Origin of the sequence: Microbispora hainanensis (genome assembly GCF_036186745.1) — a bacterium.
In the GTDB taxonomy this organism is placed as follows: domain Bacteria; phylum Actinomycetota; class Actinomycetes; order Streptosporangiales; family Streptosporangiaceae; genus Microbispora.
Genome location: NZ_CP108086.1, coordinates 3973859 through 4031529, shown reverse-complemented (window position 1 = coordinate 4031529; position 57671 = coordinate 3973859). Strand labels below are relative to the sequence as shown.

44 protein-coding genes and 1 pseudogene (1 of these 45 cut by a window edge) are annotated in these 57671 nt (G+C 70.6%); 27 read left to right on the top strand and 18 right to left on the bottom strand.

Features of this window, described 5'->3' with window-relative positions:
• Nucleotides 1-1493, top strand: the 3' end of a protein-coding gene (locus tag OHB01_RS18920; RefSeq protein WP_142649339.1) for a discoidin domain-containing protein. 2008 nt of this gene lie to the left of the window's left edge; only the last 1493 of its 3501 coding nucleotides appear in the window; the start codon falls outside the window, past its left edge; the stop codon is at nt 1491-1493.
• A 30-nt stretch (nt 1494-1523) separates the two neighbouring features.
• Here OHB01_RS18920 and OHB01_RS18915 read toward each other — a convergent pair whose 3' ends face one another.
• Together OHB01_RS18915 and OHB01_RS18910 are read right to left on the bottom strand one after the other, a co-directional pair.
• Nucleotides 1524-2417 (bottom strand): MBL fold metallo-hydrolase, encoded by an 894-nt coding sequence (locus tag OHB01_RS18915; protein WP_147944867.1) that lies wholly within the window; start codon nt 2415-2417, stop codon nt 1524-1526.
• Nucleotides 2418-2612: 195 nt separating this feature from the next.
• Nucleotides 2613-3614: a zinc-dependent alcohol dehydrogenase family protein gene (locus tag OHB01_RS18910; RefSeq protein WP_142649338.1), complete on the bottom strand. Its 1002-nt coding sequence runs from the start codon at nt 3612-3614 to the stop codon at nt 2613-2615.
• Between the two features lie 105 nt (nt 3615-3719).
• On the opposite strand from OHB01_RS18910, the gene OHB01_RS18905 reads away from it, so the two are divergent.
• A complete protein-coding gene (locus tag OHB01_RS18905; protein WP_142649337.1) occupies nt 3720-4037 on the top strand; it encodes an ArsR/SmtB family transcription factor in 318 nt (105 codons plus the stop codon).
• On the opposite strand, the gene OHB01_RS18900 is transcribed toward OHB01_RS18905, so the two are convergent.
• Both OHB01_RS18900 and OHB01_RS18895 read right to left on the bottom strand, forming a co-directional pair.
• Nucleotides 4016-4906, bottom strand: coding sequence for a MurR/RpiR family transcriptional regulator (locus OHB01_RS18900; protein ID WP_142649336.1), 891 nt, complete (start codon nt 4904-4906; stop codon nt 4016-4018). The two genes, OHB01_RS18905 and OHB01_RS18900, sit on opposite strands and share 22 nt — an antisense overlap.
• A 186-nt stretch (nt 4907-5092) precedes the next feature.
• Nucleotides 5093-6571 (bottom strand): M14 family zinc carboxypeptidase, encoded by a 1479-nt coding sequence (locus tag OHB01_RS18895; RefSeq protein WP_328708160.1) that lies wholly within the window; start codon nt 6569-6571, stop codon nt 5093-5095.
• A gap of 541 nt (nt 6572-7112) precedes the next feature.
• Here OHB01_RS18895 and OHB01_RS18890 point away from each other — a divergent pair.
• Genes OHB01_RS18890 through OHB01_RS18880 form a run of 3 tightly spaced genes read left to right on the top strand, consistent with a single transcriptional unit; the run spans nt 7113 to nt 10707 of the window.
• Nucleotides 7113-7736 carry a DUF4956 domain-containing protein gene (locus tag OHB01_RS18890; RefSeq protein WP_240971679.1) on the top strand — a complete coding sequence of 208 codons (624 nt, stop codon included), beginning with the start codon at nt 7113-7115 and terminating at the stop codon, nt 7734-7736.
• Nucleotides 7733-8563, top strand: coding sequence for a polyphosphate polymerase domain-containing protein (locus tag OHB01_RS18885; RefSeq protein WP_142649334.1), 831 nt, complete (start codon nt 7733-7735; stop codon nt 8561-8563). The genes OHB01_RS18890 and OHB01_RS18885 overlap by 4 nt, the downstream gene beginning before the upstream one ends.
• Nucleotides 8554-10707, top strand: coding sequence for a CotH kinase family protein (locus OHB01_RS18880; protein WP_222709690.1), 2154 nt, complete (start codon nt 8554-8556; stop codon nt 10705-10707). Before OHB01_RS18885 ends, OHB01_RS18880 begins: the two co-directional genes overlap by 10 nt.
• A gap of 187 nt (nt 10708-10894) precedes the next feature.
• Here OHB01_RS18880 and OHB01_RS18875 read toward each other — a convergent pair whose 3' ends face one another.
• From OHB01_RS18875 to OHB01_RS18845, 7 genes are all read right to left on the bottom strand, one after another.
• Complete coding sequence (locus OHB01_RS18875) at nt 10895-12709, bottom strand: PQQ-binding-like beta-propeller repeat protein (RefSeq protein WP_328855764.1); 1815 nt, start codon at nt 12707-12709, stop codon at nt 10895-10897.
• Nucleotides 12710-12722: 13 nt separating this feature from the next.
• Nucleotides 12723-14075 carry a hypothetical protein gene (locus OHB01_RS18870; protein ID WP_168066175.1) on the bottom strand — a complete coding sequence of 451 codons (1353 nt, stop codon included), beginning with the start codon at nt 14073-14075 and terminating at the stop codon, nt 12723-12725.
• 516 nt (nt 14076-14591) lie between these two features.
• Nucleotides 14592-15686: a 2-oxo acid dehydrogenase subunit E2 gene (locus OHB01_RS18865; RefSeq protein ID WP_328855763.1), complete on the bottom strand. Its 1095-nt coding sequence runs from the start codon at nt 15684-15686 to the stop codon at nt 14592-14594.
• Nucleotides 15679-16674 (bottom strand): alpha-ketoacid dehydrogenase subunit beta, encoded by a 996-nt coding sequence (locus OHB01_RS18860; protein WP_328855762.1) that lies wholly within the window; start codon nt 16672-16674, stop codon nt 15679-15681. The genes OHB01_RS18865 and OHB01_RS18860 overlap by 8 nt, the downstream gene beginning before the upstream one ends.
• The gene (locus tag OHB01_RS18855; protein ID WP_142649329.1) at nt 16659-17606 is read right to left on the bottom strand and encodes a thiamine pyrophosphate-dependent dehydrogenase E1 component subunit alpha; all 948 of its coding nucleotides are present in this window, start codon (nt 17604-17606) and stop codon (nt 16659-16661) included. Before OHB01_RS18855 ends, OHB01_RS18860 begins: the two co-directional genes overlap by 16 nt.
• The gene (locus OHB01_RS18850; protein ID WP_328855761.1) at nt 17603-19090 is read right to left on the bottom strand and encodes a condensation domain-containing protein; all 1488 of its coding nucleotides are present in this window, start codon (nt 19088-19090) and stop codon (nt 17603-17605) included. Before OHB01_RS18850 ends, OHB01_RS18855 begins: the two co-directional genes overlap by 4 nt.
• Nucleotides 19087-20511, bottom strand: coding sequence for a class I adenylate-forming enzyme family protein (locus tag OHB01_RS18845; protein ID WP_260617371.1), 1425 nt, complete (start codon nt 20509-20511; stop codon nt 19087-19089). The genes OHB01_RS18850 and OHB01_RS18845 overlap by 4 nt, the downstream gene beginning before the upstream one ends.
• 251 nt (nt 20512-20762) lie before the next feature.
• On the opposite strand from OHB01_RS18845, the gene OHB01_RS18840 reads away from it, so the two are divergent.
• From OHB01_RS18840 to OHB01_RS18760, 17 genes are all read left to right on the top strand, one after another.
• Nucleotides 20763-26768 carry a non-ribosomal peptide synthetase gene (locus OHB01_RS18840; RefSeq protein ID WP_328855760.1) on the top strand — a complete coding sequence of 2002 codons (6006 nt, stop codon included), beginning with the start codon at nt 20763-20765 and terminating at the stop codon, nt 26766-26768.
• Complete coding sequence (locus tag OHB01_RS18835; protein ID WP_142649325.1) at nt 26765-27010, top strand: acyl carrier protein; 246 nt, start codon at nt 26765-26767, stop codon at nt 27008-27010. The genes OHB01_RS18840 and OHB01_RS18835 overlap by 4 nt, the downstream gene beginning before the upstream one ends.
• Nucleotides 27007-28353, top strand: coding sequence for a condensation domain-containing protein (locus OHB01_RS18830; protein ID WP_142649324.1), 1347 nt, complete (start codon nt 27007-27009; stop codon nt 28351-28353). Before OHB01_RS18835 ends, OHB01_RS18830 begins: the two co-directional genes overlap by 4 nt.
• Nucleotides 28350-30191, top strand: a complete 1842-nt coding sequence (locus OHB01_RS18825; protein WP_240971678.1) for a N,N-dimethylformamidase beta subunit family domain-containing protein — start codon at nt 28350-28352, stop codon at nt 30189-30191. The genes OHB01_RS18830 and OHB01_RS18825 overlap by 4 nt, the downstream gene beginning before the upstream one ends.
• Before the next feature lie 204 nt (nt 30192-30395).
• Complete coding sequence (locus OHB01_RS18820; protein WP_328855759.1) at nt 30396-31097, top strand: hypothetical protein; 702 nt, start codon at nt 30396-30398, stop codon at nt 31095-31097.
• Between the two features lie 587 nt (nt 31098-31684).
• Nucleotides 31685-32191: a flavin reductase family protein gene (locus tag OHB01_RS18815; RefSeq protein WP_328855758.1), complete on the top strand. Its 507-nt coding sequence runs from the start codon at nt 31685-31687 to the stop codon at nt 32189-32191.
• 528 nt (nt 32192-32719) lie between these two features.
• Complete coding sequence (locus OHB01_RS18810; protein WP_142649321.1) at nt 32720-33823, top strand: ABC transporter substrate-binding protein; 1104 nt, start codon at nt 32720-32722, stop codon at nt 33821-33823.
• A gap of 90 nt (nt 33824-33913) precedes the next feature.
• Complete coding sequence (locus OHB01_RS18805; RefSeq protein WP_142649320.1) at nt 33914-34744, top strand: ABC transporter ATP-binding protein; 831 nt, start codon at nt 33914-33916, stop codon at nt 34742-34744.
• A 10-nt stretch (nt 34745-34754) separates the two neighbouring features.
• On the top strand, nt 34755-35687 hold the full coding sequence (locus OHB01_RS18800) for an ABC transporter permease (protein WP_142649319.1): 933 nt from the start codon (nt 34755-34757) through the stop codon (nt 35685-35687).
• Entirely contained in the window at nt 35684-36754 is a 1071-nt protein-coding gene (locus tag OHB01_RS18795) for an LLM class flavin-dependent oxidoreductase (protein WP_147944848.1), read from the top strand. The genes OHB01_RS18800 and OHB01_RS18795 overlap by 4 nt, the downstream gene beginning before the upstream one ends.
• Nucleotides 36755-36786: 32 nt before the next feature.
• Nucleotides 36787-38271, top strand: coding sequence for an MFS transporter (locus OHB01_RS18790; RefSeq protein WP_328855757.1), 1485 nt, complete (start codon nt 36787-36789; stop codon nt 38269-38271).
• Nucleotides 38268-39665, top strand: a complete 1398-nt coding sequence (locus OHB01_RS18785; RefSeq protein WP_328855756.1) for an NtaA/DmoA family FMN-dependent monooxygenase — start codon at nt 38268-38270, stop codon at nt 39663-39665. Before OHB01_RS18790 ends, OHB01_RS18785 begins: the two co-directional genes overlap by 4 nt.
• 5 nt (nt 39666-39670) lie before the next feature.
• Nucleotides 39671-40171 (top strand): hypothetical protein, encoded by a 501-nt coding sequence (locus OHB01_RS18780; RefSeq protein WP_147944845.1) that lies wholly within the window; start codon nt 39671-39673, stop codon nt 40169-40171.
• 30 nt (nt 40172-40201) lie between these two features.
• Nucleotides 40202-41641, top strand: coding sequence for an FAD-dependent oxidoreductase (locus tag OHB01_RS18775; RefSeq protein WP_147944844.1), 1440 nt, complete (start codon nt 40202-40204; stop codon nt 41639-41641).
• Nucleotides 41642-41693: 52 nt separating this feature from the next.
• The gene (locus OHB01_RS18770) at nt 41694-43010 is read left to right on the top strand and encodes an LLM class flavin-dependent oxidoreductase (RefSeq protein ID WP_142649313.1); all 1317 of its coding nucleotides are present in this window, start codon (nt 41694-41696) and stop codon (nt 43008-43010) included.
• Nucleotides 43011-43032: 22 nt separating this feature from the next.
• On the top strand, nt 43033-43986 hold the full coding sequence (locus OHB01_RS18765; RefSeq protein ID WP_147944842.1) for an amidohydrolase family protein: 954 nt from the start codon (nt 43033-43035) through the stop codon (nt 43984-43986).
• Between the two features lie 45 nt (nt 43987-44031).
• Nucleotides 44032-44868 carry a sulfurtransferase gene (locus OHB01_RS18760; RefSeq protein ID WP_328855755.1) on the top strand — a complete coding sequence of 279 codons (837 nt, stop codon included), beginning with the start codon at nt 44032-44034 and terminating at the stop codon, nt 44866-44868.
• A gap of 169 nt (nt 44869-45037) precedes the next feature.
• Here OHB01_RS18760 and OHB01_RS18755 read toward each other — a convergent pair whose 3' ends face one another.
• The 4 genes from OHB01_RS18755 to OHB01_RS18740 all read right to left on the bottom strand — a co-directional run bounded on the left by OHB01_RS18755 (nt 45038) and on the right by OHB01_RS18740 (nt 48571).
• Nucleotides 45038-45490, bottom strand: a complete 453-nt coding sequence (locus OHB01_RS18755) for a hypothetical protein (protein WP_142649310.1) — start codon at nt 45488-45490, stop codon at nt 45038-45040.
• 117 nt (nt 45491-45607) lie between these two features.
• On the bottom strand, nt 45608-46348 hold the full coding sequence (locus OHB01_RS18750; RefSeq protein WP_328855754.1) for a VOC family protein: 741 nt from the start codon (nt 46346-46348) through the stop codon (nt 45608-45610).
• A 16-nt stretch (nt 46349-46364) separates the two neighbouring features.
• Entirely contained in the window at nt 46365-47984 is a 1620-nt protein-coding gene (locus tag OHB01_RS18745) for a serine/threonine-protein kinase (RefSeq protein ID WP_328855753.1), read from the bottom strand.
• Between the two features lie 89 nt (nt 47985-48073).
• Nucleotides 48074-48571 (bottom strand): NUDIX hydrolase, encoded by a 498-nt coding sequence (locus OHB01_RS18740; RefSeq protein WP_328855752.1) that lies wholly within the window; start codon nt 48569-48571, stop codon nt 48074-48076.
• Between the two features lie 146 nt (nt 48572-48717).
• On the opposite strand from OHB01_RS18740, the gene OHB01_RS18735 reads away from it, so the two are divergent.
• Together OHB01_RS18735 and OHB01_RS18730 are read left to right on the top strand one after the other, a co-directional pair.
• Nucleotides 48718-49131, top strand: coding sequence for an RNA-binding S4 domain-containing protein (locus OHB01_RS18735; RefSeq protein WP_328855751.1), 414 nt, complete (start codon nt 48718-48720; stop codon nt 49129-49131).
• A gap of 549 nt (nt 49132-49680) precedes the next feature.
• Nucleotides 49681-52377, top strand: a complete 2697-nt coding sequence (locus OHB01_RS18730) for an RICIN domain-containing protein (RefSeq protein ID WP_328855750.1) — start codon at nt 49681-49683, stop codon at nt 52375-52377.
• Between the two features lie 154 nt (nt 52378-52531).
• Here the strand turns inward: OHB01_RS18730 and OHB01_RS18725 are convergent, their stop codons facing one another.
• The gene (locus OHB01_RS18725; protein WP_142649304.1) at nt 52532-52870 is read right to left on the bottom strand and encodes an Imm51 family immunity protein; all 339 of its coding nucleotides are present in this window, start codon (nt 52868-52870) and stop codon (nt 52532-52534) included.
• 168 nt (nt 52871-53038) lie between these two features.
• Between OHB01_RS18725 and OHB01_RS18720 the strand changes: the two are divergent.
• The 3 genes and pseudogenes from OHB01_RS18720 to OHB01_RS18710 all read left to right on the top strand — a co-directional run.
• A pseudogene (locus OHB01_RS18720) lies at nt 53039-53347 on the top strand (ADP-ribosylation/crystallin J1); the annotation flags it as partial.
• A gap of 81 nt (nt 53348-53428) precedes the next feature.
• Nucleotides 53429-54808, top strand: a complete 1380-nt coding sequence (locus OHB01_RS18715; RefSeq protein WP_328855855.1) for a HEAT repeat domain-containing protein — start codon at nt 53429-53431, stop codon at nt 54806-54808.
• Between the two features lie 61 nt (nt 54809-54869).
• Nucleotides 54870-55742, top strand: coding sequence for a DUF7710 domain-containing protein (locus tag OHB01_RS18710; RefSeq protein WP_328855749.1), 873 nt, complete (start codon nt 54870-54872; stop codon nt 55740-55742).
• Nucleotides 55743-55861: 119 nt separating this feature from the next.
• Here OHB01_RS18710 and OHB01_RS18705 read toward each other — a convergent pair whose 3' ends face one another.
• Both OHB01_RS18705 and OHB01_RS18700 read right to left on the bottom strand, forming a co-directional pair.
• On the bottom strand, nt 55862-57043 hold the full coding sequence (locus OHB01_RS18705) for a hypothetical protein (protein WP_328855748.1): 1182 nt from the start codon (nt 57041-57043) through the stop codon (nt 55862-55864).
• 2 nt (nt 57044-57045) lie between these two features.
• Nucleotides 57046-57357 (bottom strand): hypothetical protein, encoded by a 312-nt coding sequence (locus OHB01_RS18700; protein WP_142649300.1) that lies wholly within the window; start codon nt 57355-57357, stop codon nt 57046-57048.
• Between the last annotated feature and the right edge of the window lie 314 nt (nt 57358-57671).

The following is a 57671-nucleotide window of genomic DNA, read 5'->3' as shown; positions in this document are numbered from 1 at the left end:
ATCAGACCACCTATCCGCTGCAGAGCACGCTCGCGGCGGGCAAGGACTACGCGCTCGACTACAAGCTGGGCGACATGCAGCGCCGCGAGGAGCTGGAGGTCGGGGCGCGCGGCGTGCTCGGCCCGCTGGCCGAGGTCGGCACCAAGGTCCTCTACCCCCGCATCCAGGAGGGCAACGGCGAGAACGCCGACGTCGCGGCGGCGCAGGTCCGCGCGCTGGTGGCCGGGCTGCAGGGCGGCCCCGAGCTCAACCCCGGCTCGGTGCTGGCGACCGTCAAGCACTGGCCGGGTGAGGGCGCGGGCGGCGAGGCCGGCATCACCTACGACGCGGTGACGATCAAATATCACATGATCCCGTTCAGGGCCGCGATGGAGGCCGGTGCGGTCAACATCATGCCGGGCTACGCCGGGAGCTCCTACCTCGACCCGGGCGGGTCGGGCGCGGGCGACAGCAAGCCGATCCTCGACTACCTGCGTGACAACCTCGGCTACACCGGTCTCATCACGACCGACTGGCTGCCGTCCACGGTCTGGGTCAAGGCCGCGAACGCCGGCTCGGACGTGATGGGCGGGGCCGACCCCGGCGCAGAGGGGTTCACGATGGCGACCTTCCTCGCCAACGTGCCCATGGCGCGGATCAACGACGCGGTGACCCGGATCCTGCGCCTGAAGTTCACGCTCGGCGTGTTCGAGCGCCCGTACGGCGACCCGGTGAACGGGCCCTACCGGTTCCACCAGCCGTCGTACGTCGCGCTCGCCAACCAGGCCGCCCGGGAGTCCGACACGCTGCTCAAGAACAACGGCGTGCTGCCGCTGAAGCTCAAGGCGGGCGACAACATCGTGGTCGCCGGTCCGCGGGCCACCGACGGCACGGCCTGCTGCATCTGGACGAGCTACTTCCACGAGGAGTACGGCTCGAAGACCCTGCTGGACGCGGTCAGGGCGCGGGCGGCCACCGAGGGCGTCAACGTCTATCAGGACACCGGGCCCTCACCCAAGCTGGCGATCGTGGCCGTCGGCGAGCCGACCTACACGCACGCCACCGCCTGGGTGAAGGAGCGACCCCAGTTGCCCGCCGACCAGCTTGCCGTCATCCAGAACTTCAAGAACCAGGGCATTCCGGTCGTCGTTGTGCTGACCCTTCCCCGGCCCATCGTCATCAGCGAGTGGAACGGCCTGGCCGACGCCATCGTGGTGACGTACCGGGGTGGTGAGGAGGTCGGCCCGGCCACGGCGAGCCTCCTGTTCGGCGACTACACCCCGCGCGGGCGCCTGCCGTGGCAGCTCCCGCGCAGCCTCGACCAGATCCTCAAGCCGGGCGGCGGCGACGTGCTCGAAGACGCGGTCGAAGACTGGAACCTCCCCTACGACCTGGGCGCGACCGCCGCCCAGCGTGCGGAGATCCGGGCCCGCATCGACGCGGGCCAGACCGTCCCCACCACCTACGGCGACCCCCTCTATCCGTACGGAGCCGGCCTGCAGGGCTGGTCGTGACGCCGATCCCAGACTGATCTCGGACTGATCTCAGACCGAGGTCGGCAGCGGCCCGCCGTGCCAGGCCATCGCGTCACCGAAGGCGGCGAGGAGATCCACCTCGCCGCCTTCGGCATCGGCGTAGGCGCGGTGCAGGTTGAGCACCAGGCGCTCGGCGTCCGCCCATCCGGCGAACTCGCCCAGGTCGGCGGCCTGCGCGGCGGCGAGCGGGGTGAGCCCGCTTTCCCGTCCCGTCCGGGCGGTGTCGAGGACGAAGCGGTAGTAGCGCTCGTGCGCGGCCAGCACCTCGGGCAGCTCGGCGGCGGTGGCGAGCGGGCCGTGGCCCGGCACGATGTGCTCCGGCTCGAAGGCCGCCAGCCAGTCGAGCGACCGCAGCGCCCCCTCGACCGACCCCATCAGCACCATCGGGGTCAGCCCGTTGAACAGCAGGTCTCCCGCGAACAGCACGCGTTCGCCGGGAAGCCACGCCACCACGTCGCCGGGGGTGTGGGCGGCGTGGCCGGGGTGCCGCAGCTCGACGCGGTGCGTCCCCACATGCACGGTCAGCTCGGAGCCGAAGACCACCGTCGGCGGGCGGCGCGTCACCTGTCCCCAGTCGGGCACCGGCGCCCACACCGGCGGGCAGCCGTCGATGATCGGATCGACGAGCAACGCCTCTCTCATCGCCGCGTGCCCGAAGACGACCGTGTCGTCCGGGAGCAGGCTGTTTCCGTAGCAGTGGTCCCCGTGCTGGTGGGTGTTCACCGCCATCCTGACCGGGGCGCCGCCGGTCGCCTCGGCGACCGCGCCGAGGAACCGCCGGGTGCGCGCCTCGGTCGCGCAGGTGTCGACGATCAGGACGCCGTCGTCGCCCGCCACGGCCCCGGCGTTGTTCACCCACCACGTGCCGTCCGGCTGCACCCAGGCGAAGATCCCTGGTGCCATCTCATGCAGCCCAACCTCGTGCAGCCCCGCCCCGCCGGCCCGCTCCACCACGCTCACGATTCCTCTCGTCGACGTCCTGTCCAGGGGGGACCCTATCGACGGAGGCCCCCGTCACCGCTCGGGGGATGGCCGGTCAGCGAGGCGGCGATCAGCTCCGGCCGTACAGAGCCGGCAGTCGCACCACGCCACCAAGGCTCACTGACGCACGGTGAGCACGATCTTGCCGATCTGGGTGCCGGTCTCCATGTGCCGGTGTGCCTGCGCGACCTCCTCCAGCGGGAACAGGCGGTCCACCACCGGGCGGAAGGCGCCCGTGCGCAGGCCCGAGGCCACGAAGGCGACGGCGCGGCGCATCCGCTCGGGATCCTTGGTGATCTCCAGCACCGTGTACGTACGCATGTTCAGCGCGGGCATGCCCAGGTCGAAGCCCGGATAGGGCGTCGGCTGCCCGCTCTGCGCACCCCACAGCACCAACGTCCCGCCGGGGACGACGGCCCTCGCCAGTTCCGTCACGCCCGGTCCGGCGACGGCGTCGAAGACGTACGCGGCGCCCCTGCCGTCGGTCAGCTCAAGCACCCGCCCTGCGACGTCCTCCTCCTCGGAGATGACGACCTCGGCCGCGCCCTCCTCGATCAGCCGCCGGCTCTTGGCACGGGTGCGGGTGACGGCTATCGGCGTGGCCCCGACGCGGTTGGCCGTGTGGATCGCGGCCAGGCCGATGCTGCTGGACGCCGCGGTGATCACCGCCACGTCGCCCGCCCGCATCCCAGCCACCTCCGCCATGGCGCCGTAGGCCGTGAGGTAGGGCATCCACACGGCCGCACCGGTGACCGCGTCCACCCCGTCGGGACGGGACAGGAGCGCGGACGCCGGCACGATCGCCTGCTCGGCGTAGACGCCGTAGTCGTTCTGGGAGAAGAAGCCCGGCAGGACGCTGACCGCGTGGCCCTCCGCGAACCCGGCCACCTCCGGGCCGAGCGCCTCCACCACACCGGCCGCCTCGGTGCCGAGCGTGGCGGGCAGATGCTTCACCGGCTCGATGTACCGGTCGCGGCGGAACAGGATCTCGGCCCTGTTGACGCCGATCGCCTCCACCCGGATCCGCACCTCGCCCGGCCCCGGCTCCCCCGGCTCCAGGTCGTCCAGCCGCAGCACCTCGGGCCCGCCGATCTCGTGGAACCGCACCGTCTTCGACATGTCGTCGTCCTCCGCTCGTCGTGATCGCGGTCCGCTGTGTCGGTTCACTCTGCGGCGAAAGTACGATCGATGTCAAACTTTGATGGACGTCGTACTATGGCAGCCATGGGACGTACGCCACCGCATCCAGAGGTGTCACAGTTCGACTTCCAGCAGGTGCTGGAGGCCCTCGTTGATCCGGTGCGCCGGAGCATCGTCGCGCAGCTCGACGCCTCCGGCGTGGACATCCCGTGTGGGGGCTTCGACATCCCGGTCAGCAAGTCCACCGCCACCCACCACTTCAACGTGCTGCGTGAGGCGGGCCTGATCCGGCAGTACTACGTCGGGACGTCGCGGATGAACTCCCTGCGCCGCGCCGAGATGGACGAGATGTTCCCCGGCCTGCTCGACGCCCTGACGCGTCAGCCGGTCAGGAAGACCTGACGCTCGGCGGCCCGGTCGTCGAACGCCTCCAGCCGGGCCTGCCCCTCGGCATCGAGGGTGTCCAGCATGGTGTGCAGCAGGGCGGTGCACAGGACCGTCGCGGCGGCGTGGGAGTCGAACGCGAAGCCCGAGCTCACCGGGGCGAGCAGGACCTCGTCCGCGAGGTCGGTGAGCCGGCCCACCGGCTGGTCGGTGACGAGGGCGATCTTCAGCCGCACCCGCCGCGCCCAGACGAGTCCCTGCTCCAGCTCACGCGGATAGCGGGGCAGGCCGATGGCGAGCACCCAGGCGGCGCCCGACTCCGCCGCCCTGCTCAGCCGGTCTTCCATGATCGAGCCCGGCACGTCCAGCACGCGTACGTCCGGGAGCACCTTCTCGGCGAGGTAGCCGAACAGGTGCGCCAGCGGCGCGGAGATCCGCAGGCCCATGACCAGAAGCGGGCTCGACCCGGCCAGTTGACCCGCCACCCGCCGGAGCTGCCCGGGGTCGGCCAGGCCGTCGCGCAGCCGTTCGAGGTCGCGGATCTCGGAGGTGACCAGCTCCTGGATCTCGTTGTGGCGGTCGTCCGTCGCGGCCGGCTGCCGGTCGCCGAACACGGACGTACGCAGCGCCTCCCGGAACTCCGGGAACCCGCGGAACCCGAGCGCGGCGGCGAAGCGGGTGACCGACGGCTGGCTGACGCCGGCGCGCTCGGCGAGGTCCGCGCTGGTGAAGAAGACGGCCTCCTGCGCGTTGTCCAGCAGATAGCGGGCGATCCGGCGTTGGGACGGCGAAAGGCGGTGGCCGTCGAAGAGCGCGCGCAGGTTCGCGACGATCCGGGCGGCGTCCAGCACGGCGAGCGACCGGCCGGGCTCCGGAGCGTGCCTCATCCTGGACCACTCCCCTTCTTCGTGAAGTGACGGACCCGGTGACGGACCCGGTGACGGACCCGGTGACGGACACAGCTCCCGCCGGCCGGTCGCCTCACTCGTGAATCGCGAAGCGCCCGCCGGACGCAACGCCGCCGGGCGGCCCCCGCTGGGGACCGCCCGGCTTAGGTCACGTCGTGCTGTCGGTCAGTTCTTCGGGCCGTTGCCGTTGAACCTCTTCTTGCACTCCTGCAGCCGTACGTCGGCCTGCTCGCCCCGGTCGACGGTCACGTGCACCGTCTCGAGGATCTCGCCCGACGGACGGGCGCAGGTGAGCGTCCAGCTCTCCTTGATGAACCTGCCCGGCCCGGTGGCGACGACGCCCGACTCGGTGTAGGCCGGAGCCGGCCGTACGGACGGGTTGACGTGCCAGGCGAACTTGCCGTTGGTGGGGGCGACCAGCGTCGACTCCAGGTGGGTGGGCACCCTCTGGGGCGCGTCGAGGACGTTGTTCGCCTGGACGATCGGGGCGGTCCACAGGTCGAAGTCCTTGGTGATCTTCAGGACCGCACCCTTCGGCGCCTTGCCGGTGATGACCGAGTGCCCGGCCGGGTCGGCCGCGTACTCCAGGGCCACCATGAACGCCTCGCGGTTCGACTTGCCCTCGTAGCGGCCGGTGCCCGTGTAGTCCTCGATCACCTCGGAGTAGGTGTTGTTGGTCGACTGGGTCTTCATGATCTCGAAGGTGAACCCGAGGCCGCGGGTCGCGTAGTAGGACCAGTCGGGGGTCTCACCGGTCGTCTCGTAGTCGAAGCCCGACTTCATGCCCGTGTAGCCGTTCTCGGCCGTGATCGCGTCGGTGAGCGCGGCGTAGACGGCCTCGTCCGGGGCGTCGCCCGCGCGCTTCTCCAGCGGCGGACGGAGGACGGTGTGACCGGAGGTGTGATTCGTGATCAGGACCGTGACCTGGTTGCTCGTGGTCAGGTCCATGATGTTCTGCACTTCGGGCTCGGAGCCGGGCCCGGGGCCGCGGTTGGTGTTGTTGGACCCGGCGTTGCTGCCCCAGCCGAACGGGTAGTTGCGGTTGATGTCGACCCCGGCGTTGCTCGCGCACGTCGGGGACACCCCGCAGCTCGTACGCCGGTTGATGACGAACCCGTCGACGTTGACGACCGGGACGAAGATGACCCGCGCCGTGTCGAGCAGGCGGGTGATCCGGGGGTCCTTGCCGTCGTTGCCGATGAGGTCGTAGGCGAACTCCAGCGTGTGCTCGCCGGACGGCCATTCGTTGCCGTGGTGGACGCCCATCATCAGCAGGACCGGCTTGCCGTCGGCGGCCTCGACGTCGTGGGTGACCTCGATGCCGTACACCTCCCGGCCCTGGCGGGTCTTGTGCGGCAGCGTGATGTGCTTGACGAGGCCGGGGTGCCGGGCGCTCAGCGCCAGCATCTCGTTGTTGTAGTCGTCGATCGTCCGGTAGGTCGTCCGTCCGCTCGGCAGGCTCGGCGCCTGCTGCTGGACGACCGCCTGGGAATCCGCGGTGGCGGCGACATCGGCACCGGCGGCCGGAATTCCGAGACCGCCCAGAAAACCGACGCCAAGCGCCAGCGTGAGAACGCGTTTCCCGAGGGCGGAACGCTTTCCGGGGACAGAGGCAGTGGAGGGGGACGTGCCTCCTGAAGACATGCTGAACCTTTCTCGGCCGCGGACGAGCGGGAAACGAAAACGCGTCCTTTTCTCCGGGCCGTCTTTCGGCAGCTCGCGACGCCCCCCGAACCGTCGCCGGCTGCAAAGTTTCAGTAAGTCTGCGGGGTGAATGGGATCATGTCAACCACTGCTCGAAAGCCTTCTCCGCACACACCGAAAGGGCGCCGGTGATTTTCCGCACCGATATGTGACGCGCTGTGTGCGCGTTCCGCGCGCGGGCGGGGCCGCGGACACGGCGGCACAGACGGCCGGGCGGGGGCGATGATCGGTGCCGGCCGGTCTGAGGATCTCGATTTTCCGACCCGTCAGGGTGAAAGTTTCAGCGGCATATGTCCCGCTTCGAAGCGCCCTTCACTCGCGACAAACGACGGCGTACATGCCTTTGTCAAGGTCAACCCGGGAGCTTCCGGCGATTCTGACAAGATGGCGTATCAGATGTTCATTGACTGGTCACCCGGGATTCACCTATTGTTCCGCTCGGGATCCCGAAACTTTCTCTCTTTGTCCGAAAGTTTCAGCCATGCCTGGAGGAACGAACATGGTGGCGCAGCTCGTCCTGTTCGCGATCGACATCTGCGCGGTGGTGTTGCTCGTCTTCGGGCTCTATTTCCCACGGCACCGCCGGCGGGATCTGGTCGTCTCCTACCTTGGGGTCAACATCGGTGTCCTCGCCGTCGCGAGCGCGCTCAGCTCCAGCGACGTCGGCGCCGGGCTCGGGCTGGGAATGGCGCTGTTCGGCGTGCTGTCCATCATCCGGCTGCGCTCGACCGAGCTCGACCAGCACGAGGTCGCCTACTATTTCTCGGCCCTCGCCCTGGGCATCCTCGGCGCGGTGAGCACCTCCTCGGTGTGGCTCGGCGGCGGCATGATGGCGCTCATCGTCGCGGTGATGTTCCTCGGCGACCATCGGCGGCTGTTCCGGAACTACCGGCATCAGATCCTGGTGCTCGAATCGGCCTTCACCGATCATGTCGCGCTCGTCGCGCACCTGGAGCGGCTCCTCAATGCCCGGGTGCACGCCGTCACCGTCCAGCGGCTCGACCTGGTCAACGAGACCACCGTGGTCGACGTCCGGTACGCGCTGGCCGACCGGGCGCCGGCCACAGAACCCGAGGCGCCCGCGCCCGCCGGAGCGCACCGATGACCACGACGTCCATCGGACCGTCCCTGGCACGACTGACGCCCGTCGGGCTCGACGAGCTGGTCGACCGGGCCGCGTTGCAGACCAGGGTGGACCGCAAATATCTGGTCCCGGCAGAGGCGCTGCCCCACCTGCTGGAACGGCTCGTGCCGTACGCCCGGGCGCTGGACATCGACGGCGAGCGCACCTTCCGCTATCAGTCGGTGTATTTCGACACCCCGCAGCTGACCAGCTACCACAGCACGGCCTATCGCAGGCGACGGCGTTTCAAGGTGCGCACCCGCACCTATCTCGACTCCGCCCAATGCTGGCTGGAAGTAAAGATCAACGGCGCGCGGGGCAGCGTCACCAAGCACCGGTTGCCCTACGACCCCCGGGACCGCGACACGGTGGACCCCGGACGCGACTTCGTGAACGAGGCGCTCGCCCGCGAGTCGATGAGCGCCGCCGCCCAGAGCTCCCTCGACCCGGTCCTGGTGACCGAATATCAGCGCGCCACCCTGTTGCTGCCGGACACGGCGAGCCGCGTCACCCTCGACACCCGGCTCGCCTGGCGGCACGACGGCCACGCGCTGCGGCTGCCCGGCCTCGCCGTGGTCGAGACCAAGAGCGCCTCGGCCGCCACGCCGGTCGACCGCCTGCTGTGGCGGGCCGGGTTGCGACCCGCCCGCATCTCCAAGTACGCCACCGGTCTGGCCGCGCTCCGCCCCGACCTGCCCGACGCCCCATGGCGGCGGACGCTGCGCCGCCACTTCCACGGCACCGTGTCGCCGACGGACCCGGCGCCGGACATCTCCCACCGCCCCGAACAGGAGGCATCGTGCGTCTGACGCTCCGCAATACCGGCGTCACGGCGGCTCGCCGCGTCACAAGGACCGCGGTCGCCGCCGTGCTCCTCACCGGGCTCCTCGCCGGCCCCCTCAACGCGTACCCGTCGTCGGCCGGATCGGCCACCAGCACGGCTGCGACCTCAGCCGCCGCGGCCGCAGCGGCCGCAGCGGCGGACGACCTGACCGGCGACATCGCATTCTCCGTGCCGAGCCGCACCTTCCAGGGACAGATCTCGGTGTCGCTGAGCACCGCGATCAGCGGCGCGCAGATCCGCTACACCACCGACGGAAAGCCGCCCACCGCGCAGTCGGCGCTCTACGGTGGCCAGCCGCTGCAGTTCACCCGCACCACCCAGCTGCGCGCACAGGCGTTCGTCGGCGGCACGGCGTCCGGGAAGCCCGGAACGGCCATGTACGTCGCCACCTCCGTCACCACGGCCCACGACCTGCCGCTGGTCCTGATCGACTCGTACGGCAAGGGCAAGCCCGGCCGGGACTACCTCGACGCCGCGACCATGATCTTCGCCCCGGGCAGCGGCGCGACGACGTCGCTGAACGCGGCTCCGGCGGTCGCCACCCGCGCCGGCTTCCACCTGCGAGGGCAGTCGTCGGCCTCGTTCGAGAAGGCGCCCTATCGCCTGGAGTTCTGGGACAACGACAACGACGACGCCGACTATCCGGTGCTGGGGATGCCCGCCGACTCCGACTGGGTGCTGCGCGGGCCGTTCCCCGACAAGTCGCTGATCCGCGAGGCCCTGGTCTACGACCTCGGCAAGGAGATGGGGCTGCAGGTCCCCCGGTATCGGTTCGTGGAGCTCTACCTCAACACCGACTCCAATCCGGTGGGCGCCGACGACTACATGGGCGTCTACATGCTCGAGGAGACGATCAAGGACTCGAAGAACCGCCTCGACCTCAAGCAGCTCGACGAGGACGACACGACCCTTCCCAAGATCACGGGCGGGTACATCTGGAAGTTCGAGTGGATGGCCGCGGAGGAGCCGACGCTGCCGTGCAGCGGGTCGTCGTCCACCTGCTGGAGCTACCTCGAAGTCGTCGACCCCTCGCCGCTGCAGCCGCAGCAGAAGGACTGGCTGCGGGGCTACATCCAGGAATTCCACAACGTGCTGCACTCGCAGAACTTCGCCGACCCGGACACCGGCTATCGGGCGTACATCGACGTGGGCTCCTTCATCGACCAGATGATCATCTATGAGCTGAGCCGGAACATGGACGCGTACTACCGCAGCGCCTACTTCTACAAGGACCGGAACACCAAGATCTTCGCCGGGCCGCTGTGGGACTACGACCTCACGTTCGGCGTGGGCGGGTTCTTCCAGAACGACCAGACCTCGGGCTGGCAGTATCAGCAGCCCCGGCAGCCGATCGCCTTCGACTGGTTCACCCAGCTCCTGCGGGATCCGGCCTTCGTCGACCAGGTCAAGGCGCGCTGGCAGGAGCTGCGCCGCGGCGTGCTGTCCGACGCCGCGCTGCAGAGCAGGATCGACGCTCTCGCCCAGCCGCTGACCAACGCCGCGCAGCGCAACTTCCAGCGCTGGCCGAACCTCACGACGCGCACGATCGGCTTCTTCATCACCCCGACCGCGTCCACCTGGCAGGGGCAGGTGCAGTACCTGCGCGACTGGACGCTGCGCCGCGCGGCCTGGCTGGACTCGACGGCGGCATGGGGCGGTCCGGTCGCCTCGCCGAGCCCGAGCCCCTCCCCCAGCGTCTCGCCGAGCGCCTCTCCCAGCCCGTCGCCCAGCGTCTCACCGAGCGCCTCTCCCAGCCCGTCGCCCAGCGTCTCGCCGAGCCCGTCGCCCAGCCCCTCGCCGTCCGGCGGGGCGTCCGGCGCCTGCTCGGCGACGGTCCGGGTGGTGAGCTCCTGGCCCGGCGGCTTCCAGGGTGAGGTCACGGTGAGCGCGGGCAACGCGGCGATCAACGGCTGGACCGTGAAGTGGACCTGGCCCGGCGGACAGACCATCACCCAGCTGTGGGGAGGCCTGAACTCCGGCTCCGGCTCGGCCGTGACGGTGCGCAACGAGTCGTGGAACGGCTCGCTCGCGGCCAACACGACCACGACCTTCGGTTTCCTCGGCAACGGTTCGGCCGTCGCACCGACGGCCACCTGCACCAGCCCATGACCTGATGGCATCCGGCGGGGTCCCGTCCACCGGACGGGACCCCGCCGCGCACCGGCAGCACCGCAGGCGACAGGGCCGGATTGCCGGCGAGACCGCACAGGACGGAGTTCACCCGGACATACCGCCCTGCCGCGCGATCAGCCCGCTATGCGGGTTCCCGGCCGCAGCCATCCGGCACCGGCCCCGGTCAGCTCTCCTTGGTCTGGAGGTAGACGACCGCGTGCTTCACGGCGCCGACCGAAGTCCACGGCACGATGATGACGGCGCCGTCGCGCTCGAAGACCCGTGCGCCGTCTCCCTCGGTGCCGTACTTCTGCGGCAGCTCCGCCACCTGCGTCGCCTTGCCGGTCGCCGCGTCCAGGCGGACGAGCCGGGGAGGCAGGTCACGCCAGTCGCCGGCCTCCAGGGCGAGCAGGCCGTGGTCGTCGGCCCGGACGGGGTTCAGCATCGTGGGCTTGGTGCCGGACGACTCCCACACCTGCTTGCCGGTCTTGAGGTCGAAGGCGAGCGCCTTGTCACCCGATCGCGCCTTGTCCGGCACGTTCTCCGGGAAGGTCATGAGATAGAGGCGGTCGCCGTGCACGGCATAGCGGCGCTGCTCGAACAGCCCGTCCACGAACGCGACCGTGTTCATGGCGAGCATGTCCACCTTGCCGGTCGTGAACTCGCTGAGCTTGCCGCCTCGGTCGTCGAAGGCCGTGAAGGTGTTCTTGTCGCCCTCCTCCTGGCTGACGATCACCGGATCGGCCGACAGCACCCTGGCCATGAGCCTGAACTCGGCCGTCTTGTAGCGCCACAGGGGCGCGCCACTCTTCGGGTCGAGCGCCTGCACGAAGTTGCCCGACCCCTCGAAGGTGCAGTCGAGGAGCAGGGCCACCCGGGCCGCCGCCGCGTTCACGTCCTTGACGTGGCAGCCCTCGGGCAGCCGCGCCGTCCACTGCTTCGCGCCGTTCGACAGGTTGTAGCCGGACAGGACGTCGTTCGCGTACACCACGGCGACGTCGCCCGCGCTCATGATCCGGGGCACGATGAGCGAGTTGGCGATCCGGGACTTCTCGGCCGGGATCTTGGTCTTCCAGGTGATCTTTCCTGCCGCGGTGTCGACGCCGGCCAGGTGGTCGCACAACTGGTCGCTGCCGTACGCCACGGCGCCCTTGCCGTTCGCCAGGTCGGCGGTGGCACCGCAGAGCTGGTCACCGGGCGACGGGGCGCCCCAGGCGCGCTTGCCCGAGGCCAGGTCGTAGGCGAGCACCCCGTCTCGCTGCACCCGGATCACCGTCTTGTCGGTCAGCCAGCCCGCGAACGCGAGCCCCTGGGTGAAGTCCATGCTCTCGGCGCTCGCGAGCGGGACGGACCACTCCCCCACGCCCCCGCCGGAACCGCTGCCCGAGCCGCCGCGCGCGACGAACCAGGCGGTCCCCGCGCCCACCGCCAGCAGCACCACCAGCCCGAGCGCGACGAACAGCGTCGTCTTGCCCTTGCCGCCGGGTGCCTGCGGCTGTGCTTGTGGCTGCGACGGGAGCTGGGGCGCAAACCCCTGGGCCGGCTGTCCCGGAGCGCCATAGCCCTGGCCGGGATAGCCCCCCTGCTGACCTGTGTAACCCTGCTGACCCGTGTAACCCTGCTGACCGGGGTAGCCCTGCCCGCCCGGATACGCCTGCTGACCGGGGTAGCCCTGCTGCTGCGGCCAGGATTGCTGCGGGTACGGCGCGCCCGGGTAGCCCGGACCCCAGGACGTGCTCTGGCCGGGCGGTCCGTACGCCGGAGGGGCCGGGGCCTGCGGGCCGGGCCCGGTCTGCCCCGACGGCGCGGGCTGACCCCATTGCCCCTGGCCACCCTGTTGCCCATGAGCCGGTTGCCCGTATGCCGGCTGCCCGTATGCCGGCTGGCCGTACGCCGGCTGGCCGGGACCGTGGGGATACTGCGGCGGAGTGGGCGGCGGAGTGGGGAGCGGAGGCGGAGTGGGCCCGCCGTACGGGTTCTCGTCGTGCTGGTCCGTCATGCCTGTCCCCCGATCACGCGAGCTGGGCGCGGACGTAGCCCGCCCACTGCCGCTCGAAATCCGCCTTCGAGACGCCGAGCACCTGGAAGAGTGCGGCTTCGCTGTCGTCGCCCGGTGCCCGGTAAGCCGCGACCACGCCCTCGACCAGCTTCCGCTCGCCGTACTTCTGGGCGATGAACCGCATGGCCAGATGCCCCATGAGGTAGTTGACGCTGGTCATCTGCTTGAAGTCCCAGAGGGGATTGGTCGGCAGCTTCCCGTCGAACGGCATGGCGAGCCGTCCTGCCAGGTAGGCACGGCCCTCCGCGTACCGCCGGTTCTGCGTGATCGGCTGGTCGCGGCCTGCCACATACTCGGCGAAGCCCTCGGTGATCCAGTTCGCCCGGCCGAACAGGGCGAACTGCGCGCTGTCGAGCCCGGCGACGAGCGAGTGCGCGAGCTCGTGCTCGGAGATCTCCGTGATCCCCTGCTCGTCCTCGAAGAACGCGGACGTCGTGTCCATGACGACGCGGGTGCCGCCGATCTTCACGGTGTCGTTCGCGAGCCCCCAGCGCGGCATCGGGATCGAGACGCCGTCCTCGTTCGCCTTGGCCGTACGGAACAGCTTGCCGAGCTGGGTCTTCCCCTTGACCAGCGCCACCACGAAGCCGCTCGGCACGGCCGCGTTCGGATCGCCGTTCTTCTGCCAGAAGGCGAGGTCGCTCGTGGTGGCGGCGGAGACGGTCGGCGCGACGCGCCGGGCCATGGCGGCGTCCTCCGGCCTGGCGAGGACGAGGCTTGAGCCCGCCTTCTCCACCACGATGTCGGGCCAGATGTCCCATGGCCCGGGGAAGTACATGGTCTTCGACGCCTCGCCGCTGATCGTCGGCGGTGCGCCCTCCACCTTCGTCACGACCAGGGGCGCGTTCGGCGACGCCTTCTCGATGGTCCAGCGATACCACTCGGACACCGGACGCAGATCGATCCCGGCGAACCGGTGGACGAACGCGACGTCCTGCGTGAACTTCACGCCCCGCCCGAAACTGTCCTGAGCCCGGCCCTGGCGGCGCAGCACCTCGTAGGACTTCTCTGCCAGCGGCATCTTGCTCAGGTTGGCGAAGACTCTCGTCTGGTCGCGGATGAGCGCGGCGTTCTTCTGGTCGAAGATCGAGGTGAACGCCTTGGCATCGCCCGAGGCCAGCGCCTTGGTGTGCGCCTGGACCAGGTCGCGGATCTCGTCGTCCTTCACCACGACCGTGTTCGGGTCGGCGGCGGGATCACCGGTGGCATCGCCCGTGGCGTCGCCGCCGGAGCCGCCTCGCAGGACGAAGCCCACCCCCGCGCCCACCGCGACGACGAGGACGAGGGCCAGGATGCCGAGCGTCACCCACAGCCCGGTCTTGCTCCGGGGTCCGGGAGGCGGCGGAGGCGGAGGCCTCCACTGCTGTGGCGGAGCCTGCCACTGCTGCTGCTGTGGCGGAGGCCCGTACTGCCACTGCGGCGGCGCGGATGGTGGAGGTGGTGGAGGTGGTGGTGGAGATTGCGACTGCCACTGCGGCGGCGGCTGAGGCGGATACTGCTGATAACCAGGCCCCGTCGTCACTCTTGCCCCGTAAATGCTCAGAGTTATCGAAAGGCATAAAGCGTATCAGTGGCCAAGAAGCGGGCATCGGCGCTTCCCTCAACGCGCCACACCCCCGCCGAGATACTCTCTGACCAGGCGATTCGCATCTCTCGAACGAATGCTCCGAGCTCTCGCCGCCAATCCACGGCGACTGGAACGATCCATTACCGGTCACTTCGCAGTTCACTCCCTCTATCAGGCCTCGGGAATGCCGGAATAACGCCGATCCCGCCGATCGAAATCGTTGAAGATCAAACTTCCGGTCTTGATCGTTTAAGATCAGGCGAGCGCTTCGACCATGGTCTTGAGCGCGTTCAGGAAGAGGGCGGCGTCCCTGCCGTTGATCAGGCGGTGATCGTAGGCCAGGCCGACGTCGGCGAGGGTTCCGTCGCGCGGCCCGGGGACGGCGAGCGCGCAGACGGTGCCGGGATAGACGAACGGGATCGCCAGCACGACCCCGTGCTCGGTGTGCAGGGTGACGACGAAGTTGGCGCCGGACAGGTCGCCTTCCGTGAACTCGCCGGTGGTGGCGGCCAGCCGGTGCTTCATGAGGATGGTCGCGATGTCCTTCGTCGTACGGCTCGCCGCGTCGTGGACGACGGGGACGTACAGCCCCTCGCCGACGTCGACGGTGACGCCGATGTGGGGGACCTCGGACAGCAGCGCCCGGTCGGCGCCGTTCCCAGTGGCCTCGTCCACAGTGGCGAAGAACAACGGGAACCGCTCGTGCAGGCCCGCGACGGCCTGGACGAACACCTCCGCGAGCCCCACCGGGCGGCGGATCTCCCTCGTCGTGGCCCGCGCGTACTCCAGCGCCGGACCGAGATCCATGCGCACCACGGCGTACGCGGCGGGGATGGTCCGGCGGGACAGCTCGACGGACCTGGCCACGGCCCGCTGCACCCGCGAAAGCCGGTGCTCGCCACGGGTCTCGCCGCCGGAGGGTGCGGCGGCCAGGCGTTCGACGTCGGCCCGCCGCACGACGGCGACGCCGAGCGCCCTGACCCGGTCGAGGCCGATGCCGAGCTCGTCGATGAGCGCCTGCGCGGGAGCCGTGATGAGCGGCGCCGGCTCGTCGGCCGCGGCCTGCTGTTCCGCGGCCTGCGCGGCCGGGGCCGGAGCGTCGCGCTCGGGCGGGCCCGGAGCGTCGCCGATCGCGGCGATCACGTCGTCCGGGCGGCACCAGACTCCCGGCCGCAGCCGATGCCGCAACACCCCGGCGGCGCCCGCGGTGAGCTCCTCGGCGGCCTTGGACGTCTCCACCAGCGCGACCGCGTCGTCCTCCGCGACCTGCGCGCCGTCGGGGGCGAGCCACTCGACCAGGAGATATTCGGTGTCGTTGTTGTTCAGCTTCGGCACGCGGAGCTCAGCCACGCAGGGCCTCCCTGATCGCGCTGTGGATCGTGGACTCGTTCACGAGGGCCGCCCGTTCGAGGTGCGCGGCCGTGGGGATGACCCCGCCGGCGGAGTGAATCAGCGTGACCGGCTGGGCCAGCCGCCCCCAGTGCCTCCGGTGGACGACGTGGGCCACCTCGGCGCCCCATGTCCCCCCTGCGGTGCTCTCCTCGACGACGAACACCCGGCGCGCCGCCCGGATGTCCGCGTCGGCGTCATCCGGCAGGTCGAACGGATAGAGCCTGGACGGCACCAGCAGCGTGCAGGCGATCTCGTCCCCGACCAGCAGCGAGCGCATCGCGGCCAGCGTCCGGTGCGCCACCCCGCCGGGGGCGATGACCACGCAGTCGGGCGGGCCGTCGATGGACACCCTGGCCACGCCGCCGGAGACCGCCACCGAGAACGGCGGCTCCACGACACCCATCGGGCGCGTGTAGAGCACCTTGTCCTCGAAGAACACGCACGGCTCCGCCCGGGCGAACATCTCCTCGAACACGGCCAGGTTGTCGTGGAACGGCGACAGCTCATAGACGGCCAGGTTGGGGATGCCCACGAAGTGTTTCTGCAGGCTCTGGCTGTGGGTGGGCCCATAACCACGCCCGCCGCCGACCGGGCAGCGCACGACCATGCGCATCGGCAGGCGCGAGCCGTACATGGAGACCGATTTCGACGCGAAGTTGAGCAACTGGTCGAAGGCGAGCGCGGCGAAGTCGCCGAACATGATCTCCACGATCGCCAGGTCTCCCGACAGCGCGAGCCCGGCGGCGATGCCGGTGACGGCGTTCTCGCTGATCGGGGTCGACAGGACGCGGTCGGGGAAGCCGGTGGACAGCCCTCGGGTGATCTTGAAGGCGCCGCCGTACGGATCGGCGACGTCCTCTCCCAGCACGTAGAGGTCCGGCTCCCGGGCGAGCAGGGCGGCCAGCGCCGCGTTCAGGTTCTCCGCGACCCTCACGACCGCTCCCATCGCGCCGCCTCCCACTGGGACTGCCCCCGCGCCGTGACCTCGGCGGCGACCGCGTCGATGTGCGCGCGGGCCTCCGCGTCGAGCCTCCGGAAGCGGCCGGGGCAGGCCGCCGCGCACCGCGCGTACCAGTCCTGCTCGCGCAATGCCTGTACGGCCTGGGCGGGCCGGGTGTCGTCGCCCTTGCTGTGCGGCCCGAGGCGCCGGGTGACGAACTCGACCACGAGCGGTGTCGAGCGGGAGCGGACCCGCGCAACGAGAGGTTCGAGCGTGCGGCGGATCTCGGCGACGTCTGAGGTGCCGACCAGGTGGTGGTCGATGCCGAACGCCGCCGCCCGGCCCGCGATGCTCCCCGCCAGGTGCCGCGACGTGGGCGTCGACTGGGCGATGCCGTTGTTCTCGACCACGACGAGCAGCGGCAGCGCCCACAGGGACGCGATGTTCAGCGCCTCGTAGACCGCGCCCTCGCCGAACGTGCCGTCGCCGACGTACACGCAGGCGAGACGGCCGGGCTCGGCCCGCTTGAGGTGCAGCGCGACGCCCGTGGCGACGGGCAGGCTCTCGCCCTGCACACCTGTGGACAGGAACCGGTCTCTGCGGATGTGCTGGCTGCCGCCGACCCCGGCGCAGACGGCCCCCTCCCTGCCCATGATCTCCGCGAGCAGCCCGGCGGGGTCGCGGAAGCGTGCCAGGTAGTGTCCGTGCCCGCGGTGGTTGCTGAACACGTGGTCACGCGGGTCGAGCAGCGCCTCGATGGCGACCGGGATGTACTCCTGCCCGAGGCAGGTGTGGGTCGTGCCGTTGAGCAGGCCCCTGCCGTAGAGGTCGAGCAGCTTCAGCTCGAACGCCCGGATCATCAGCATGAGCGAGAGATCGGCGTCGTCCGGCGCTCGCGCGGGCGAGGCGTCCGGATCGGCCGTGGCGGGCCGCGTCATCCGCGGATCACCTGGAGCACACCGGCGATCGTCGGGTTGTCGAAGAAGTCGTCCAGGTCGACCTCCACACCCAGCCGCTTGCGCATGCGGGCGATGATCTGCGTGATGGTCAGCGAGTGGCCGCCGAGCTCGAAGATGTCGTCGTGCGGCTCGATCGGAGCGAGCTTGAGCACCTCCTCCCAGATGGCGCGGATCTCGGCCGCCAGCGGGTCGTCGAGATCCACGTCGGCGCCGCCGTCCTCCGGCGCCGCCTCCGCTGTCGAGGAGCTGGGGACGGGCCAGGCGACCACGGGCCCCCGGGTCGGCAGCATCTCCAGGGGCCGGGCGGGGTCCTGGGCGATCGCCGCCAGCACCGCCCGCAGGTCGTCGGCGAATCCGGCCGGGTCGGTCAGCTCGCCGGGGTCGTAACGCAGACTCGCGCTCATTCCCGTCGCCGGGTCGTCGCCCGTACGGACTGCGGGGTCGAGGACCTGGAGTTGCAGGGCCCCGCGCACCGCGTGGTTGAACGCCAGCCAGTCGACCTCGCCGAACCCTGCGGTCGCACCTGTGGTCAACGGGCCTCGGCGGTAGCTGACCGACACGGGAGCCAGCGCCGCGTGCGGCTTGAGCCCGGCGACCACCCTGGCCAGCGGGACCTCGCGATAGGCGTACAGGCTCCTGAGCTCGGCGCGCAGCGCGGCGGCGAACGTCACGAACGGCGCGTCGGCCGGCGGGCTGGAGAAGACCGGCAGCTCGTTGACGAAGGGGCCGATGTGTCCCTCCGCCTCGGCGGTGCGGGTCGACAGGTCGACCGCGGTGACGACGTCGGCGTTGCCGTACGACATGAGGAGCGCGTGCAGCGCCGCGAGCAGCACCTCGAACCTGGTCAGACCGGGCAGGGCGGGAACGTCGAGCGGGAACTCCAGCAGGCGTCCCGGACCGCCCCGGCGGGAGCGCAGCGCCCCTCCCGGCACGACCACCTCGCCCGGGTCGCGCCATCTGTCCGCCCAGAACGCGCGTGCCTCGCCGAGCAGGGCCGCCACCCGCTCCCGCTGCCCCTCCGCATAATCCAAGGGAGCGAGCGGCGGCGGCACGGCGCCGGTCGCGAAGGCGGCGAGATCGGCCACCAGGACGTCCTTGGACCCGCCGTCGAAGACCAGGTGGTGGGCGACGACCACGAGGGTGTCGCCGACGAGCGTGAAGCGGACGAGCGGGCCGTTCTCCAGGTCGAAGGGCCGCACGACGGCCTCCTCCACCGACTCGCCCGTCTCCAGCGACGGAAGCCGGGCGGCGGGCACCAGGTGGGGCACGCCGTCGTGCTCGCGCACGGCCCGGCCCAGCAGCGGATGCCGCTCGACCACCCGCGCGCACGCCGCGGCCAGCACGGCGGGATCGGGAGCCGACGAGCCGTCGAAGCGGATCACGATCGGCATGTGGTAGGCCGACCCCGCCCCCATCCGCTCGGTGACCCACATCCCATGCTGGGCGAACGAGACCTGCGTCATGGTGCGACCTCTCGGAGTGAGCGCTTGTCGACCTTGCCGCCGTTGTTGCGGGGCAGGGCGTCGAGGGTGATGAGCCGTACGGGAAGCTCGTGCGGGGCCAGCAGGTCCTTCAGGAAGATCCGCAGCTCCTCGTGAGCTACGGTCCCGACGACGGCGACCGCGACGGCCTTGCCGAGGGTGGGGTGCGGCACCCCGAAGGCGGCCGCCTCGACCACGCCGGGATGGCGGTGCACGGCCTCCTCTACGTGGATGGTGGACACCTTGTAGGCCCCCGACTTGATCACGTCGCTCTCGCGGTCGACCAGGTAGAGGTAGCCGTCGTCGTCGAGGTAGCCGAGGTCTCCCATGCGCACCCAGCCGCCGCGGAAGACCTCGCCGGTGGCGGCCTCGTCGCCGTAGTAGGCGCGGGTGGCGGCCGGCGACCGCATCCAGACCTCGCCGGTCGTGCCGGGCGGCAGCGCCCCGCCGTCCGCCGCGGCGATCCGCACGGCCCCGCCGGAGACCGGGCGGCCCACGCTCGACGGCCGCTCGGGATCGTAGATCATCACGGTCTGCGCGGGCGCGGCCTCGGTCGAGGTGTAGTAGTTCGTGATCGTCGCGTTGGGGAAGGCGGCGCAGAGATCGCCCGCGACCCGCGCGGGCAGCGGCGCCGCCGCCGAGCCGAGCAGCAGCACGCTCGACAGGTCGTGCCTGGCCTGCACCCCGGCGGCGAGCATCTCGATCGCCATGGCGGGCACCACGAAGACCGTGCCCGCCCGGTAGTGCTCGATCAGCGCGGCGAACCTGCCGGGCGTGAACCGCGGCAGCGTCACCACCTCGGGATGCGCGTCCACGGCGTTGACCAGCATCCACTGGCCGGCGTTGGTGCCGATGGGGAACGCGTGCGCGAGATGCCGTGAGTGGGTGAACGGCCTGCGGCGGCCCCCGCAACCGTGGGCCAGGTTCGCGTGGGTGGCGGCGACCCCCTTGGGCCGTCCCGTGGTGCCGGATGTGTAGAGGATCTGCGCCGGGTCGCCGGGCCCCACCGGTTCGAGGTCCCCGCATCCGCCGTCTCCGCCGCTCTCGGCTCCTTCGGCGTACGGCACCTCGCCCGGCCGCAGCACCGCCGTCGCGCCGCAGTGCGCGAGCATCGCGTCGACGTCGGCGGCGGCCAGGCGGTCCGAGAGCGGCACGGCGACCGCCCCCGCGTCGAGGACGCCGAAGAAGGCGACCGCGTAGTCCAGCCAGTCGCCGTTGCCGAACACGAGGCCGACCCGGTCGCCGCGCCCGATCCCCCGGCCGCGCAGCGCCCGGGCCACGCCGCGGGCCCGGTGCTCCCATTCGCCGAAGGTCAGCGAGCCCGCGCCGTGCACGGTCATCGCCACCCGGCCGGGATCGGCGGCGGCCCGCTCCCGGAGCAGGCCGGGAAGAGTCTTGCTCACGATCGGCTCCCGGAGTCGCCAGGTCGAGAATCGCCGGATCAGAGGCCGTGATCTATCCGACTTCTAATAAGAAAGTTTACTAATTAAACTCTTGCGCCAGTCTGACATGAGCCCGCCGAAAGGGGCAACCCCCCGAGTTCGAGACGCCGCCGGAGAAGCCTTGCGGGTGGCCGAAGATCCGTGGAACACTGCGGCCAACCCGCAAACTGTTAAGAAGCTTTCCAGAAGGCCACCTGCCCGGGGGTAGGCACGTGAAGACAGGTCCGCTGTCCCGTGGTCAGGAACGACTCTGGTTTCTGAACCAGCTCGATCCCGACGATCCCTCGTACAACACCGCCTACGCCTACCGGCTGCGCGGGGAGCTCGACATCCCGGCACTCGAAGCCGCCTTCACCGCGGTCGCCGCCAGGCACGACGCGCTGCGCACGCGCTTCGTGCAGGCCGGCGGGCGGCCGACGGCCGTCGTGGAGCCGCCCGGCCCGGTGACGATCGAGCAGGTCGCGGCGGGATCGGAGGACGAGGCCGCGCGGATCGTCCGCGCCCGCACCAACGCCGCGTTCGACCTCGCCGCGCGGCCGCCGTTCCGGGTCACGCTGGTGCGCCTCGGCCCGGCCGACCACGTGCTCTGCGTCGTGTTGCACCACATCAACGGCGACGGCTGGTCGCTCAACGTGCTGCGGAACGAGGTGGCAGACCACTACGCGGGACGGCCGCTTCCCGAGGCCCTCCCGCCCCAGTACGGCGACCACGTGCCGGGCCTCGACGACTCTGCCGATCTGGACTGGTGGGTGTCGCGGCTGGCCGGGGCGCCCGTCCTGGAGCTGCCCGCCGACCGGCCGCGCCCGGCGACGCGGAGCACGGCGGGTGGGGAGGTCCGTTTCCGCATCCCGCCCGAGCTGGCGGCACGAGTGGCGGAGGCGGCCAGGCAGGCGCGCTGCACGCCCTACATGCTGCTGCTCGCGGCCTACCAGGTGCTGCTCTCCCGGCACAGCGGCCAGACGGACTTCTGTGTGGGCACCCCCTCGGCAGGCCGCGACAGCACCGAGCTGGAGCAGATGATCGGCTATCTGTCGACCACCATGGTGCTCCGCTGCGACCTGTCCGGGGCGCCGAGCTTCGGCGACCTGCTCCGCCGCACCCGCCGGGCCGTCCTCGACAGGCTCGCCCATCGGGACGTGTCGTTCGAGCGGCTGATCGGCGTGCTCGGCGTGGAGCGCGACCCGAGCAGGACACCGCTGTTCCAGACCATGTTCGCGCTGCACACCCACGGCGACGTGGCCGATCCGGTGCCGGGCGTGGCCGCCGAGCCGTTCCCGCTCGGCTGGCACCCCGCGAGGGTCGACCTGTCGCTCGACCTGTTCGCGGAGGACGACGGCGGCGTGCTCGGCGTCGCCATCTACAGCGAGGAGCTCTTCGACCACGAGACGGTCGAGCTGATGACCGAGCGCTATCTCGTGCTGCTCGCCGCCGCGGTCGCGGACCCCACACTGCCCGTGGGACGGCTCGGCCTGCTCACCGGACGGGAGCGGGCCAGGCTCGCCGCGTGGAACGACACCACCGCCGAGCTGCCCGCGCTCACGCTGGTCGACCTGGTGCTCGACCGGGTGGCCGCCGCACCCGACGCGGTCGCGGTGGTCGCCGAAGACCGGGAGCTCACCTATCGCGAGCTGGCCGTACGGGCGGCGGGGCTGGCGGCGCGACTGCGCGGCCGGGGCGTCGGGCGCGGCAGCGTGGTCGCGGTGCGCATGTCGCGCGGCCCGGACATGATCGTGGCGCTGCTCGGCGTCGCCATGTCGGGTGCGGCCTACCTGCCGGTCGATCCCGACTATCCGGCGTCCCGCGTGGCGTACATGATCGAGGACTCGGGCGCGGCTCTCGTCCTCACCGACGCCGACCTCTTCTCAGACGAAGCGCCTGCCGACGTTCCCGGCAGACCCTCGCCGGACGACACCGCCTACGTGCTCTACACCTCCGGCTCGACGGGACGGCCGAAGGGCGTGGTGGTGCCCCACCGCGCGCTCACCAACTTCCTGCTCGCCATGCGCGACCTGGTCGGATCGACGCCCTCGGACGTCTGGCTCGCGCTCACCTCGCTGTCGTTCGACATCTCCGCGCTGGAGCTCTACCTGCCGCTGGTCACCGGCGGCCGGGTGGTCGTCGCCGGTGCGGAGACCGCACGCGACGGCGCGGCGCTCGCCCGGCTGATCGCGGACGCGGGCGTGACCCACGTGCAGGCCACGCCATCGGGCTGGCGGGTGCTGCTCGCGGGCGGCCTCCCGCCGGTGGTCGCCCTCGCCGGGGGCGAGCCGCTCCCGCTCGCGCTCGCCGCCGAGCTGCGGGCACGCGTGAGCAGGCTCGTCAACATGTACGGCCCGACCGAGACCACCATCTGGTCGACCGCCTGGGAGGTGCCCGAGCGGCCCGGACGGGTGACCATCGGCCGGCCGATCGCGAACACCACCGTCCATGTGGTCGACGCCGAAGGTGCTCAGGTGCCCATCGGCGTGCCCGGTGAGCTGCTGATCGGCGGCGCAGGCGTCGCGACCGGCTATCTCGGCCGTCCGGAGCTCACGGCGGAGCGGTTCGTACGGCACGGCTCGGAGCGCGTCTACCGCACCGGCGACGTCGTCAAGTGGCTGGCGGACGGCACGCTGGAGTTCCTCGGCCGCACGGACAACCAGGTCAAGCTGCGCGGGCACCGCGTCGAGCTGGGCGAGATCGAGGCCGTGCTCGAAGCGCATCCGGCCGTCCGCCAGGCGGTGGCCGCCGTACGCGACGACCTGCTCGTGGCCTTCATCGTCCCCGGCGGTGCTGGGCCACTTGATGACCTTCGGCGGCACGTCGCGGGGCAGCTCCCCGGCTACATGGTCCCGGCGACATTCGTGACGCTCGACGCGCTGCCGCTCACCCCGAACGGCAAGGTCGACAGGAAGGCCCTGCCACACCCACAGGCCGCCAAGCCGGCCGGGATGCCGCCGCGCACGGACGCCGAGCGGCTCGTGGCCGGGGTCTTCGCCGAGGTGCTCGGCGTCGAGAACGTCGGCGCGGACGACGACTTCTTCGCGCTCGGCGGTCACTCGCTGCTGGCCACCATGGTCACCGCCAGGCTGCCGGTGCGCATCCCGGTGCGCGAGCTGTTCACCCGCCCGACCGTCGCGGCGCTGGCCGAGCTGCTCGACGAGGCCCTCTCACGCGACCAGGATTGCGGCGACGGCCCGCGCCCCCGCCCGGCCGGAGAGCCCGCGCCGCTCTCCCCCGGCCAGGAACGGCTCTGGTTCCTGCACCGGCTCGACCCGGACGACGCGTCGTACGCCATGTGGATCGTGCGGCGGCTGCGCGGCCCGCTCGACGTGGCGGCACTCGAACGGGCCCTGGCCGCGCTGGTCGCCAGGCACGAGAGCCTGCGTACGCGGTTTCCCGAGGTCGACGGCGCCCCGGTCGCGGTGGTCGAGCCGCCGGGGCCGGTGCCCGTCGAGGCGATCTCGGCCACCGACGTCGCGCACGCGGAGGCGCTGGTCGCCGAGCGCACGAACGCGCCGTTCGACCTCGCCTCCCGGCCGCCGCTGCGCGCGACGCTGATCCGCCTCTCGCCCGACGACCACGTCTTGTGCGTGGTGCTCCACCACATGCTGGGCGACGGCTGGTCGCTGAACGTCATGCTGGACGAACTGGCCCGGCTCTACTCGGGCGAACGGCTCGATCCGCTGCCCCTTCAGTTCGGCGACGTCGCCCGATGGCAGCGCGAGCGCGACCAGGAGGAACTCGCCGCCTACTGGGGCGAGCGGCTGGCCGGCGCGGCCCCGCTCGACCTGCCGGCCGACCGGCCGCGCAGCTCACCGCCGATGAGGAAGGGCGGCTTCCACACGTTCCGGCTGCCGGCCGAGGACGTGGCGCGGCTGGCCGAGCAGGGCAGGGAACACGGCGCGACGCTGTTCATGACCCTGCTGACCGCCTACCGGGCGGTGCTCGCCGCGCAGAGCGGGCAGCGCGACGTCACGATCGCCACCGTCGCCTCCGGCAGAGACCGGGTCGAGTTCGAGCGCGTGGTCGGCTACTTCGCCGACGTCCTGCTGATCCGCACCTCGCCAGATCACACGGACCGGCCTTCGAGTTTCGGGGAGTCGCTGGAGCGCACCCGCGACGCGGCCCTGTCGGCGTTCGAGCATCAGGGCGTCCCGTTCGAACGGCTGCGCGTGCCCGCCTTCCAGACGATGGCGATCCTGCACAACCAGGACACCGGCGCCGCACCGGCCGCCTTCTCCGGGCTGGTGACCGAGCCGTTCGCGCACGGCTTCGAACAGGTCAAGTTCGACCTGATGCTGGAGGCGTGGCAGGACGAGCGCGAGCTGCTCGTCGTGCTCTCCTACGACGCCGCGCTGTTCGACCCCGGCACCATCGAGGCGATGGCGGCCCGGCTTGAGCGGGTGCTGCGGCAGGACTTCGCCGCGCCCCCGGAGCTGGTCACCCCGGCCGAGGAGTCCCGCCTGCTGGAGATCGGCCGCGGGCCCGAGGTCATCCCTGAGCCGTACGTCCCCGAGCTGGTGGCCGCGGCCGTACGCGCCCACCGGGACTCGTGCGCGGTGGGCGACCTGACCTACGGCGAGCTGGACGCGCGCGCCGCAGAGCTGGCCGCGCTGCTGCAGGCGCGCGGCGTCGGCCCGGGTGACGTCGTGGGCGTCCTCCTCGGCCGTACGCCCGACTCCGTCGCCGCGCTGCTCGCGGTGTGGCGGGCCGGGGCGGCCTACCTTCCGCTCGACCCCGCCCTTCCGGGCGAGCGGCTGGCGTTCATGCTCGGCGACAGCGCCGCCGCGCTCGTCCTGACCTCCGCCGACCTGGCCGCCGACGTGGCTGGGGGGCTGCCGCCGGGCGTCCCGGTGGCGTACGCGTCGGACGCGGTCGCCGGGAGCACGCCGCTGCCCGTGCCGGTCACGGGCGACGCCGCGGCGTACGTGATCTACACGTCCGGATCGACCGGGACGCCGAAGGGCGTGGTCGTGGAGCACCGCAACCTCGCGGCCAGGGTCGCCTGGATGGCCGGGGAGTATGGCCTGGGGCCGGATGACACGGTCGTGCAGTTCGCCTCGCTCGCCTTCGACACGCACGCCGAGGAGATCTATCCGGCGCTGGCCTCGGGCGCCCGCCTGGCGCTCCTGCCGGACGGCGCGGTGACGCTCCCCGATCATCTCGACGGCGTCACCGTGCTGGACCTGCCGACCGCCTACTGGCACCACCTGGTCGACCAGATCGAGTCGATCGCCTGGCCGCCGGGGCTGCGGCTGGTCATCCTGGGCGGGGAGCAGGTGCACGAGGCCGCGGTGACCCGTTGGCGTGAGCGGTTCGGCGACCGGGTGCGGCTGGTCAACACCTACGGCCCGACAGAGGCGACGATCATCGCCACGCTCGCCGAGCTGGACGGCTCCCCCGGGCGTCCGCCGATCGGCAGGCCCATCGGGGACACTCATGTGTACGTGATCGACCCCGACGGGCGGCTCGCTCCCCCCGGCGCCGCCGGTGAGCTGTGCATCGGCGGGGCGGGCGTGGCCCGGGGCTACCTGGGCCGTCCCGAGCCGACCACCGAGCGGTTCACCGACCTGCACGGCGAGCGCGTCTACCGCACCGGAGATCGGGTGCGGTGGCGGCCCGACGGGCAGCTCGAGTTCCTGGGCCGGTTGGACGACCAGGTGAAGGTGCGCGGGTTCCGCATCGAGCCGGCCGAGATCGAGGCGCGCCTGCTGGCCCATCCCGAGGTGGGCGAGGCCGCGGTCGTCGCGATCGGCGACACGCTGGTCGGCTACGTCACCGGATCCGCCGGCTTCACCGAGCTGGCGGAGTTCACCGGCGCGGCGCTGCCGCCGCACATGGTGCCGACCTCCTGGGTGCGGCTCGACCGGCTGCCGCTGACGCCGGGCGGCAAGGTGGACCGGGCCGCGCTGCCCGCCCCGCAGGCCCACCGGGAGGCGTACGTCGCGCCCGGCACCGACGCCGAGGAACTGGTGGCCGAGGTCTTCGGCGACGTGCTCGGGGTCGAGAAGGCCGGGGTGCACGACGACTTCTTCGCGCTCGGCGGCCACTCGCTGCTCGCCGTACGGATCGTCTCGCGGCTGCGCGGCACGACCGGCCTTGAGCTGCCGATCCGCACGCTGTTCACCCATCCCACGGTCGGTGGGCTGGCCCGGGCGATCGAGGACCTCCTGATCGCCGAGCTCGACGAGATGTCGGACGAGGAGGCGGAACGCCTCGCCAAGGAGCTGGAATGATCAAGGAAAGGCTCGCGGAACTCGTCGCGGAGTCGTCCGACGGCGCCGTCACCGCCGATGAGGTGCTGGCCGCGACCGTGCCGCTGTCGGCCCTGGGCGTCACGTCGATCTCGATGCTGCGGCTGATCGACGCGATCGAGTCGGAGTTCGGCGTGGAGTTCGACCTGAGCGACGACGGCATGGGCCTGCTGGACGATTTCGACCGGCTGTCCGCGCACCTGGCGTCCACGGCATCCCGATGAACGTCACCGGCCCGACGCCGTACGTCGAGTTCGCCGGACCGGGACCTTTGACCGGACCGCCGACGGCGCCGTTGACCTGGGGCCAGCGGGCCATCTGGGAGGCGATCGTGCGGACGGCCCCCGACGACCGCTACTTCAACTTCGGCCGCGTGCTGAAGGTGCCGGGCTCCCGCACCGTGGCCGAGGTGTGCGCGGCGCTGGCCGCCCTGATGGCGCGGCACGGTGCTCTGCGTACCCGGATGAGCGGCGCACTTCGCACGACGATGAGCGACGCGTTCCGGGCAACACCCGCGGAGCCCTACCAGCGGCTGGCGGAGAAGGGCCGGCTGCCGGTCGTGGTCACCACCGAAGATCCCGACCGGGTGCTGGACGAGCTGGCGGCGCGGCCGTTCGACTATTTCGGCGAATGGCCGGTGCGGGTGGCGCTGGTGCTCGACGGCGATCGGGTCGCCCACGTGGTGCTGGTCTTCTGCCATCTGGCCGCCGACGGGCTCGGCGCGGAGGTCGCACTGCGCGACCTGCGCATGTTCCTGCTCCGAGGCCCCGGCGTACGACGGCCCGCGGCTTCGCAGCCGCTCGACCTCGCGCACTGGCAGGCCGGTCCCGAGGGACGGCGGGCGGCGGAGACGGCGGCGGCGCACTGGGAGCGCGAATATCGGCGTATTCCACCGACGATGTTTTCCTCCCCGAGCGGATCTCCGGCCGAGCCGCCCATCTGGCGTGCGCTGCTGCGCTCCCCCGCCCTTGAGCTCGCCGTCCGCTCGGTCGCCGCCGAGCACGCCGCCTCGACCTCGACCGTGCTGCTGACGGCCGTGACCGAGCTGGTCGGCAGGTTCACCGGCCACGAGACGTGCGCGGTGCTGCCGATCTCGGCCAACCGGTTCCGCCGCGACACCACGGACATCGTCGCCACGATGTCGCAGGAGGGGCTGTTCACGCTCGACCGCCGGGAGGCGTCCTTCACCGGCCTGCTGCGGGCCGCCGGGCCGGCCGCGCTGCGCGCCTACCGCAGCGCCTACCACGACCCGGCCGACCGCAACCGGATCACCGCCTCCGTGAGCGCCGAGCGTGGTGAGCCGATCCACCCCTACTGCTGCTTCAACGACATGCGCTTCGCCGACCCGGGACCCGCCCGGTGCGACCCGGCCGAGATCACGGCCGCGCTGGCCCGGACGTCGGTGACCTGGCCGATGAGCCAGGACAAGCTCAACTGCCGGTTCTGCGTCCACCTCACGACCGAGGGCGTCTCGCTCACCGCCGACACCCGCTATCTGTCCCGGCCCGATATGGAGCGTTGTCTCCTGGAACTCGAAGCCCTCGTCGTCGAAGCGGCCCTGCGATGACCAGTCCGATGACCGTACGCGCCTATGCCATGTCGACGTCCTGCGTGCAGGGGACATCGCTCGGCTTCGTCCTCGACCACCCGGCGCCCGTGGTGGTGACCGACGCCACCGACGACCGGGTGGTCTTCGAGGGAACCGCCTCCGCGCCCCACTGGGAGCTCGACATCCCCTCCGGCTGGCGCAGCTCGCTCTATCGGGCCCGCTTCGGCCCCGAGCAGCCGTGGCCGTTCGGGCTGCCGGGGACCACGCCGTGCCCGGACAACGAGGTCTACTTCGTGGTGCGGCAGGCCGTGCCCGGCTCGCCGGTGCTGCTGAGCGTCCCCTTCACCACCTGGCAGGCGTACAACAGGGCGGGGGAACCGGGGCAGAGCATCTACTGGACCGAGTCGCCCACGCGGGCCGCGCGGGTGACCTTCGACCGGCCCGGCGGCGGGCCTCCTCCCGAACGCTGGGAGGAGGGGCTGATGCGGTGGCTGCGCCGCGGCGGCTACGACGTCGCCTACTGCTCCAACCTGGACCTCCATGACGGCCTCGATCTTCTGTCCCGCCATCGGCTGCTGATCGTCAACGGGCACGACGAGTATTGGTCGCTCGGGATGCGCGACGCCGTCGAGGAGTTCGTGAGGCGCGGCGGCAACGTTGCCTTCTTTTCCGGCAACACGTGCTGGTGGCAGATCAGGCTCGAAGACGGCGGCCGCACCATGGTGTGCCACCGCGACCCGGTGACCGACCCCATCGCCGCCACCGATCCCCGGCAGACGACCGTCGAGTGGTCGGCCGCGCCGGTGAACCGGCCGGAGAACACGCTGACCGGGGTGAGCTTCCGCGCGGGCGCCGGAGCCTGGGGGCCGCACATGCCGCGCATGCTGGAAGAGTCGTACACCACGCGTTTCGCGGCGCACTGGGTGTTCGAGGGGACGGGGCTGACCGACGGCGACAAGTTCGGCGAGGGCTGCCTGGGCTACGAGACCGACGCCGCGGAGTTCGAGGAGGTCGGCGGGGTGCCCCGGGCGACCGGCAGGGACGGCACGCCCTCGTCGTTCGTCGTCCTCGCCACCGCCGACCTGCGGCACTGGAGCGCGTACGGCCAGGGCGGCATGGCGACCATGGGCGTGTTCACCAGCGGTCTCGGCACGGTCTTCACCGCGGCCACGGTGAACTGGGGCAACGGCCTGCACGATCCCGTCGTCGACCGGATCACCCGCAACGTGGTCGACCGGCTGTCGGCCGCTCCCGGCGAGGAGCGCTGGGACGTCATCGGCCCGCCGGCCGACCTGCGGGCGCTCGCGGTGCTCGGCCGCACGCTGCACGCGGTGAGCGCGGACGGCACGCTGCTGGCCCGGGAGTTGTGCGGCCAGAACCTGCCCTGGCGGCCCGTCGGCCCCGCCGACGACGTACGCGCCCTCGCCGTCCCGCGCGAGGCCGCGGGCGGCGTCGCCGTCGGCCTGTACGGCGTCACGCACGACGGGCGGCTGCTGCGCCACGACGAGCCGGGATGGCAGGAGGCCGGCCCCGCGCCCGGGTCCGCCGTGGGCCTGGCCGTGGCCGACTGCACCTTCTGGGTCGCCACGTCCTGCGGCGGGTTGTGGCGGCGGCCGTTCGGCGGCGACGGCTGGGAGCACGTGGGCTCGTCGGGAGGCGCCGTCGCCCTCGGCGGGATGAACGGCAGGCTCTTCGCCCTCGACTCCGAGGGCCGTCTGCTGACCCGGCTTCCCCCGCCTTCCGCGAGCGACTGGGAGTGCCACGCGGAGGCGGTGCCGGGCACCATGTTCACCACCCACGCCGGGCTCGTCGTCGCCGCCGGACCCGGCACTCCCCTGCGCTGGCGACACGTCTGATCGGAAGATTGCGCCCCCAACGGTCCGCTGAGCGGACCGGGACGTCGCTTCGCCGGCCGCCCCGGATCAGGATGTGACGGCGGTTACTGGCCGGGGTGACATGGGCCGGGGTGACATGGGCCGGGGCGAGATGGGCCGGGGCGAGATGGGGGGACAAGCCGGATGCGCCGATCTCTTGCTTCAGCGTTCGCCGCCCGTCGTTCGATGGCGTACAGGTTGCTCGCCGTCCTCCTGTCGGTCTCCCTTTCCACCACGTCGTGTCTGGACGTGGAGTCCGGGGGCGGCTCGAGTGCCTCGGAGACCGAGAAGGGGCAGGTGCAGGAGCCGAAGAAGGCGAAGCAGCCGAAGGAGCCGGAGAAACCCAAGGGCCCGGTCTGCCCTGCCCCGGGACCCATCACGAGGTCCCAGCTCCCGAGCTTTTCACCGGCGGAGGGGGTCAGTGTGGTCATGCAGAACCCCTGCATCAGCATCGCGGGCCTGGCCGAGGACGTCCTCGGTTTCATCCCCGAAGGGCGCTCCGAGGAGTTCAGGGAGTTCCGCGGCGGGCTCGAGCGCTTCGTCGGCAGGGTGAACGCCGTCAACGACGCGGCGGAGTGCGCCTATGAGACCGACCACCTGGCGCTCGGGGTGTATCACCACGACAGGGCCGCGTGGTCGATCGGCATGGTCGCGGTCGTCCGCGGAGACCTGGACGCGCTGGTCGACACCGGGGTCTGCTGGCTGCTGAGAAGGCTGCCGTTCGACGTCCCCAGGGGAGACGTCCTCAGAGATGACGGTTTCCGTCCCGGCTTCTGTGCCGACGCCGTCACCAGGACGAGCCAGGGCTATCGCTTCACGATCCTGTGGATCGGCTCATTGAACGTCATGTGCAGGAACCTCGCCAACCGCTACACCGCCACCGGGTAAGGCCGCGGACCCGCAACGAACACCCCAGGTTGAGTTCGAGGTTCCACCGGGCCCGGGTAGAGCCCGGCCAGGACGCCGCTGCTCGGCCACCACGTGCGTCTAGTGGTTGGGCCGCACGACTCCGATCCATGCCCTCGATGCTCGACGTGAGGCGGGGGAACGCCGCTGGCGACCCCGTCCGACAGATTTCCCGATAAAGCGAGTAGGAAATGTTGACTTATAGGGCTCGTAGATCTACATTGAGTGTTATGAGCCAGGATTTACCTTTGATCCGGCGCCCTCACGTTGACTTCGGGCACGTCGCCAGCGCGCAGTGTCGCTGATCCCGCCCGTCCGACTCGGCGAGATCGCTGCTGGTACCCGAGTCCTTCCACCTCTCCCGTAGCGACAGATCCAAGGCCGTGGTCGCCTTCACGACCACCAATGTGAACACCCGTGTGCCGCCTACCGCCACGCGGTTCCCCCAGGGGCCCGCGCGACGTGACATGGCGGCGTCCGCGGCATGGCCGCGAGAGGGGAAATCCGATGTGCATCGTGACATCAGAGGGCAGACAACGCACGGCTCCCCGCAGGGAAGGAGCGGGAAGGTGACCGAGACCCTGTCAGGGCGGGCCGTGGACGGCGAGCGGTTCCGCAGAGCGCTGGCGGCGCACGCCGCCGGTGTCGTAGTGATCACCGCTCAGGACGACGAAACCCCCATCGGCCTGACCGCGACGTCGTTCTCCTCGGTGAGCCTGGAGCCGCCGCTGGTCTCCTTCTATGTGAACCAATCCTCGAGCACCTGGCCCCGGTTGCGCTCAGCCGGCCACTTCGCCGTCAACATGCTCACCAGCGACCAGGATGAGCTCGCGGTCAGATTCGCACGCAAGGGCATCGACCGTTTCGCCGAGCCGACTCGCTGGCATCGCGGCCCCTTCGGGGCTCCGCTGCTGAGCGACGCGTCGGTGCACCTGGTCTGCCTGCCGCACACGACGGCCGAAGTGGGCGACCACGTGCTCGTCGTGGGCCTGGTCTGCGAGGCCACGGTGCACGGCACCAGCCGCCCGCTGCTATACCATCAGGGCCGTTTCGGCCGATTCATCCCCCACTCCTGACTGCCTGTCTACCCCCTTCCACCCGATCTCCGCCCTGTCGAAGGCATGACCGGCGCCGGCTTCCTCGTCCCTCCCCAGAACCATCCGGCGTCCGGTGTCCGCGCCGCCCCTGTCGCCGCTCACCCCACCGGCGACGACCCCGGCCTGCCCTTCACACGGCGGCCCCATCACATGGCGGCCCCATCACATGGCGGCGTCGTGAACATGGCGACGTCGTGAACATGGCGACGCCGACCGATCCTGTGCGCCCGGATCCGTACGCGATCTCCTCGGACTCTGAACGAAACCCCGGGCGCATCCCCACGGGCGGCCTGGTCCGCCCGGACGTCCTGATCCCCGGTTGACGCGCGTCGGCGGCCTTCGCCTCCGGCCTGCCACTTCCCTCGTCGGCGTGCCCCCGCCGCCGCACTGCCGTGCGTGCGGGGGTCCCCGCGCATGCCCGAAGGCCATCCCGCCGGCTCTCGAGAACCGACGTCCTCCGCCCCACCACATCTCTCCCCGCAACCACCCCCCCTGAAAGGAAATCCCGTGTCGACGAATCGCCGGCGCCACAGATGGCTCGCCTCCGGCATCGCCGCGCTCGCCGCCTCCACCGTGCTCTCCAGCTGCGGCGGCAGCGGCTCCTCCGCACCGGCCGCCGCCGGCAACGCCTCCGCCGTGCACGCGCTGGACCCCGCGCATCCGGTCGAACTCAAAGTGATCAACACATCGGGTGCCTTCAACATCGCACTCGCCAGGGACTACGGCTTCTTCGCCAAGTACGGCCTGTCCGTCGAGGAGAGCCAGCTCGCCAACGGCACCCAGGTGCTCGCGGCGCTGCAGGGGGGCAGCGGCGAGATCGGCTACGCGGATCTCTACGCCGGCATAAACGCCAAGGCGCAGGGCTTCAACCTCAAGCTGGTCGCCAACAACAACACCAACGCCAAGCAGTTCCCGATCCTCGTCCAGGCGGACGGGCCCATCAAGACGCCCGCCGACCTCGCCGGGAAGACCATCGCCCTGCCGCCGGTTCCGCAGCACACGGTCAACCTGCGGGGTTTCCTCAAGGCCAACGGGGTCGACCCGAACCAGGTCAAGTATTCGATCGTCCAGGCTCAGGCGGCCGCGCCGCAGGCGCTGGCGAGCAACTCCGTCGACGCCTTCTTCGGCCAGTGGAACCAGGCCTACACCAACGAGGGGCAGCCGGGCGCGTACAACTTCCGGGTCCTGGGCAACCCCGACTCGTCGCAGTGGTCGAACCTGAAGGCGACAACGGCCGCGTTCTGGGCCACAGGCGAGTGGCTGGAAAACCCCGAGCACCAGGCTGTGGCCCACGCCTTCGACAAAGCACTGCACGCGTCCTATGTCTGGTTCAAGACGCTGACGCCGGAGAAACTGCAGCCGATCCTGCTCAAGTACCAGCAGATCGACCTGTCGAAGCTCACCGGCGGCGACCCGCAGAAGGTCGACAACCTGCTGACGAACACGCAGCCTGGGCCGTTCGACTTCGACGCCACGCAGTCCTGGTATGAGCTCGGCCTGCAGTACGCGCCGGACAAGATCCAGAAGGGCGTCGACCTGCACGACCTGGTCTTCCCTTCGGCGCTGCAACCGGAACCGGAGCTGATCCAGCCGCCCGTGAACGCGGGATGACCGCGGTGGTGGCGGGCCCGGAAACGCACCCGCCGCCACCGGACACCACAAGCGATGCCCAGCGGCAACCCATTCTCGTGAGGCCTTCACATGACACACGCACTCGAGGCCGAAACCGCCCTGACCGATGGCGTCCGTCATGGCGTCATCACCATCGACGGCGCCGGCAAGGACTACCTCGCGCTCGACGGGAACGTCGTACGCGGGCTCTCTCCGGTGAGCCTGACGATCGAGCGGGGCGCCTTCGTCTCCGTCGTCGGGCGTTCCGGCTGCGGCAAGTCCACCCTCCTCCGCCTCGTCGCGGGGCTGGAGAAGCCGACCTCCGGCACCATCCGCGTCGGCGCCGAACGGGTGGACGGGCCGCCCGACAGCGCCCGCTACGTCTTCCAGAACTACAACGAGTCGCTGCTGCCGTGGCGCACGGTCGGCGACAACGTCCGCTTCGGGCTGCGGCACGGGCACGGCGCCTCCCGTGTGTCCAAGGCACAGGAGGACGAGCTGATCCGGGAGCACCTCGAAGAGGTGGGGCTCGGGGGGACCTTCAACCGCTACCCCAGTGAACTGTCCGGCGGCATGCAGCAGCGGGTCGCGATCGCGCGGGCCCTCGCCGCGCGTCCCGAACTGCTGCTGCTCGACGAGCCGTTCAGCGCGGTCGACGCGCTCAGCCGCGGCACACTTCAGGACCTCGTGCTCCGGATCTGGAAGGAGCACGGCCTCACCGTCCTGTTCGTCACGCATGACATCGAAGAGGCCCTCTACCTGTCGCAGCGGGTGATCGTGCTTCGCGAGAAGGGCGGTGGGATCGAACGCGACGTCACCGTCGACATCCCGTACCCGCGCACGCAGGTCGACTTCCGCGAGGACCCCCGCTATCTCCGCCTCCGTCGCGAGGTGCTCAGCCTCGTCGTCGGTGCCGAGTGAAGGACCAGCCATGACCGACATCGCCGGAACACCACTCAAGCCCAGCCCGCGGGCCGACGCCATGGCCGTCACCGAGACCACTCCGGGGGCCACCCCCGCGACCGTCACCGGGCCGGACGGCGCGGCCCCCGTGGAGAACGGGCTCAGGCCCGTCGGCCCCGTACGCCGGACGGTGCGCCGCTACCTCCGCAGCCGAGCGTCCGGCTGGACGCTCGTCGCCTTGATCGTCGTTTTCTGGCAGGCCTACTCGGGCGTCCACTACGACCCGACCATCTCCTCGCCGGACCGCATCGTCGAGACGTGGTGGCGAGAGGCGACCGAGGGCGATCTGCTGCGGCAACTGTCGATCACCCTGCGCACGATGGCCGAGGCGCTGGCGCTCGCGGTGCCGCTCGGCGTCGGAATCGGTTTCCTGATGGGCCGATCACGGGTGATCTGGGGGCTGTCCGAGCCGCTCGTCGAGATCCTGCGGCTCACTCCGGCCACCGCGATCCTGCCGATCTACATCCTGTTCCTCGGGCTCGGCGACCAGATGAAGATCGCCGTGTTCCTCACCGGAGGCATCTTCCCGATGATCATCAACTCTTACGCCGGCGCCCGCGGCGTGTCGAAGATCCTCGCCGAGACCGCGCAGACGTACCGCTTGTCGTGGCTGCAGACCCAGAAAGAGATCGCCCTGCCGTTCGCGACGCCGTACATCCTCGTCGGCATGCGGCAGTCGCTGGGCATGTCGCTGGTGCTCGCGGTCGTCATCGGCATGCTCTCTGGAAACGACGGCATCGGCTACTACCTGATGTTCGCCCAGCAGAACTTCAACCTGCGGCAACTGCTGGCCGGCGTGCTCACGGTCGCCGTCATCGGCTACCTGTTCAACGCGATCTTCCTGCTGCTCGAGAAGCGCGTCACCCGGTGGCGGCGCGGCACCCAGGCGGGTGAGGCGTGAGTCCGCCCGCGCGCAAGCCATTCAAGCTGGGCTTCTTCACCCACGTGCGCTCCGCCTCCGGACGAGGGGAGGCGCATGAGGAGCTCGTCCGCCTCTTCGTGGGAGCCGAGGCACTCGGGTACGACGTCGGATTCGTGGCGCAGCACCTGCTGGCCGGCGGAGAGGAGGGATCGGCTCCGTCACCGCTGATCTCTCTTGCGCCGGTCGCCGTGGCGACCGGGCGCATCGGGCTCGGCGTCGCGGTGGTGACGTTGCCGATCACCGACCCCGTCCAGCTCGCCGAAGACGCGCTCACGCTGGACGGGATCTCCCGGGGGCGTCTGCAGCTCGGCCTCGGGACCGGCAACGCCAACATCGACAAGTACGCCGCCTTCGGCCGTGACAAGGCACGGGCGACGGCGCTGTTCGACGAGAACCTCGCCGTGTTGCAGGGCGCCCTCGCGGGCCACCCACTGCGGGGCACCGACCTGACCCTGCCGGTGGACGGCACGCCGTTGTCGCGCCGGCTCTGGCGCACCGCGGGCAGTGCCGCGTCGGCCCGCCGTGCCGCGCTCACCGGCCTCGGCCTGCTGTTCGGCACCGCGACCCTGGACGCCCGGACCCAGCAGCGGCCGATCATCGACGCGTACCTGGCCCAGTGGGCGGAGACGGGTCCCGTCGAGGCCCCGGCCGAGGTGGCGGGCAGCCTGCGGCCGCGGCTCGGCGGCATCCGGATGATCTACCCCGCCGACTCACGTGAGTCGGCGCTGGCGGCGCTGGGCCCGTTCCTGAAGGCCGGCCGGGCCCGTCTCGCGAAGGTCAACGGGATCGACTCCCGTGACCTGACCGACGACCAGGTGCTCGCGTCGATGAACGTCGCGACCGGCTCGCCGTCCCAGACGGCGCAGGCCCTCCGGGACGACGCCGCGCTGCTGCCCGAGGTGGACCATCTCATCGCCGTCACCAACATCATCGAGGACGCGGCTGCCGGGCTCGGCCGCAAACGCACGGTGGACGTCGCGCTGGAGGGCCTGGAGCGGATCGCGGCCGAGGTGGCACCGAGGCTCGGATGGACGCCGGAGCGATGAGTCCGGGGACAGTGCCGGCCGGCACCACGCACATGGACGACAGATCGCGGTGGCGCGCCCTGTACGTCGCGTCGATCCTGTCGGGGGTCCTGCTGGTCGGCATCAGCGACGCGAACGTGGCGCTACCCGCGATCGCCCGCTCGCTGCACGTCGGCCCGACGAGCCTGCAGCTCATTTCCGCGGGATACGTCGTGGCGTTCGGCCTCACGCTCGTGCCCTTCGGACGCCTCGGCGACCAGGGCCGCAGACACCAGCTGATCCGCGTCGGGCTGCTGCTGTACATCGCCTCCAGCCTCGCCTGCGGCCTCGCGGCGGACCTGCGGACGCTGATCGCGGGACGCGTCCTGCTCGGTGTCGCGGCCGGGATCCTGATGCCGCAGACGATCGGGGTGATCCAGCAGCTGTTCGGCGGGGCCGACCGGGGCCGGGCGTTCGGCGCCTACGGCGTGATGACCGCCGTCGCGACCGCGTCCGGGCCCGGCATCGCTGGCCTGCTCATGACCGTGGGCGGTGCGGACCAGGGCTGGCGGTGGATCTTCCTGATGAACGTCCCCGTCGGGGTCGCACTGTTCGCCGCCGGTGCTCGCCACCTGCCCCGGACGCAGCCGGTCATGACGACGATCACCCGCAGCTTCGACCCCATCGGCGCCGTGCTTCTCGGTGTCACCGTGCTGCTGGTGCTGTTCCCGCTCGTGCTGACCACCGGCCTGCCGGGCGACAGCGCGGCCCGGTGGTCGGCGCTCGTCCCCGCCGCCGTCTTCGCCGTGCTGTTCCTGCGATGGGAACGCCGCTACCTCGGACGTGGCCTGCTCCCGCTGCTGGACGGGGAGCTGCTGCGCACCCGCTCGTACCGGAACGCGCTGCTCGTCGCCGCGTCGTGGCTGGCCGCCGGACCCGGCGTGGGGCTCGTGATGATGCTGTACCTGCAGCTCGCGCTCGGGCTCTCGCCGTTCCTCGCCGCTCTCGTGCTGCTGCCGTCTTCGGCGGCCTCCGCCTTCGGAGCGCGCTGGGCGGCGCGGCGGGTGCTGCGATGGGGCCGCGTCATCACTCTGACCGGCCTGTTCACGTCGGCCGCGGGGATCCTCGTCTCCGTCCTGGCCGTGAACCTCCTCGCGCAACGCCCCGCGATCGCGGTGGTCACCGTGGCGCAGATCCTCAACGGGCTCGGCAGCGGCATGGTGATCTCCCCCAACCATGTGCTGCTGCTGAGCGACGTACCGGCCGAGAAGGGCAGCCTCGCCGCCTCGATCGGCCACCTTACTCAGCGCATCGGCAACTCGCTCGGCATCGCGGCCACCTCGGCGGCTTTCTATGCCGTGGTCTACGGGCACGCGGGGGAGCTGACGAACGCCGGGCGGTCCACCTACGACAGCGCGCTCGTCGCCGGCGTGGTCGCGGCCGGGCTCTTCTTCGCGCTCGCCGTGTGGGCGACGGTGACAGACCTCGTCCGGACGCGGCTCTACCGGACACCAAGTGAACCGATCGACAGGACTACGAAAGCAGGAGCACGGACATGAGTGAGAGACGGCATGTGAAGCTGGGGCACTCCATCTGGCCCGAGGGGCGCCACGGCACGGGCTGGCGGCGCCGGCGCCACTACAAGGTCCTTGAGGGCGACCCGGACTTCTACCGGGCGACCGCGCAGACCGCCGAACGAGGGCTGTTCGACTACTTGTTCCTCGGCAACGGCGAGTCCTCCCGGCTTCCCGGCAAGCCGGGGGGCCGCAAGCAGAACTGGTCGGCCGACACCGCCGCCAACGGCGTCGTGAACCTGGTCGACGGCGAGCACTACTGGACTCCCAACGGGCTGTTCAAGCTCGACAGCTTCACCGCGAACGCCTACGTCGCCGCGCTGACCACGCGCATCGGGCTCGTATCGACGTTCAACACGACCTACCAGCACCCGTTCAACGTCGCCCGCCAGACCGCGACCCTCGACCACCTCAGCCGGGGCCGCGCCGCGATCAACATCGTCACCGGGCGCAGCGACGACGCGGCGCGCAACTACGGATTCGACGAGCAGCCCGACGGCGACGCCCGATGGGATCGCGCGGAGGAGTTCATCCAGATCCTCTGGTCGCTGTGGGACGGCTGGCAGGACGGCTGGTACGTCGGCGACCGGGAGGGCGGACGGTTCCTCGATCTCAGCAAGATCCAGCCGACTTCCTTCCGCGGCAGGCATTTCAGTGTCGAGGGGCCGCTGAACATCCCGCCGTCCCCGCAGCGCCGCCCGCCGCTGATCGTGGCGGGCACTTCCCAGCGGTCGTTCGAGTTCGGCGCCAAGTACGCGGACGTCCGCTTCATCCCCTTCGCCGACAAGCAGGCCGAGTATTACCAGACGCAGAAGGCGCTGGCCGCGAGCTACGGACGCGACCCGGACGCCTACTATCTGCTGCCCGGCATCACGTTCTACGTCGACGAGACCTCGTCGGCCGCTCACGCCAGGTTCCGCGAGATCCAGGACCTCTCGGTCGTGCCGTTCGACGCGCGCGAACTCGGGCGCGTACTTGGCGTGGACCTCGGCAACGCCGGGTCGAAGGACAAGGTCAAGGACGTCGTGGACGTCACCGCGAACCCCGCTTCGGCATGGATCGTGAAGGACGCCTTCCTCGGCTTCGGCGACGAGGACATCACTCTCGCCGACCTCGACCACTTCATCGCCAACGGCCCCGCCAACCAGGTGCCGGTCGTCGGTTCCGGGCAGGAGGTGGCCGACTGGATCGAGGAGAACTTCGAGGACCGCAAGCTCGACGGCGTCGTCGTCTTCCCGCCATACCAGCCGGGCTCGCTGGACGCGTTCGTCGACCTGGTGGTGCCGGAGCTCCAGCGTCGCGGCCTGTTCCGCAAGGCCTACACCAGCACGACGTTCCGGGAGCACTTCGACCGGCCGGCCATCGCGAGGACCGCCTGACGGCCATGGAAATCGGGATCTTCAGCACCGGCAACCTCGCCGGCGACCCGTCCGTGGGCGCGACCGCCACCGAGCGTCTGCGGGGTCTGGTGAAGCTCGCGCAGCGCGCGGAGCAGGCGGCGCCGCACGTCCGGTACTTCCGCGAGCGCTACGCCGCCCACGGACACGGCACCGCGGAGTCCGCGCCGGTCGGATCGGGCGCGAAGGTGCACGTCGGTCTCCGCTCCCAGGACGCGCTGCGCGAGTTCGAGGCGCAGCGTCCCGACCTGTCCAAGTGGCCCTACGACACCCTTGAGGAGGCGATCCGGCATAGCGCGCTGACCGTGGGCAGCCCGGCCCAGGTCCTCGACAAGATCGCCCACTTCCAGGAGCAGTACGGCGGCTACCAGCGGCAGATGTTCTCCATCGACCAGCCCGGCGGCGCCTTCGACCAGATGCTCGAACAGATCGACCTTCTCAGGGAGCACATCCTCCCCGCGCTGCGTGCGGCCTACGCGCACGCCTGACCCCCACCCCCGTGTAGAAGGCAGGACACGATGAGCAAGCACCACGATGTCGACCGCGCGGCGCAGGAGTCGCTGCGGCTGCTCGGCGCCGACCCCGGCAACTGGGTCGCCCCGGTTCCCGGCGTGGACCACGACGTCGCGATCATCGGCGGAGGGCAGAGCGGCGTGACCATCGCGTACGCCCTGCGCCGCGCCGGCATCTCCAGAGTCACCGTCATAGAGGCGGCCGACCAGGCGAAAACCGGCGTGTGGCGGACCCGGGCGCGGATGAACACCCTGCGTACGCCGAAGACCCGTTCCGGCCCTGAGCTCGGCAACCCGGCGATCGGATTCCAGGCCTGGTACGAGGGACTGCACGGCGAGGAGGCGTTCCGGGCCATCGGACGTATCGCCCGCACCGACTGGGCCGACTACATCGAATGGTTCCAGCGGCAGGTCGGCGTGGAGGTCCGCTACCGGACCAGGGTCGCGGACATCGAGCCGGTCGACGGACTGCTGCGGCTGCACCTGGACGTCGACGGGCAGCGGCAGACCGAGGTGGTGCGCAAGATCGTCCTCGCGACAGGCGTCGAGGGGACCGGCGGCCCGTACATCCCCGCGATCTTCGAAGGGCTGCCGGAACATCTCCGCGCCCATACCGGCCACGAGATCGACTTCGCCGGGCTGGACGGCAAGGATGTCGGCATCCTCGGTGCCGCCACCTCCGCGCTCGACGCCGCCGCGGTCGCGCTGGAGTCCGGCGCCCGCGAGGTGCACGTGTTCTCCTACCGCGCCGAACTGGTCATCCAGCCCACCGGAGGCAACGTGCCGAACCCCGGCGCGCAGGAGAACTTCCACCGGCTGCCCGACGCGGCGCGCTGGCAGAACCGGTGGAACCAGGCGAACAAGGGGTCGACCAGCCCGCTGGACACCGTGCTGCGCGCGGTCGCCTTCCCGAACCTGCGCCTGCACTTCAACGCGCCGTGGACGGCGCTGCGTGAAGAGGACGGCAGGGTCGTCGTCGAGGCGGCCGACGGCACACACGCCTACGACTTCGTCATCGCCGGGACCGGCTACCAGTACGACCCGCGCACCCGGCCGGAGCTGCGGCGTCTGGCCGAGGACATCGCACTGTGGCGGGACGTGTACGAGCCCCCGGCCGCACTCCGCTCCGAGAGCCTCGGCGCGTACCCCTATCTCGGTGACGGCTACGAGCTCACCGAGCGCGTGCCCGGCTCGGCTCCGTGGCTGCGTGACGTCCACGTGTTCAACGTCGCCGCGGCGCAGAGCTTCGGCCGTCCCGTCGGCGACATCCCCAGCCTGCGCACCGGCGTGCCGCGCCTGGTCGAGGCGATCAGCCGTGACCTCTTCCTCGCCGACTGGCAGCGGCCGAAGCCGCCCGCCGCCGCAGCCCCGGAGGAGTCCTTCACCGCGCACTACGCCCACGCCGTCTGGCGTCCCGACGTCGACGCGAAGGCGGCGATCGGCTGAGCGGCCGGCCGGCGAACGGACAACGACCCATCGAGGAGACTGCGACACGACCATGACCGACCACACCCGCGAACTTCATCTGAACCTGTTCGGCAACTGGTACGGCAACCACCGGGCCGCATGGCGGCACCCCGGCGTCGATCCCCACCAGCTCTGGGACATCGACTTCAACATCCGTACGGCAAAGACCGCCGAGCGCGGCCTGTTCGACGCGGTGTTCTTCGCCGACGGACCGAACCTCGGCCCCGTGCAGCCGTCCGGGGGCCAGACGAAGCCCGAGCCGATAACGCTGCTGGGAGTGCTCGCCGCCGTCACCACCCACCTCGGGCTCGCCTCGACGGTCTCGACGACGTACTCCGAGCCGTACAACACGGCACGGCAGATCGCCTCGCTCGACCTGCTCACCCGTGGCCGCGCCGGATGGAACGCCGTGACCGGGTCCAACGCCGCGACCGCTGCCAACTTCGGCCCGTCCGCCCACCCCGAGCACGCCCTGCGCTACGAGCGGTCGGAGGAGTTCATCCAGATCGTCAAGGCGCTCTGGGAGAGCTGGGAGCCGGACGCGGTGATCGCCGATCAGGAGACCGGGGTGTTCCTGGACCCGGGCAAGGTCCACCGCGTGCCCTTCCAGGGCAAGCACTTCCAGATCGACGCGGTGTTCAACGTGCCCCGCTCACCGCAGGGGCGTCCGCTCATCTTCCATGCCGGCGACTCCGACTTCGGCCGCTCGCAGGGCGCCCGCCACGCGGACGCCATCTTCACCGCCCAGCCGACAATCGAGGCGGCACGCGAGTTCTACCGCGACTTCAAGCGCCGGGTCTCCGAAGCGGGACGCGACCCCGGGCACGCGCACGTCCTGCCCGGTTATCTCGCCGTCGTCGGCAGCACCGAGGCGGAGGCGCAGGCCACGTTCGACGAACTGAACCAGCTGATCGACATCGAGGGAGCGATCGAGGAGGTCGCGCGCGGCGACGGGCTGGACGTGTCGGGCGTCGATCTCGACAAGCCGATCCCGGACTCGTTGTGGGAGCACTCGATCGCGACCAGCACGTTCAGGAGCCGGGTCGAGGCACTGCGCACCAAGGCGGTCGAGGCGCGCCTCACCGCCAGGCAGGTGATCGAGTGGGACATCGCGGCGCACGGCCACTACGTGTTCGTCGGGACGCCGGAGCAGGTCGCCGACGACATCGAACTGTGGTTCACGACCGGCGCCGCCGACGGGTTCAACTACAAGGCGCCCACGTTCCCCGACGGCCTGGAGATCTTCGTCGACCACGTCGTCCCCCTGCTGCAGGCGAAGGGGATCTACCGCAAGGAATACACCGAGACGACTCTGCGCGGCCATTACGGTCTGCCCACGCCGCGCTGACCGGCGAGATCGGAGCGATGACATGACCACCCTTGCCGATGCCGGGCTCATCGACATTCACACGCACTACCGCCCGCCGGGCTGGCGGGTGCCCGGCGGCGAGCGTCCGCGCCCGGTCGCCGGGTTCCCCAAAAAGCTCCTGGAGGACCTCCCGGGGCTGGCCCGGGAGAGCATAGACGGCGGCGTCGACCTGCGCGCCCTCAGCGCACCCGTCGAGCAGCTGTTCGGCCTGAACGGCCCGGTCGAGACGGCCGCGGTCAACACGGTGAACGAGTACCTGGCCGAGGCCGTCCGGGAACGGCCCGACGTGTTCCTCGGTCTCGCCACGGTCGACGCGTTCTCCGGCGAGGCCGGGGCGGAACAGACCCGCTACGCGATCGAAGAGCTCGGCCTGCACGGCATCGTGCTCGACTCCTCACGCGACGACCGGTTCCTCAGCTCCTCCGAGGCGTTCCCAACCCTGGAGCTGGCCGCCGCTCTCGGCGTCCCGGTCTTCGTTCACCCTGTGGCCGCGCCGCAGGCGGAGGCACTCGTGAAGGCCGCCGGGCGCCCCGGCAACTCGATCGGGCGCGGACTGCAGAACGGCGCCAGTTTCCTGTCGGCGCTCCACGCCGACCTGCCGGCCCGGCTGCCAGACCTGCACCTGGTGTTCACCGCTCTCGGCAGCGGCGCGCTGTACTTCGCCACCGATGAGCTGGCGGCGTATCGGCGGAAGTCCGCGGACGGCGCCCCCGCGAACATCTATTTCGACACCACACGGTTGAACCCGTGGCTCATCCGCTACTACGCCGAAGTCATCGGCGTCGATCGGATCATCGTCGGCAGCGACTGGCCGGGCCGCCCGATCTCCGCCGAACTGGTCGGCGACGCCCTCGACGCCGCCGGACTCGACGCGGCCGCACAGGAGCGGATCCGGGCCGGCAATGCCCGCCGGCTCTTCGAACTGCGCGCTGCGAAGAGCGTCGCCGCCGTCTGAGCTCACCGTCCCCCACCTTTCCAGAGAAAGTACGAGGCACCCCGTATGACTGCGACACCCGTCGAGGTCAAGTCCCCGGTGATCTCCGCAGAAAAGCTGCGGCGCAAACTGGCCAAGGGCAGGGACGTCGTCCTGCTGGAGATCCGGCGCAAGCTGGACCCGGCGCAGGGCGAGCAGGGACGGCTGCCAGGCGCACACGTCGTCGAACTGATCTCACAGCTCGCGGGCCCGCGCCACCCTGGTTCCGGCAACAACCCGCTGCCGGGCGAGCGGCAGATCCAGGAGTCGGTACGCCGCTGGGGCGTCAACGAGAACTCGATCGTCGTCGTGTACACACGGGAGAACCCGGCCATCGCCGCACGCGCCTGGTGGACGCTGACGTGGGCCGGGGTCCCCGACGTGCGCTACCTGGACGGCGGCGTCGACGCGTGGCAGGCGGCGGGCGGCGAACTCGTCACACAAGCCCCTCCGGAACGCGAAGGCGACCTCACCGTCAAAACCGGCTCCCTGCCGACGCTCGACGCCGGCCAGGCCGCCGCACTCGCCCGCTCCGGCGTGCTTCTCGACGCACGTCCCGAGGCCGCCTACACCGGCCTGAACGGTGGCGGCCACATCCCCGGCGCGCTGAGCAGACCGAGCGCCGGCAACCTGGGCGCCGACGGCCTCCTGAAGAGCGACGAAGACCTACGCGCCGATTACGCCGCCCTCGGTGTGGGCGGCGAGCGCGCCGTCGGCGTCTACTGCGGCGGCGGCGTGGGCGCCACGCTCGACATCCTCGCCCTCGCCAAGCTCGGTGTCACCGCGGCGCTGTACCCCGGCTCTTGGTCGGCCTGGAGCTCCGACCCGGCCCGCCCCGTCGCCACGGGCGACCAACCGGGCTGACCCCCTCGGGACCCGGCCCGGCCGAGACGCTCGCCGGGCCGGGTTCGCCCGCCCGTCGCGGACGGATTCCGTCTCAGGCCCGCCGGCCGCGGCCGGCGATTCAGTGATCGTAGGGCGCTCGTCTCCCTGGACCTGAACTGAGCTGAACTGAACCGCGCGCGGCCGTGCGTCACCCGACGCGGGTGAAGTCCATCGTCCAGTTGGTCTCCCAGGTCTGGCCGCCGTCGTAGGAGAACGCCTGCTCCCAGCGGCACGAGCCGGGTGTGATCCCCGACCAGATGAACCGGATGCGGATCGGACGGCCGTCGTCGGTGTCGTCGGCGTAGAAGGTGCCGACTCCGTCGACGAAACGGCCCACGACCGGGACCGGATCCAGGCCGCGCCTGCTGTTGACCCAGTGGATGGACCACTCGTCCCGCTCGGCGTCGTACGTCCGGATCGTCGCGCCGTCGAAGTCCTTGGTGGGCAATATGAGCGTGTCGAAGCTGCCCGCGCCGCCGAAGAGGCCGTACGCGACGCAGTGGCCGGGGAACTCCTCCCACTCGTCGCTGCCGACACCTCGCTTCAGCAGCCTCCGGTTGGTCACGTCCCACGTGCCTATGAAGAAATCGAAGTCGTACACAGTCCCGCCCTTTCGGCCAACTTACGAATGGCCTTCTCGCTGAACGCCATGCCGGGACCGTACGGCTCCTCCACTGACACCTACTGTCAGCGGAGTCATGAAGGCGTGGGATCCGCGTCAGGCCGGGGCGAGGACGCAGAACTCGTGGCCCTGCGGGTCGGCGAGGACGACCCAGGAGACATCGCCCTGCCCCACGTCGGCGGGGGTGGCGCCGAGGGTCTTCAGGCGGGCGACCTCCGCCGCCTGGTCGTCACCGGGGTAGGGCAGCAGGTCGAGGTGGACGCGGGTCCACACGGGCGCCGCATCGGGTGTGGTCCGGATGAACTCCAGGTAGGGCCCGACGCCCGTGGCCGAGCGCAGCCGCGCGTGGTCGTCGCTCACCTCGTGGAGGGTCCAGTCGACGGCCGCGTCCCAGAAGCGGGCCATGGCCCGGGGGTCATCGCAGTGGACCACCACCGCGGCGATCGGCCCGGTGTCCCGGTAGATCTCGCGGGGCTCCAGCACGCAGAACACGTTGCCTCCGGGGTCGGCCAGCACCGTCCACGGCACGTCGCCCTGCCCCACGTCGGCGGGCGTCGCCCCGAGATCCTGCAACCGCGCGACCAGCTCCGCCTGATGGGCCGCGGAGGTGGTGGCCAGATCCAGGTGCACGCGATATCTCACCGCCTCAGGGTCCGGCACGGCGACGACACAGACGCAGAAGCCCATGGGGTCCGGCCAGACGAAGCCCACGGGCCCGACGCCCGTCACAGCGGGTCCGTCACTGAAGACATCCCAGCCGAGCGCGTCCGCCCAGAACCGGCCGAGCGCCGAGTTGTCCCGAGCCTTGAAGTTCAGCAGGCCAAGTCGCAGCGGCATGCCGCCCACCCTACGGTCAGTCCTTGATCAGGAGGCCGTGGTAGATGGCTTCGTCCTCGTCGCCGGCCCATCGGTAGGCGAGCCCTTCGCCGGTCCGGATCAGGGTGATCGTGCCCGGGGCGCACGTGTCCAGCCGGAAGACGAGCGCCGTGCTGGAGCTGCGCGTCAGCGTGAGGCTCCCCCGGCATGAACTGTTGGTGTCCTTCCAGCTTCCGGCGCGCCCGCCCTGCTCCAGCACGACCTGTACGTCGGTCTCGCTGGTGCCCACGAGCTGGTCGGGTTCGAGATGGCCGCCCCAGGTGCCGGCGAACGCGGCCGGAACCGTACCGCCCGGCGTGGTCGACGGCACGGCAGCCGCTGTCGGTGTCGGCCCGGCGTCCTCTGCGGTGTCGTCGGCAGCGTCCTCCACGGCCTCCTCCGTCGTCACGGTGTCGTCCTGCTCCGTGCCGTAGGCCGTGGCGTCCTCCCCAGGTGTGGGTGGCGCCGACGAGCCGGCCGCGCGCGAGACGGTCGTCGTGGCGGCGGGCGTCGTGGCGGCGGGCGTCGTGGCGGCGGGCGTCGTGGCGGCGGGCGCCGTGGCAGCGGGCGTCGAGGTGCCTGCCCCGGACAGCAGGCGCGGCGCCAGCAGGGCGGCGGTGACCGACACCGCGGCCACGACGGCCACCACCCCGGCGACGATCCCCGCACGGGACGCCCGCCGGTGACCGCCCGCCCCGGTGGTCTCATTGCCCGACGGGGACGTCCCGCCCGGACCGGGCACCGGGAGGATCGCGGTCGTCCCGCCCTGCCGTACGGCCTCCGGCCTGGTGGTGGCCGCCGCCGCGCCCGCCTGGAGCGGGTCGCCGGCGGACCCGACGAGTTCCAGCAGCAGGTCGCGAGACGACGGCCGGCGCGCGGGATCCTTCGCCAGGCAGCGTTCGACCACCGAGCGCAGCGGCGGGGGCAGCGCCGAGGCGTCGGGCTCGGCGGTCAGGATCCGGTGCATGACGGCGGGGACGCTGTCGGCGCCGAAGGCCGCACGGCCCGTGGCGGCGAAGACGATCGTGGCTCCCCAGGCGAACACGTCGGCGGCGGGTGTGGCCGGGGCTCCGGCGATCTGCTCCGGAGCCAGGTAGGCCGGGGTGCCGACCGGGCCCGCCGTGATGGTGTCACTCACGCCGTGCCTGGCGATGCCGAAGTCCACCACGCGGGGGCCGTCCGGCCCCAGCAGCACGTTGGCCGGTTTGAAGTCCCGGTGCACGATCCCGGCGCCGTGAATGGCCGTCAGCGCCGTGGCCGTACCGACCGCGAGGCGTTCCAGCTCGCCGCCCCGCAGCGGACCACCGGAATCGACCCGCTGCTGCAGCGACGGCCCGTCGATGAACTCGCTCACGACGTACGGCATCCGGCCGTCGACCACCGCGGTCAGCACCCGGGCGGTGCAGAAGGGCGCGACCCCGCGCATCGCGTCGAGCTCGCGGACCAGCCGCTCCTTCACCGGCGCGTCGAGGCCCGACTTGAGCACCTTCACCGCGACCGGTTCCCCGCGCGGCGACCGGCCGAGGAACACCACCCCCTGCCCGCCCTCGCCGAGCCGCCCGCTCAGCGTGAACTCGCCCAGCACACGAGGGTCGTCCGGCTCCAGGGGGGTGACCATGCACCGAACCCTAACGACGAGGGGCGCGGCGCGGTACGCCCAGCAGCGGCCGACCGGCGGTCACCGAGGCGAGCCCGCGCCGCCCCAGGTCAAGCACCACTCGGCCGGTGGCGGCCGTCCTCCAGATAAGCGGTCTGGCCGGTGTCGGCCGCCGAGATCGCCGCGTTCATCCTCCGCGCCTGGCCTGGCGGCAGGAGCGAGTCCAGGTCCGCGGGAGCGGCGAACACGTATTCGTCGAGTTCCTGGGGCTGCAGGCGGATCGCCGCGATCTGGGACTCGGTGAGCACCCCTGCGTCGAAGACGAACATCAGCCCGGCGTCCCAGGGCGGTGCGGGTGGCACCCAGTCGACACAGGCGAGCCGGCCCACCGGCGGTGCGATGCCCAGCTCCTCCTGCAGTTCACGGAGCAGAGCGTCGGTGGGGGACTCCCCCGCCTCGATCATTCCGCCGGGGATGTCCCATTCGTCCTTATAGACCGGGTGCACGACGAGCACCCGCCCCTCGCGGTCTCGGAGCAGTGCGCCCGCCGCGGCACGAAGGCGCGGTACGGAGGCGACGAAGGCCAGGTATGACGCGGAGTCGCTCATGACGACTCCGACACTACGAGCCGCGCATGGCCGGGCGCCGGTGTATCTCCGAACCTGCTCGCGGCAGGCTCGCCGGTCGCCCTTGGCCGTTCACAACCGGACGGGCCGACCTGCCGGCAGGACGCCGCTCTCAGTAAAGTGGCGGAGTGTCGGGTGAGCAGGCGAGCACGCGCGTGGACATCTGGATCTGGTCGGTCCGGCTGACCAGAACTCGTTCGATCGCGTCCGACGCGTGCCGGGGCGGCCACGTCCGGGTCAACGGGGTGCGGGTCAAGCCCGCGCACGTCGTGCGGGTCGGAGACGAGATCCGGCTGCGGCACGAGGGACGCGAACGCATCGTGGTCGTCTCCCGCATCATCACCAAGCGCGTCGGCGCCCCCGTGGCCGCCGAATGCTACGTCGACAGGAGCCCGCCGCCTCCTCCGCGTGAGGAGGCCGTGATGGTGGCCGTACGGGCTCGTGGCGCGGGACGCCCCACCAAACGCGAGCGCCGCAGCATCGACAGACTGCTCGGACGTCCCCTGGCGGAGGGACGCGACCGCCGCCCCCGCCCTGAGTGAACGGGCAATACCCCCTCCACATCGATTAAAGATGGGATGGCTCCCTGCAGGCCACGTCGCGTCCAGGGAGCACGAGGACACCCGGCCCCACCCTTCCTGCCGGTGAAAGTTTCAGGCAGAACTCGCTCGTGTCGTCGGCCGTCCCCTGCCGACCGGCCACACGCCACCCCACGCTGAAGATTGTTTCTTGACCGTAGACATCACACGTCATACGTTTTACGAAACCGAGCCTATTCATGGGATGACCCTCGGACAGCCCAACTGAGCTCTTGCGTTCGGAGGCACCCCTTTGACCGCATGTCCCGCATCCGGGTGTCCCGTCGGACGGCGACCGCACCGGCCGCACGGGCCGCATCTTGGCCGCGGACCGGCCGCGGCGGCGCCGACCCGCCCCTCGGCCCGTACAGCCGCACGGCCCTCCGATCGACACCCGCACCCGCATGACGAAGACGCCCGCCCGCGCAACGGCACACCCCCCACGAGTCCCGCCACGGCGGGGTGATTTCGCGGCGGCGGAAATCCGCTCGGAACCAGCGAAAGGAACAGAGCGTGAAGTCAGCCCTGTCCACCACTGAGAGGGCGTTGGCAGCGCTCGCGGTGTTCGTCGCCGCGGTGCTGCTGCCGACCTTCGCAGGGAGCACCCCGGCCTCGGCCGCGACCCAGGCGACCTACTACGTCGCCCCTGACGGCAATGACGCCAACCCCGGAACGATCACGTCACCGTTCAGAACCCTGCAGCGCGCGAGGGACGTCGTCCGCACGGTGAACGCCAACATGACCGGCGACATCTACGTGTACCTCCGCGGAGGCGACTACCCGGTCAGCAGCACGATCGACTTCACACCTGCCGACTCCGGCACGAACGGTCACCGGGTCATCTACACCGCCTACCAGAGCGAGACGCCGATCCTCAACGGAGGCGTCCAGGTGACCGGATGGACGCAGCACAGCGGCAACATCTGGAAAGCCCCGCTGAACCGCAGCAACAAGCTCCGTGCGCTCTACGTCAACGACAAGCGGGCGTACATGGCTTCCAAGACCATAAGCTCACAGGGGTGCTACGGCACCTACACCATCACGGCGGGGCAGGCGCCGTGGGCGTGGGAATCCGGTTCGCAGTGCGCGGGGGCGAAATACAGCCTCAATGATTTCCCCGCTGTCGCCGCCAACCAGGACGACATCGAAATAGAGACGGCGACGACCTGGACCACGGCCATCGTGGGAGTCCGGCAGGTCACCACTGACGGCTCCAGCCGCGTCGCCCTGTTCCAGCAGCCGGGAGCGGCCATCGCCCAGGGCGCCTTCAACGGAAACGCCCAGGTCGGCGGCACCCACAAGGTCATGAACGCCTACGAGTTCCTCGACTCCCCGGGCGAGTTCTACTTCGACAAGTCGAGCAAGACCTTGTACTACTACAAGACCGCTTCGGAAAACATGTCGACCGCGACGGTCTTCGCGCCGAACAACGTGTCCACCCTCATCAAGGTCGCCGGAACCTCCACGAGCAACCGCGTCCGGAACATCACCTTCTCCGGTCTCACGGTCGAGCATTCCGACTGGAACCTCTTCAACGTGGCCGGCTCGGTGTTCAAGCAGGCCCAGCAGGGCAACCTCGGCGCACTCGTCTACGCCAAGAAGAACTTCCACGACTACTACTACCGCAACGTCGACGTGGCGCCGGGCGCCATTCAGATCGACAACGCCGACGGGCTCGTCCTGCAGAACAACCGGATCCAGCACACCGGCGTCGACGGAATCGCCATGGTCAACGACGTGGTGAACACCCAGTTGATCGGGAACTACACGAACGACATCGCCGGCTCCGCCGTCGTCGTGGGCCATCCCCAGCATGTCTACATCGGGGACTACACCTCCACGAACCACGAGAAGTATCCCGTGGGGGTGGAGGGAGCGCCCAAGAACATCGATATCAAGAACAACTACATCTACGACAGCGCCGTGTTGTTCAACGGGCACAGCCCCATCTCGGCGTACTTCGCCGACACCCTGACCATCCAGCACAACCGCATCGAGAAAGCCCCGTGGTCCGGCATCACGCTCGGCTGGGGCTGGTGGAACTTCGACGGATCGTCAGGCTCGATCGCGCCGAACCGGCCGACCACCACGGCGAAGAACAACACCATCAGCTACAACCACATCATCGACACGGTGCAGCGGCTCGGCGACACGGCTCCCATCTACACGCTGGGCAGCCAGCCGGGAACCACGATCACCAACAACTATCTGGAGGGCGTCCCGGCCGGTCACAAGTACGGACTCCACCCGGACGAGGGCTCGGCGTACATGACCTTCCGCGACAACGTCCTGAGCGTGGACAAGAACGTCACGTGGCTCATCAACTCCGACGACTGGGGGCGTAAGCACGATCTGAGCATCACGCAGACATACGGCCCCATCAACAAGGTCTCCAACAAGAACCTGCCGAACAGCACGGTCCAGGACATCCTCGTGTCCTCCGACTACGTCTGGCCGTCGCAGGCCTACGGCATCGCCGTGAACTCCGGGCTCGAGGACGCGTACCGGAACATCATCCCTCAGAGCAATCTCTCCCTGCCGGACTACGTCCTGCCCGCCAGCACGTTCGTCGGCGCCGGTGTGACGTCGATTCCCATCCGGAGCGCGGGCGACGCGAGCAAGACGGTCTGGCTGGCCCCCTCGGGCACGACCTCCTTCACCGAGGGCAGCACCATGACCAGGGCGAGCGGAACCGCCACCTCCATCGCCGTTCCGTCGTCGAACGGTGAGTATCGGCTCTTCGTCGTGGACGCCCAGGGCAACCGATCGGCCGAGTCGAAGTCGCTCGTCAGGCAGGGCAACGGCGGCGGGACCGGCCAGCAGAGCGGCTCGCTCGTCGGCGGCCAGTCCGGCCGCTGCGTCGACGTGCCGAACGCCGGCACCACCAACGGCACCCAGGTCCAGCTGTGGGACTGCAACGGACAGACCAACCAGCGGTGGACGTACACCTCCGGCAAGCAGCTGCAGGTGTACGGCAACAAGTGCCTGGACGCGTACAACCAGGGCACCACGAACGGCACCCAGGTGATCATCTGGGACTGCAACGGCCAGACCAACCAGCAGTGGAACCTCAACTCGAACGGCACCATCACCGGTGTGCAGTCCGGGTTGTGCCTGGACGCCAACGGCGCCGCCACCGCCAACGGCACAAAGATCATTCTGTGGTCCTGCAACGGCGGCACGAACCAGCAGTGGAGCCTGCACAGCTGATGTGAGGTTCCCACCGGGCCGCGGGCGGTCGTACACGCACCGCCCGCGGCCCACCCCGCCGACGCCCGCGATTCCCTCCCCTGCCGCTGACCGCTCGGCCCAGCGCATGGGCGTAGGTCGTACGCCGAATCGAGCAGCCGGCAGACGGGGCGGGTCAGTCGTCGAACTCGAACCCGTCCGCCTCGGCGGCTGTGACGAGCCGCCGCATGCGGTCGGCGTCCGCCGCGACGGCCGCCATACGAGTGCCCAATTCCTCCAGCGCGCTCCGGTCCGTTCCGTCCGCGCAGAACATGCCGCCTTCGGGGTCGTAGGAGAACCGGCCTTCCAAAGCGGGGGCCTCGGTGCTGACGAGCAGCTGCGCGACACCTTCCCAGAAATATCCGTTCGGCGTGTGACCGAGCTCCTCGATGACGTCGTCAACCTGAGTGGTTCCCGCGTCCAGCAACAGCGAGTATTTTCCCGGGACCGATTCGATCAGCCGTAATGGGTGCATCGGCGCATGCTGCCATTGTCGATCTCACGTCGCAAGGTATGCGGCAGCGATGCCCGCTCGTTATTCAGTGGCCAGAGCCCGGCGGGATCGTGAGACTCGGTTCTCGTGAACGGCAAGCAGAGCGGACCGCGTACGGGCCGGCGGGCCACGCTGAGGTTGTGGCGCCCGGTGGGACCCGCGGAGCTGGCGCTGGTGCATGCCTCGGGGTGGCGGGCCTGGCCGCCTCGGCTGCCCGATCAGCCGATTTTCTATCCCGTGCTGAACGAGGCGTACGCGATCAAGATCGCTCGTGACTGGAACGTCCCGGCGTCGGGGGCCGGTTTCGTCACACGTTTCGAGGTCGACGCGGACTTCGCACGCCGCTATCCGGTGCGGCAGGCGGGCGGCCGGACCATCCTGGAGCTGTGGGTTCCGGCGGAGGAGCTGGAGGAGTTCAACGCTCATCTGGCGGGGACCATCCACGTGGTCCGGGAGTTCCACGCTCCCGGGTATGGCCGGCTGGCGACGCGGGTCGCCGCAGCCGCCGCCGGGCGGGAGCCGGCGGACGAGGTTCTGGCGATGTTGTCGGTGGCCGGGGCGAAGACCTGGATCGGGCTCGACCGGGCACTGCGTACGACGGCGGTGACGTACGGCGGGCATGCGACGAAGGCCCGGCTGCCGGAGGACGAGCGGCTGTCGTCCCTGGTGGCCGGCTGTTCGTGGGACGGCCACCAAAGGGAGTCGGCGGTCGCGGGCCTGGCCACGGCTGCGGACGGGTTGCTGCTGCCCGTCCTGGTGCTGCGGACCGCCGACTGGGTGCCGCAGGTGCGTGAGCGCGCACGCATGTCGCTGACCGCCGCTTTGAAGTCGGCGGAGACATCGGCGTTGCTGGCGGCGGCGAGTGTCGCCACTGCGATCGGATCGTGGGCGCGTGGTGGGCATGCCGTGGAGGCCGTCGCGGAGGCGCTGCGGGCGGCCTCGGACGGCGTGCCGGCGTCGGCCCGTACGCACCAGGACATCGGGGTGCGGCGTCTGGCGTACCGGTTGTGGCTGGAATCCGGCCGTTCCCGGCACGAGGAGGTCATGCGTGCCGCCCTGAACGAAGAGGATGTGGTCTGCCGGCTCCTGTGCGCGGAACGGCTCGTCGCCGACGCCGTCCGAGATCGGCGCCTCGACGTGCTGGAAAGGTTGCTGAGGGAGGGAAGCGCGAAGGTCGGGATCGAGGCGCTCACCGCCCTGGTGAAGCTCGGCCGCCCTGAAGCCGGTGAGGCCCATCTGACGCATCGATCGGCGATGACGCGCGCCACCGCGCAGTGGGCGGTCCGCCGCGCGGGCCGCGATCCCGCCGCGATCTACCGGAACGCCCTGGCTGACGACCCGCCGGCGGGCCGGGCTCGTGCGCTGGTCGCCGGCCTCGGCGAATGCGGCACGCGTCAGGATGTGGACATACTCCTGCCTTTCCTGGAGCACCCGAGTCCCCGGATGCGGGCGGCGGCCGTACGCGCCGTCCGCCGCCTGGGCGGATCCCCCGTCAGGATCGCCGGAATGCTCGCCGATCCTGCCCCAGTGGTCGTCCGCGCGGTCAAGCAGGCGTTGCGCGGCGAGCCCGCCGCCGTGCCGGCCGTACGGCTGTGGGAACTGCTGGCCGCCGAATCACCGCCGCATGTTCGGCTGGGGGCCTATGAGCAGCTCCGGGCAAAGGACACCTGGACCCGTGTTCACGTCGACCTCCACCTACTGGTCACCCGCGACGTGGAGCTCGGCCACCGGGCACACGCCGACCTGAACGACTGGGCACGCCGCGGCGCCGCGACCGCCTACAACGCGCCGACCAAGGAGATGACACTCCTCCTCGGCCGGTTGGTCGACGCAGCCGAGCCGCTGATCGGCGCCCAGCAGGTGCATCAGCTCCGCTGGATCCTCGAACGCTTTGAGGCACCTCGCGGTGGCGTGTCATGATCGGATGCGATGAGCAATGGATTCCCCTGTGGATGAGGCGCGCCGACATCACCTGAATCAGGTGAACCACGTGCTTCGCCGCCCCGGCATGTTCGGCAGGGATGAGATACCCGAACTCCTTCTGCTGGAGGCGATGGCCGCCGTGGACGGGAGCCTGGAGCGGTGGCAGGCGGAGTGCGATCGGCTAGACGAAAGCCACGCATCCACCGCGACGGGCGTCATGGGCGCTTACAGCGACATCCTGCCCGCCGACGCCCTGCGGGAGGCCACGGCCTCCGTCTACGCCGAGATCGCTCATCGTCTCGGCTGGCTGGAGCTGGATCGTGCGCTGTCGGCGGCGGAGTTCCAGCGGTTGCGCGGCGACATCGGCGGGTGGGTGACGCAGGACCGCACGCTGTCGGAGGTCATCGAGACGTTCGGGCCCCCGTCGCTGTGGATCGGCGGTACAAACCCGTACTTCCCCAAGACCCTCGCCTACACGACCGCCGATCACGACGACGACCTGATCTGCCTGCACCTGTGGAACGCCTTCGCAGCCCGTTTGCGGGGTGTGCACCCCGAACCGGTGCTGCTCGCCGTACGTCATCGGCCGGGCCCCTTCCCCGACGCCTTCTCGTTCACGCCCGAGGGCCTGCGCCGCAGGCCCACCGCCGACCAGCGCAGTCCGCTCAGGCCAGTCGTCTGGATCTTCCACGGTTACGACGCCCGATACGCCTCCGGCGTGTTCGAGACGCTGGACACCGGACTCGCCTGGGCAGGCCAGCACGAGGTGTCCGGGATCCTGACCGAGTACCCGTTCGGCGGCGCATACGACGTCGCGGTCAGCGAAGGCCGCTTCACGCCCTCGAAAGAGCACCACGGCACCGCCGATCACGTCGCCGCCTTCAGCCCGGGGCTCCGTCGCATCCACCTGACCGACGGCCGTCCAGGCTAGACGTCCGCTCCGCGAGCCGACCATCGATTCCACCCGCGACTACCAACCCCCGTACACGAAGAAACCCCCGAACCCGTAGGTCCGAGGGTGCTCTCCGTCTCCGGTGCGGGCTGAACCTCTCAGGACCTGACCCGGTCGACGAGCCCCGCTCGATCGAGACGCTCCATGAGGCTGGGCTTACGCGAGTGTTCCCGGCGCAGCGACGTGAGCCGCCGCGTGAACTCCTCCAGCCGAGCGACACGCTCAGCCAGAGTCCGCAGATCCACCAGAAGGTCGACGGCCGCGTCGTATTCGCCCGGCTTCCGAGTGAAGATCAACTTGTCGACGCGTTCCCAGGCCGTGTCCTCGTCACGGGCCAGCGCCGCCAGCCGCTCCTCCCGGGCCGCGGCCCGCTCCCGCTCACGGCGGGCCTCCTCCTCGGCCCGCCGTGCCTTGGCCTGCCGCTCTCGCTCCGCGCGCCGTTCGGCCGCGCCATCCAGCAGTTCGGCCACGGTGCGGCCACCGTCTCCGCTCTCCGCCCCGGCCTTCGGTGCGCCGCGAAACCGGCGCAGCAGCTCCATCCGTACCTGTGCGGTCTCGTCCCGCACGACCCGCACCAGCAAGCGGTCCTTCTCCTTGACCGGCAGGTTCTCGATCCAGGTGGCCAGCTCTCGCGGGTCATCACGATCGGTCGCAAGAGATGGGCTCGCCTCGGCCGCGACCGCGAGCAGGTCGGCATCGAGACGCAGGAAGTCGGCCAGCGCCCGCTGCGGTGCGCTGAGCGAGCCCAGACCTGCCGGCACCGGCGGTTCGAGCTCGTCTTCGAACCCGTAGTCGAAGGCATCCTCATCGCGTTCCCACGCACCGAACGCCGACAGCCAGGCCAGGTAGAGGGGGCGCAGGTCACCGGCGGCGAGCTCGGCCCGGACCCCGATGATCGCCGGCAGCGAGTCCTCGGCCCCGTCGATCCAGTCACCTCCCTCGTCCTCACTGGTGAAGTCGAGGATGAGGTGCTTGCCGAAGACCCACGCCTCTACACCGCCATCGACGCAGTACCGTTCGACCGCGTCCAACCCCAGGACGGCCCGCGGCAACCGGAGCATCATCCGATGCGTGCCCCAGTTGGCCACGTACAGGTGGGCGTCGTAGTAGCGCTCCATCATCCGACGCGGATCACCGCGGAAGGCGCCCCAGTGGTACTCATTGGTGAAGCCGGTGGCGGTGATGCGGGCCCGCGTGGACAGGGCACGGACCTCGGCCTGCTGCCGGGCGTCCAGCGGGCGGTCGACCGCGAGGAACTCGTAGTACTGGTATTCACTCATCGTCAGCGGCACCTGTGCCGGTAGGCCTCTATCCACTCAGAACCCTGGGGCGGCGGATCCGGCAGCGGAAGATCGAGGATGCCGATCGTCTGCTGGTGCCGCCCCCGTACGCAGATCGCGACGATCCCGCTCCCCTCGCGCAACCTGACCTTCTTGACGGTGACCTCCACACCCAGGACGGTCGTCCGGAACGGCGTCACGAGATTGTCCTCGATCATGACGTGGAGCGCGGAGAGCTGCTCATCGTCGTCATAGGCATCCACGGTGGCCTGCTCGACCAGCGCATCCAACTGCGCCCCACTCAACTCCGCCACAGCGCCAAGCGTAACCTCCGGCGGCCATCGCGATGATCGCGTCCGCAAACCTTCAGGCCAGGTACGGCGGGGACGGCCTGGCTCAACGCCGGAGTGGATGCGTCCGAGGCGGGCCGCTCACGTGGGGAACAGCGTGTAGGTGCTCCTGAAGCGCTACGCCAAGTGCCTCGACGGCCGCCAGGAGCAGAACAACCTCCGCATCGAGGCCGCGCTGACCCTTGAATCCGGTCCACAACTGATCCACAACCAGTGAGCGCCAACGAGAACGGGCGGGACTCCGTGAGACTGGAGGCCCGCCCGTTCCTGTGTTCTTC

Coding starts and splice junctions, on each gene's coding strand:
- OHB01_RS18895 (WP_328708160.1), bottom strand. CDS start 6,571: ATGTCTTCAGGAGGCACGTCCCCCTCCACTGCCTCTGTCCCCGGAAAG.
- OHB01_RS18715 (WP_328855855.1), top strand. CDS start 53,429: ATGTTGTCGGTGGCCGGGGCGAAGACCTGGATCGGGCTCGACCGGGCA.
- OHB01_RS18790 (WP_328855757.1), top strand. CDS start 36,787: ATGGACGACAGATCGCGGTGGCGCGCCCTGTACGTCGCGTCGATCCTG.
- OHB01_RS18885 (WP_142649334.1), top strand. CDS start 7,733: ATGACCACGACGTCCATCGGACCGTCCCTGGCACGACTGACGCCCGTC.
- OHB01_RS18740 (WP_328855752.1), bottom strand. CDS start 48,571: ATGAGCGACTCCGCGTCATACCTGGCCTTCGTCGCCTCCGTACCGCGC.
- OHB01_RS18770 (WP_142649313.1), top strand. CDS start 41,694: ATGACCGACCACACCCGCGAACTTCATCTGAACCTGTTCGGCAACTGG.
- OHB01_RS18825 (WP_240971678.1), top strand. CDS start 28,350: ATGACCAGTCCGATGACCGTACGCGCCTATGCCATGTCGACGTCCTGC.
- OHB01_RS18785 (WP_328855756.1), top strand. CDS start 38,268: ATGAGTGAGAGACGGCATGTGAAGCTGGGGCACTCCATCTGGCCCGAG.
- OHB01_RS18750 (WP_328855754.1), bottom strand. CDS start 46,348: ATGCCGCTGCGACTTGGCCTGCTGAACTTCAAGGCTCGGGACAACTCG.
- OHB01_RS18860 (WP_328855762.1), bottom strand. CDS start 16,674: ATGGGAGCGGTCGTGAGGGTCGCGGAGAACCTGAACGCGGCGCTGGCC.
- OHB01_RS18830 (WP_142649324.1), top strand. CDS start 27,007: ATGAACGTCACCGGCCCGACGCCGTACGTCGAGTTCGCCGGACCGGGA.
- OHB01_RS18855 (WP_142649329.1), bottom strand. CDS start 17,606: ATGACGCGGCCCGCCACGGCCGATCCGGACGCCTCGCCCGCGCGAGCG.
- OHB01_RS18890 (WP_240971679.1), top strand. CDS start 7,113: ATGCCTGGAGGAACGAACATGGTGGCGCAGCTCGTCCTGTTCGCGATC.
- OHB01_RS18820 (WP_328855759.1), top strand. CDS start 30,396: ATGGCGTACAGGTTGCTCGCCGTCCTCCTGTCGGTCTCCCTTTCCACC.
- OHB01_RS18800 (WP_142649319.1), top strand. CDS start 34,755: ATGACCGACATCGCCGGAACACCACTCAAGCCCAGCCCGCGGGCCGAC.
- OHB01_RS18765 (WP_147944842.1), top strand. CDS start 43,033: ATGACCACCCTTGCCGATGCCGGGCTCATCGACATTCACACGCACTAC.
- OHB01_RS18775 (WP_147944844.1), top strand. CDS start 40,202: ATGAGCAAGCACCACGATGTCGACCGCGCGGCGCAGGAGTCGCTGCGG.
- OHB01_RS18805 (WP_142649320.1), top strand. CDS start 33,914: ATGACACACGCACTCGAGGCCGAAACCGCCCTGACCGATGGCGTCCGT.
- OHB01_RS18745 (WP_328855753.1), bottom strand. CDS start 47,984: ATGGTCACCCCCCTGGAGCCGGACGACCCTCGTGTGCTGGGCGAGTTC.
- OHB01_RS18725 (WP_142649304.1), bottom strand. CDS start 52,870: ATGCACCCATTACGGCTGATCGAATCGGTCCCGGGAAAATACTCGCTG.
- OHB01_RS18835 (WP_142649325.1), top strand. CDS start 26,765: ATGATCAAGGAAAGGCTCGCGGAACTCGTCGCGGAGTCGTCCGACGGC.
- OHB01_RS18915 (WP_147944867.1), bottom strand. CDS start 2,417: ATGGCACCAGGGATCTTCGCCTGGGTGCAGCCGGACGGCACGTGGTGG.
- OHB01_RS18850 (WP_328855761.1), bottom strand. CDS start 19,090: ATGACGCAGGTCTCGTTCGCCCAGCATGGGATGTGGGTCACCGAGCGG.
- OHB01_RS18905 (WP_142649337.1), top strand. CDS start 3,720: ATGGGACGTACGCCACCGCATCCAGAGGTGTCACAGTTCGACTTCCAG.
- OHB01_RS18910 (WP_142649338.1), bottom strand. CDS start 3,614: ATGTCGAAGACGGTGCGGTTCCACGAGATCGGCGGGCCCGAGGTGCTG.
- OHB01_RS18760 (WP_328855755.1), top strand. CDS start 44,032: ATGACTGCGACACCCGTCGAGGTCAAGTCCCCGGTGATCTCCGCAGAA.
- OHB01_RS18900 (WP_142649336.1), bottom strand. CDS start 4,906: ATGAGGCACGCTCCGGAGCCCGGCCGGTCGCTCGCCGTGCTGGACGCC.
- OHB01_RS18875 (WP_328855764.1), bottom strand. CDS start 12,709: ATGACGGACCAGCACGACGAGAACCCGTACGGCGGGCCCACTCCGCCT.
- OHB01_RS18780 (WP_147944845.1), top strand. CDS start 39,671: ATGGAAATCGGGATCTTCAGCACCGGCAACCTCGCCGGCGACCCGTCC.
- OHB01_RS18705 (WP_328855748.1), bottom strand. CDS start 57,043: ATGAGTGAATACCAGTACTACGAGTTCCTCGCGGTCGACCGCCCGCTG.